Annotated in this window: 51 protein-coding genes and 1 tRNA gene (1 of these 52 running past the window's edge); 31 read left to right on the top strand and 21 right to left on the bottom strand. The window is 66.0% G+C overall.

Going from position 1 to position 56,428, the window contains the following annotated elements; translation table 11 throughout:
- Nucleotides 1–3 precede the first annotated feature (3 nt).
- Nucleotides 4–1,962: a DUF3857 domain-containing transglutaminase family protein gene (locus tag AB4Y36_RS08055; RefSeq protein ID WP_368618023.1), complete on the top strand. Its 1,959-nt coding sequence runs from the start codon at nt 4–6 to the stop codon at nt 1,960–1,962.
- Between the two features lie 15 nt (nt 1,963–1,977).
- Here AB4Y36_RS08055 and AB4Y36_RS08050 read toward each other — a convergent pair whose 3' ends face one another.
- On the bottom strand, nt 1,978–3,021 hold the full coding sequence (locus tag AB4Y36_RS08050) for a serine/threonine protein kinase (RefSeq protein WP_368682687.1): 1,044 nt from the start codon (nt 3,019–3,021) through the stop codon (nt 1,978–1,980).
- Between the two features lie 137 nt (nt 3,022–3,158).
- Nucleotides 3,159–3,371: a hypothetical protein gene (locus AB4Y36_RS08045; RefSeq protein WP_069265225.1), complete on the bottom strand. Its 213-nt coding sequence runs from the start codon at nt 3,369–3,371 to the stop codon at nt 3,159–3,161.
- Between the two features lie 547 nt (nt 3,372–3,918).
- On the opposite strand from AB4Y36_RS08045, the gene AB4Y36_RS08040 reads away from it, so the two are divergent.
- The 5 genes from AB4Y36_RS08040 to AB4Y36_RS08020 all read left to right on the top strand — a co-directional run bounded on the left by AB4Y36_RS08040 (nt 3,919) and on the right by AB4Y36_RS08020 (nt 11,827).
- The gene (locus tag AB4Y36_RS08040) at nt 3,919–7,101 is read left to right on the top strand and encodes an efflux RND transporter permease subunit (RefSeq protein WP_368682686.1); all 3,183 of its coding nucleotides are present in this window, start codon (nt 3,919–3,921) and stop codon (nt 7,099–7,101) included.
- A 10-nt stretch (nt 7,102–7,111) separates the two neighbouring features.
- Nucleotides 7,112–8,374 carry an efflux RND transporter periplasmic adaptor subunit gene (locus AB4Y36_RS08035; RefSeq protein ID WP_368682685.1) on the top strand — a complete coding sequence of 421 codons (1,263 nt, stop codon included), beginning with the start codon at nt 7,112–7,114 and terminating at the stop codon, nt 8,372–8,374.
- Nucleotides 8,371–9,927 carry an efflux transporter outer membrane subunit gene (locus AB4Y36_RS08030; RefSeq protein WP_368682684.1) on the top strand — a complete coding sequence of 519 codons (1,557 nt, stop codon included), beginning with the start codon at nt 8,371–8,373 and terminating at the stop codon, nt 9,925–9,927. The genes AB4Y36_RS08035 and AB4Y36_RS08030 overlap by 4 nt, the downstream gene beginning before the upstream one ends.
- 104 nt (nt 9,928–10,031) lie before the next feature.
- Complete coding sequence (locus AB4Y36_RS08025; RefSeq protein ID WP_368682683.1) at nt 10,032–11,273, top strand: MFS transporter; 1,242 nt, start codon at nt 10,032–10,034, stop codon at nt 11,271–11,273.
- 368 nt (nt 11,274–11,641) lie between these two features.
- Nucleotides 11,642–11,827 carry a hypothetical protein gene (locus AB4Y36_RS08020; RefSeq protein WP_028203177.1) on the top strand — a complete coding sequence of 62 codons (186 nt, stop codon included), beginning with the start codon at nt 11,642–11,644 and terminating at the stop codon, nt 11,825–11,827.
- A 138-nt stretch (nt 11,828–11,965) separates the two neighbouring features.
- Here the strand turns inward: AB4Y36_RS08020 and AB4Y36_RS08015 are convergent, their stop codons facing one another.
- Nucleotides 11,966–12,994 carry a fatty acid desaturase gene (locus tag AB4Y36_RS08015; RefSeq protein WP_368682682.1) on the bottom strand — a complete coding sequence of 343 codons (1,029 nt, stop codon included), beginning with the start codon at nt 12,992–12,994 and terminating at the stop codon, nt 11,966–11,968.
- Between the two features lie 169 nt (nt 12,995–13,163).
- Entirely contained in the window at nt 13,164–14,207 is a 1,044-nt protein-coding gene (mgrA, locus tag AB4Y36_RS08010) for an L-glyceraldehyde 3-phosphate reductase (RefSeq protein WP_342949109.1), read from the bottom strand.
- A gap of 234 nt (nt 14,208–14,441) precedes the next feature.
- Here mgrA and AB4Y36_RS08005 point away from each other — a divergent pair, with 234 nt between their 5' ends.
- On the top strand, nt 14,442–14,648 hold the full coding sequence (locus AB4Y36_RS08005) for a DUF3185 family protein (RefSeq protein WP_069264683.1): 207 nt from the start codon (nt 14,442–14,444) through the stop codon (nt 14,646–14,648).
- Between the two features lie 22 nt (nt 14,649–14,670).
- Here the strand turns inward: AB4Y36_RS08005 and AB4Y36_RS08000 are convergent, their stop codons facing one another.
- Complete coding sequence (locus AB4Y36_RS08000; RefSeq protein ID WP_368682681.1) at nt 14,671–15,432, bottom strand: phytanoyl-CoA dioxygenase family protein; 762 nt, start codon at nt 15,430–15,432, stop codon at nt 14,671–14,673.
- 525 nt (nt 15,433–15,957) lie between these two features.
- On the opposite strand from AB4Y36_RS08000, the gene AB4Y36_RS07995 reads away from it, so the two are divergent.
- A complete protein-coding gene (locus AB4Y36_RS07995) occupies nt 15,958–16,326 on the top strand; it encodes a hypothetical protein (RefSeq protein ID WP_069264679.1) in 369 nt (122 codons plus the stop codon).
- Nucleotides 16,327–16,451: 125 nt separating this feature from the next.
- Here the strand turns inward: AB4Y36_RS07995 and metK are convergent, their stop codons facing one another.
- Nucleotides 16,452–17,642: a methionine adenosyltransferase gene (gene metK / locus AB4Y36_RS07990; protein WP_028203182.1), complete on the bottom strand. Its 1,191-nt coding sequence runs from the start codon at nt 17,640–17,642 to the stop codon at nt 16,452–16,454.
- 272 nt (nt 17,643–17,914) lie between these two features.
- Here metK and AB4Y36_RS07985 point away from each other — a divergent pair, with 272 nt between their 5' ends.
- The 9 genes from AB4Y36_RS07985 to hslU all read left to right on the top strand — a co-directional run bounded on the left by AB4Y36_RS07985 (nt 17,915) and on the right by hslU (nt 27,366).
- Entirely contained in the window at nt 17,915–18,802 is an 888-nt protein-coding gene (locus tag AB4Y36_RS07985; protein ID WP_069264677.1) for a lipid A biosynthesis lauroyl acyltransferase, read from the top strand.
- Nucleotides 18,803–18,860: 58 nt separating this feature from the next.
- The gene (dapF, locus tag AB4Y36_RS07980) at nt 18,861–19,727 is read left to right on the top strand and encodes a diaminopimelate epimerase (RefSeq protein ID WP_069264675.1); all 867 of its coding nucleotides are present in this window, start codon (nt 18,861–18,863) and stop codon (nt 19,725–19,727) included.
- A gap of 130 nt (nt 19,728–19,857) precedes the next feature.
- Nucleotides 19,858–20,541, top strand: coding sequence for a DUF484 family protein (locus AB4Y36_RS07975; protein ID WP_069264673.1), 684 nt, complete (start codon nt 19,858–19,860; stop codon nt 20,539–20,541).
- A 57-nt stretch (nt 20,542–20,598) separates the two neighbouring features.
- Nucleotides 20,599–21,501: a tyrosine recombinase XerC gene (xerC, locus tag AB4Y36_RS07970; RefSeq protein ID WP_368603814.1), complete on the top strand. Its 903-nt coding sequence runs from the start codon at nt 20,599–20,601 to the stop codon at nt 21,499–21,501.
- 63 nt (nt 21,502–21,564) lie between these two features.
- Nucleotides 21,565–22,779 carry a class I SAM-dependent rRNA methyltransferase gene (locus AB4Y36_RS07965; protein WP_069264671.1) on the top strand — a complete coding sequence of 405 codons (1,215 nt, stop codon included), beginning with the start codon at nt 21,565–21,567 and terminating at the stop codon, nt 22,777–22,779.
- A 221-nt stretch (nt 22,780–23,000) separates the two neighbouring features.
- Entirely contained in the window at nt 23,001–24,092 is a 1,092-nt protein-coding gene (locus AB4Y36_RS07960) for a GTP-binding protein (protein ID WP_368682830.1), read from the top strand.
- Between the two features lie 592 nt (nt 24,093–24,684).
- A complete protein-coding gene (dksA, locus tag AB4Y36_RS07955) occupies nt 24,685–25,104 on the top strand; it encodes an RNA polymerase-binding protein DksA (protein ID WP_028203189.1) in 420 nt (139 codons plus the stop codon).
- Between the two features lie 339 nt (nt 25,105–25,443).
- Entirely contained in the window at nt 25,444–25,980 is a 537-nt protein-coding gene (gene hslV / locus AB4Y36_RS07950; RefSeq protein ID WP_238465739.1) for an ATP-dependent protease subunit HslV, read from the top strand.
- 36 nt (nt 25,981–26,016) lie between these two features.
- Complete coding sequence (gene hslU / locus AB4Y36_RS07945) at nt 26,017–27,366, top strand: ATP-dependent protease ATPase subunit HslU (protein WP_069264664.1); 1,350 nt, start codon at nt 26,017–26,019, stop codon at nt 27,364–27,366.
- Between the two features lie 68 nt (nt 27,367–27,434).
- Here the strand turns inward: hslU and AB4Y36_RS07940 are convergent, their stop codons facing one another.
- Entirely contained in the window at nt 27,435–27,977 is a 543-nt protein-coding gene (locus AB4Y36_RS07940) for a response regulator transcription factor (RefSeq protein WP_069264661.1), read from the bottom strand.
- Nucleotides 27,978–27,995: 18 nt separating this feature from the next.
- A complete protein-coding gene (locus AB4Y36_RS07935; protein ID WP_368682680.1) occupies nt 27,996–29,429 on the bottom strand; it encodes an ATP-binding protein in 1,434 nt (477 codons plus the stop codon).
- Between the two features lie 117 nt (nt 29,430–29,546).
- On the opposite strand from AB4Y36_RS07935, the gene AB4Y36_RS07930 reads away from it, so the two are divergent.
- Complete coding sequence (locus AB4Y36_RS07930) at nt 29,547–31,208, top strand: hypothetical protein (RefSeq protein WP_368682679.1); 1,662 nt, start codon at nt 29,547–29,549, stop codon at nt 31,206–31,208.
- Here the strand turns inward: AB4Y36_RS07930 and AB4Y36_RS07925 are convergent.
- A complete protein-coding gene (locus AB4Y36_RS07925) occupies nt 31,198–31,434 on the bottom strand; it encodes a cysteine-rich CWC family protein (RefSeq protein WP_069264653.1) in 237 nt (78 codons plus the stop codon). The genes AB4Y36_RS07930 and AB4Y36_RS07925 overlap by 11 nt on opposite strands.
- Before the next feature lie 321 nt (nt 31,435–31,755).
- Between AB4Y36_RS07925 and argB the strand changes: the two genes are divergently transcribed.
- The 8 genes from argB to AB4Y36_RS07885 all read left to right on the top strand — a co-directional run bounded on the left by argB (nt 31,756) and on the right by AB4Y36_RS07885 (nt 39,484).
- A complete protein-coding gene (gene argB / locus AB4Y36_RS07920; protein WP_069264651.1) occupies nt 31,756–32,655 on the top strand; it encodes an acetylglutamate kinase in 900 nt (299 codons plus the stop codon).
- Between the two features lie 52 nt (nt 32,656–32,707).
- Nucleotides 32,708–33,451: a pyrimidine 5'-nucleotidase gene (locus AB4Y36_RS07915; RefSeq protein WP_069264776.1), complete on the top strand. Its 744-nt coding sequence runs from the start codon at nt 32,708–32,710 to the stop codon at nt 33,449–33,451.
- Nucleotides 33,452–33,496: 45 nt separating this feature from the next.
- Nucleotides 33,497–34,183 carry a nucleoid occlusion factor SlmA gene (gene slmA / locus AB4Y36_RS07910; protein WP_342949116.1) on the top strand — a complete coding sequence of 229 codons (687 nt, stop codon included), beginning with the start codon at nt 33,497–33,499 and terminating at the stop codon, nt 34,181–34,183.
- Between the two features lie 65 nt (nt 34,184–34,248).
- Entirely contained in the window at nt 34,249–34,839 is a 591-nt protein-coding gene (locus tag AB4Y36_RS07905; RefSeq protein ID WP_069264647.1) for an HdeD family acid-resistance protein, read from the top strand.
- 312 nt (nt 34,840–35,151) lie between these two features.
- On the top strand, nt 35,152–36,297 hold the full coding sequence (locus tag AB4Y36_RS07900; RefSeq protein ID WP_069264645.1) for a homoserine O-acetyltransferase: 1,146 nt from the start codon (nt 35,152–35,154) through the stop codon (nt 36,295–36,297).
- A complete protein-coding gene (gene metW / locus AB4Y36_RS07895; RefSeq protein ID WP_069264642.1) occupies nt 36,294–36,902 on the top strand; it encodes a methionine biosynthesis protein MetW in 609 nt (202 codons plus the stop codon). The genes AB4Y36_RS07900 and metW overlap by 4 nt, the downstream gene beginning before the upstream one ends.
- An 81-nt stretch (nt 36,903–36,983) precedes the next feature.
- Complete coding sequence (locus AB4Y36_RS07890) at nt 36,984–38,378, top strand: AmpG family muropeptide MFS transporter (RefSeq protein ID WP_342949117.1); 1,395 nt, start codon at nt 36,984–36,986, stop codon at nt 38,376–38,378.
- Nucleotides 38,375–39,484 carry a M48 family metallopeptidase gene (locus AB4Y36_RS07885; protein WP_256094708.1) on the top strand — a complete coding sequence of 370 codons (1,110 nt, stop codon included), beginning with the start codon at nt 38,375–38,377 and terminating at the stop codon, nt 39,482–39,484. Before AB4Y36_RS07890 ends, AB4Y36_RS07885 begins: the two co-directional genes overlap by 4 nt.
- A 30-nt stretch (nt 39,485–39,514) precedes the next feature.
- On the opposite strand, the gene AB4Y36_RS07880 is transcribed toward AB4Y36_RS07885, so the two are convergent.
- From AB4Y36_RS07880 to gatC, 5 genes are all read right to left on the bottom strand, one after another.
- Nucleotides 39,515–40,294 (bottom strand): exodeoxyribonuclease III, encoded by a 780-nt coding sequence (locus AB4Y36_RS07880; RefSeq protein ID WP_069264632.1) that lies wholly within the window; start codon nt 40,292–40,294, stop codon nt 39,515–39,517.
- An 86-nt stretch (nt 40,295–40,380) separates the two neighbouring features.
- On the bottom strand, nt 40,381–41,217 hold the full coding sequence (locus AB4Y36_RS07875) for a PPK2 family polyphosphate kinase (RefSeq protein ID WP_069264629.1): 837 nt from the start codon (nt 41,215–41,217) through the stop codon (nt 40,381–40,383).
- 146 nt (nt 41,218–41,363) lie between these two features.
- Complete coding sequence (gene gatB / locus AB4Y36_RS07870) at nt 41,364–42,839, bottom strand: Asp-tRNA(Asn)/Glu-tRNA(Gln) amidotransferase subunit GatB (protein ID WP_368682678.1); 1,476 nt, start codon at nt 42,837–42,839, stop codon at nt 41,364–41,366.
- 2 nt (nt 42,840–42,841) lie between these two features.
- Nucleotides 42,842–44,332 carry an Asp-tRNA(Asn)/Glu-tRNA(Gln) amidotransferase subunit GatA gene (gatA, locus tag AB4Y36_RS07865; protein WP_069264628.1) on the bottom strand — a complete coding sequence of 497 codons (1,491 nt, stop codon included), beginning with the start codon at nt 44,330–44,332 and terminating at the stop codon, nt 42,842–42,844.
- A gap of 191 nt (nt 44,333–44,523) precedes the next feature.
- The gene (gatC, locus tag AB4Y36_RS07860; protein ID WP_028211911.1) at nt 44,524–44,823 is read right to left on the bottom strand and encodes an Asp-tRNA(Asn)/Glu-tRNA(Gln) amidotransferase subunit GatC; all 300 of its coding nucleotides are present in this window, start codon (nt 44,821–44,823) and stop codon (nt 44,524–44,526) included.
- A 429-nt stretch (nt 44,824–45,252) separates the two neighbouring features.
- Between gatC and AB4Y36_RS07855 the strand changes: the two genes are divergently transcribed.
- The 5 genes from AB4Y36_RS07855 to rodA all read left to right on the top strand — a co-directional run bounded on the left by AB4Y36_RS07855 (nt 45,253) and on the right by rodA (nt 51,873).
- On the top strand, nt 45,253–46,296 hold the full coding sequence (locus AB4Y36_RS07855) for a rod shape-determining protein (protein WP_004189550.1): 1,044 nt from the start codon (nt 45,253–45,255) through the stop codon (nt 46,294–46,296).
- A 191-nt stretch (nt 46,297–46,487) separates the two neighbouring features.
- Nucleotides 46,488–47,600, top strand: a complete 1,113-nt coding sequence (gene mreC, locus AB4Y36_RS07850) for a rod shape-determining protein MreC (protein WP_368682677.1) — start codon at nt 46,488–46,490, stop codon at nt 47,598–47,600.
- Nucleotides 47,600–48,112 carry a rod shape-determining protein MreD gene (gene mreD / locus AB4Y36_RS07845; protein WP_069264625.1) on the top strand — a complete coding sequence of 171 codons (513 nt, stop codon included), beginning with the start codon at nt 47,600–47,602 and terminating at the stop codon, nt 48,110–48,112. Before mreC ends, mreD begins: the two co-directional genes overlap by 1 nt.
- Before the next feature lie 101 nt (nt 48,113–48,213).
- Nucleotides 48,214–50,697, top strand: a complete 2,484-nt coding sequence (mrdA, locus tag AB4Y36_RS07840; RefSeq protein ID WP_368682676.1) for a penicillin-binding protein 2 — start codon at nt 48,214–48,216, stop codon at nt 50,695–50,697.
- 9 nt (nt 50,698–50,706) lie between these two features.
- Nucleotides 50,707–51,873, top strand: coding sequence for a rod shape-determining protein RodA (gene rodA, locus AB4Y36_RS07835; protein WP_133183262.1), 1,167 nt, complete (start codon nt 50,707–50,709; stop codon nt 51,871–51,873).
- Between the two features lie 106 nt (nt 51,874–51,979).
- Here rodA and AB4Y36_RS07830 read toward each other — a convergent pair whose 3' ends face one another.
- The 7 genes from AB4Y36_RS07830 to esaR form a co-directional block, all read right to left on the bottom strand.
- A complete protein-coding gene (locus AB4Y36_RS07830; protein ID WP_083245245.1) occupies nt 51,980–52,705 on the bottom strand; it encodes a tetratricopeptide repeat protein in 726 nt (241 codons plus the stop codon).
- Nucleotides 52,702–53,484, bottom strand: coding sequence for an HpcH/HpaI aldolase/citrate lyase family protein (locus tag AB4Y36_RS07825; protein WP_133183264.1), 783 nt, complete (start codon nt 53,482–53,484; stop codon nt 52,702–52,704). The genes AB4Y36_RS07830 and AB4Y36_RS07825 overlap by 4 nt, the downstream gene beginning before the upstream one ends.
- 228 nt (nt 53,485–53,712) lie before the next feature.
- Nucleotides 53,713–54,156, bottom strand: coding sequence for a 6-carboxytetrahydropterin synthase QueD (queD, locus tag AB4Y36_RS07820; RefSeq protein WP_028203213.1), 444 nt, complete (start codon nt 54,154–54,156; stop codon nt 53,713–53,715).
- A gap of 31 nt (nt 54,157–54,187) precedes the next feature.
- Nucleotides 54,188–54,820: a 7-carboxy-7-deazaguanine synthase gene (gene queE / locus AB4Y36_RS07815; RefSeq protein ID WP_368618003.1), complete on the bottom strand. Its 633-nt coding sequence runs from the start codon at nt 54,818–54,820 to the stop codon at nt 54,188–54,190.
- A 155-nt stretch (nt 54,821–54,975) separates the two neighbouring features.
- Nucleotides 54,976–55,707 (bottom strand): 7-cyano-7-deazaguanine synthase QueC, encoded by a 732-nt coding sequence (gene queC, locus AB4Y36_RS07810; protein ID WP_368682675.1) that lies wholly within the window; start codon nt 55,705–55,707, stop codon nt 54,976–54,978.
- A 266-nt stretch (nt 55,708–55,973) separates the two neighbouring features.
- Nucleotides 55,974–56,049: transfer RNA gene (locus AB4Y36_RS07805), tRNA-Phe, on the bottom strand.
- Nucleotides 56,050–56,143: 94 nt separating this feature from the next.
- Nucleotides 56,144–56,428: the 3' end of a response regulator transcription factor EsaR gene (gene esaR, locus AB4Y36_RS07800; protein WP_069264609.1), read on the bottom strand. The gene runs 414 nt beyond the window's last position; only the last 285 of its 699 coding nucleotides appear in the window; its start codon lies beyond the right edge, outside the window; the stop codon is at nt 56,144–56,146.

Genomic DNA, 56,428 nt, shown 5'->3' with positions numbered 1-56,428 from the left:
CCCATGCGCCTCGCTCTCGCTCTTTGCCTAGCCGTGCTCGGCCCCGTCACGGGAACCTTCGCCGCCGACCTGCGCCCGGGCGTGGCGCAGCTCACGCCGGTGCCGCTCGAAGCGGGCACGCTGAATCCGGCAGGCAGCGCCGCGCAGGCGCCCTACACCAACGAAGCGGAAACGCAGACCTTCACCGTCAACGCGGACGGCTCGTACACCAAGCTCGACTCGCTCACGCTGCGTGTGAACACGGAGGCCGGCATTGCGCGCGCGGGCCAGTATTACGTGTGGTTCAACCGCGAAATGGCCCACGTGGAGGTGCTCGAAGCGTGGACCGAGGACGCCCAGGGCGGGCGACACGACGTGCGCCCCGAGCAGATCCGCGACGTGCAGGAGGTGCGCTCGTTCGACGCCCCGATGTTCCAGGACGTGCAGGACAAGGTGATCGTGTTCCCCGCCGTGGAGCCGGGCGCGCGCGTGCATCTCACGTGGCGCAAGATCCAGCGCGTGCCGCTCGTGCCCGGCTGGTTCAGCGACTTCACGCCGCCCGACCTCGCGCCCACGCACCGCTTTCGCGTGATCTACGACCTGCCCGCGAAAGTGCCGCTCTACGCCGACGCGCGCGGCTTCACGGTGCTGCCGCCCGCCACCGTGAACGGCCGCACGCGCTACGAGTACCGCTACGACAAGTCGAACTTCGAGCGCCTCGAATATGGCTCGGTCGCCTACGTGAGCTACGGCGACCGGCTGATGGTGTCCACCTTTCCCGATTACGCGGCCTTCGCGACGGTCTATCGCGAGGCGGCGGCGGATCCGACCGTGCGCGACCCGGCCATCGTGCGCCTTGCGCAGACGCTCACGGCGCACGACGATACGCCGCGCGCCAAAGCGCAAACGCTCTATGACTGGGTGCGCCGCAACATCCGCTACGTGGCGATGAATATCGGGCGCGGCGAGATCGTGCCGCACCACGTAACCGACGTGCTCGCGAACCGCTACGGCGATTGCAAGGACCACGTCGCACTCTACGGCGCGCTGCTCGGGGCCGTCGGCATCCGCAGCACGCCGGCGCTCGTGAACAGCGGTACTGTCTACACGCTGCCGAGCGTGCCGGGCTTCGGCGTGATCAATCACGTCATCACCTGGCTGCCCGATCTGCAGATGTTCGCGGACTCCACGGCGAGCAACATCGAGTTCGGCTATTTGCCGTCGACGGACATGGACCGCGAGGCCGTGCTCGCCGGCGACGGCACGCAGGTCCGCACGCCCGCCACGGCTACGACCACGCGCGAGAGCGATCTCGACATCACGGTCGCGCCCGACGGCTCGGCGCGCTTCATCTATCGCTTGCAGTCGGAGGGCTGGTCTGCCGAACAGACGCGCAGCGTGCTGCGCCTGCAAACGCCCGCGCAGCGCGAGGAGTCGCTGCAATGGGAGCTGCGCAACGCCAACCTGCGCGGCAACGCCACGCTCGCGTCCAGCCCGCTCGACGCCACGGCGGGCCCGCTCGTTCTCACGCTCACGGGCACCTTCGACGGTTTCGTCGACCCGGAAATGACCACGCCCGTGCCCACGCTCACGAGCTTCGTGGGCGGGCTCGACGCGAATCTGCGCTACTGGCTCGGCGAATCGCGGCGCACGCAGCCCTTCATGTGCCGCAACGTGGTGGTGACCGAGCGCACGCGCATCGTGCTGCCGCCGGGCATGCGCGTACTCGACGTCCCCATGCCGCAGCACGCCGACAACCGTTTCATCGATTTCAGTTCGCACTACGCGCTCGACCCGCAGGCGAATGTGCTGCGCGTCACGCGTACGGGTCAAACGCATTTCGCGAGCGACGTATGCAGCGCCGACGATTTCGCGCAGATGCGCCCCGCGTTCGAGACGATGGCGCGCGACCTGCGCGCGCAGTTGATCGTCAAGCCGTCGGCCCAGGGCGGCGCGCCGGATAGTCCGGCGAGCGCGCAGTGAGCCGGCGCACGACGTTCACACGGGCCAGAGCGGTCCTTCCTGCATCGCGCCGATCTGCTCGCGCAGTTCGAGAATGCGCTCTTCCCAGTAGCGCTGCGTGTTGAACCACGGGAAGGCGGCCGGAAACGCGGGATCGTGCCAGCGGCGCGCGAGCCAGGCCGAGTAGTGGATGAGCCGCAGCGTGCGCAGCGCTTCGACGAGATGCAGCTCGCGCGGCTCGAATTCGCAGAAGTCCTCGTAACCCGCGAGCAAATCGGCCATTGCACGCGAAGCGCCCGCGCGGTCGCCGGGCAAAAGCAGCCACAAATCCTGGATAGCGGGACCCATGCGGCTGTCGTCGAAGTCCACGAAATGCGGGCCGGCGTCGGTCCAGAGCACATTGCTCGGATGGCAGTCGCCGTGCAGGCGCAACGACCGCACGTCGCCCGCGCGCTCGAAGGCCGCCTCCACGCCTTCGAGCGCGAGCGTCACCGCGGCCTGCCATGCTTCGCGCACGTCCTCGGGGACGAAGCCGTGTTCGAGCAGATACGTGCGCGGCTCGTAGCCGTAGGACTGAATGTCGAGCGTGGGGCGTGCCTCGTACGGCCTCGTTGCGCCCACGGCATGAATGCGCCCGATGAAACGGCCGAGCCATTCGAGCGTGTCGCTGCGGTCGAGATCCGGCGCGCGGCCGCCGCGCCGCTCGAACAGCGAGAAGCGATACCCGTCGAACTCGTGCAGCGTGCGCCCATCGAAGGCGAGCGCAGGCACGGCCGGAATCTCGCGCGCGGCGAGTTCGGCGACGAATGCGTGCTCCTCGAGTATCGCCTCGTCGCTCCAGCGCTCAGGGCGATAAAACTTGGCGATGAGCGGCGGGCCGTCTTCCACGCCCACCTGGTACACGCGATTCTCGTAGCTGTTGAGCGCGAGCATGCGGCCATCCGTGCGGCGCTCGGCCGGGATCAGCACGCCATCGACGGCGTCGAGCACGCATTCGGGCGTGAGGCGCGCATAGGGCGCGGCTTGCTGGTCGCCGGGACCGGAAGGGCCGCCCGGGACAGGAGAAGGATCGTAATTCATACCCGCAATTGTGCCTCTTGCGGGCAGTGCCGGCGAGCAATCGGTGCGCACGGCCAGACACGATGAACACAAACGCGGCGCACACAACCCTGCGACGAGACGCAGGGCGCCTCGTCAACGTGTCACACGGCCCAGACTCAGTGGATCTGCGCGCCGGCGGGCATGACGTGCTCGCCCGTATCGATCAGATCTTCGAGAAAAAAGGGCTCGGTATTGAGCTGCGCCGACGTGCCGGGCTCCCCGGCATACCACGTCACCATCGCCATGTCGCCGAGAATGCGCATCACGATGCCGCGCGCACCCTGTGGCACCGCGATATGAACGGAACGGACAATAGAACCGATTTGCATGATGTTTCCCCGTTACCTCGCTACCTTCGCCGGCTCCCTCGAAGGAAGTCCGGTCGGCATGCTGACAAAAAAACCGATGCGCACGATCAGTTGCGCGCGCATCCAAACCCGCCTCGGGCGACCCGCTCTCGCCGCGCGCTTAAGCACGGCCGGACCCTTGGCAACCTCATTGTTGCCTGTTTGAGCGCGCGAGCAAAGCGAAAAAATAGGGGGGTGTATCAACGGCGGCATGCATTTGGCGCCTCGTGCCGCCACAGCCCCGCCCCGCTTCGCTCACGCATCTTACGAAAACCTGACTGTAACAGATGGTAAACCCCATTCTTCGCGACCTTGCTAGGGCAGTCCCTGAAAAAGTACGCTGATGCAAGGTGAGTGGCGCTATAGTCCTGTCCCAACCGTGCACCACAAAGGCCCGGCGCAGCACAGGCAAAGACCGCACGCGCGCCACAACAGCCCGCCACGATACCGATAACCTGAACGCTCGCCACCGCGGCCAGACCAGCCGCGCGAGCCAGACTCCGCCACCAGCGAAGGAACCCGCCGTTCCATGTGGATCGTTCGACTCGCGCTCAAGCGCCCGTACACGTTCGTCGTGCTCGCGTTGCTGCTTTTGATCGTCGGGCCGCTGACGATCCTGCGCACGCCCACGGACATCTTCCCGAACATCGACATTCCGGTGCTCTCGGTGATCTGGACCTACACGGGTCTGCCCGCCGACGAGATGGAAAAGCGCATCGTGCTCAACTACGAGCGCGGCCTTTCCGTGGCGGTGAACGATATCGAGCACACCGAATCGACGTCGCTGAACGGCATCGCGGTCGTGAAGATCTTCTTCCAGCCGCATGCCAATATCCAGGAAGCGCTCGCCGAAGTCACGGCGCTGTCACAGGCGCAGTTGCGCTCGCTGCCGCCCGGCATCCAGCCGCCGTTCATCCTGCGCTACAACGCCTCGACGGTGCCGATCCTGCGCCTGTCGCTGTCTTCGCCGCAGCTGACCGAGCAGGAACTGTTCGACTACGGTAACAACTTCCTGAAGACGCAGCTGGCGACCGTGCCGGGCGCCTCCGCGCCGCTGCCCTATGGCGGCAAGCAGCGGCAGATCATGGTCGACATCAACCAGCGCGCGCTGCAGCAGCACAATCTCTCGCCCATGGACGTGGTGAACGCGATCAGCGCGCAAAACCTCATCCTGCCTTCGGGCACAGCCAAAATCGGTGCAACCGAATATTCGGTGACGATGAATGCAAGCCCCGAGAGCTTAGCGGGCCTGAACGACATTCCCGTGAAAACCACGGATAGCGGCACGATCTACATCCGCGACGTGGCGCACGTGCGCGACGGCTATGTGCCGCAAACCAATATCGTGCGCGTGGACGGACAGCGCGCCTCACTTCTCACCATCAACAAGAGCGGCAACACGTCGACGCTGGAGATCGTCGATCGCATCAAGGAAATGATGCCGACGCTGCGCAATCTCGTGCCACCGTCGCTCAATATCGATCCGGTCGCCGACCAGTCGTTGTTCGTGCGCGCCTCCGTGCAGGGCGTGCTGCGCGAAGCGCTCATCGCCGCCGCGCTCACGGCGCTCATGATCCTGCTGTTTCTCGGCAACTGGCGCGCCACGCTCATCATTGCGATCTCGATTCCGCTGTCGATGATCACCTCGGTCATCGTGCTCGCGGCGCTCGGCGAGACCATCAACATCATGACGCTGGGCGGGCTCGCACTCGCGGTCGGCATTCTGGTTGACGACGCAACGGTCGCGATCGAGAACATCAGCCAGCAACTGGAGCAAGGCAAGACGCTGGAACAGGCGATTCTCGACGGCGCGCATCAGATCGCGATTCCCACGCTCGTCTCCACGCTCTCCATCTGCATCGTGTTCGTGCCGATGTTCCTGCTCACGGGCGTGGCGCATTACCTCTTCATTCCGCTCGCGGAAGCCGTGGTGTTTGCGATGCTGGCCTCGTACTTCTTCTCGCGTACGCTCGTGCCCACGCTCGCGAAGTACCTGATGCGCCACCATCGCAAGGCCGCCGACCTGCATCACACGCATGGCGCGACGCGCAATCCGTTCATGCGCGTGCACCTCGCGTTCGAGCGCGGCTTCGAGGGGCTGCGCGAGCGCTATCGCGGGTTTCTCACGGCGCGCGTGAAGCATCCCGTGTGGTTCGTGGTGGCGTTTCTCGCCTGCTGTGGCGCGTCGTTGCTGCTCATGCCGTTCCTCGGGCGCGACTTCTTTCCGCAGGTCGATGCGGGCACCATCGCGCTGCACGTGCGCGCGAAAACCGGCATGCGTGTGGAAGAAACCGCCGTGCTCGTCGACCGTATCGACAAGCGCGTGCGCACGCTGATTCCGCCGGGTGAGCTGCATTCGATCATCGACAACATCGGCCTGCCGGTCTCGGGCATCAACCTCTCGTACAGCAACACGGGCACCATCGGCACGTCCGACGCGGACGTGCTGATCTCGCTGAACGAGGACCATCACTCCACCGCCGGTTACGTGCGCCTCCTGCGGCACACGCTCAACAACGAGTTTCCGGGCGTGCAGTTCGCCTTCCTGCCCGCCGATATCGTGAGTCAGACGCTGAACTTCGGCATGCCCTCGCCCATCGATGTGCAGATCGTCGGGCGCGACGTGGCCGGCAACCGCGCGTTCGCGGCGAAGCTGCTCGCTCGGCTGCGCGGCGTGCCCGGTTTCGTCGACGCGCGCATCCAGCAGCCCGCGGACCTGCCGCGCATCTTCATCGACGTGGACCGCACGCGCGCGCAGCAGGCGGGCTTCACGCAGAAGGACGTGGCGAGTGACCTGCTCATCACACTCTCGGGCAGCCAGCAGACCACCCCCACGTTCTGGCTCAACCCGATCAACGGCGTGAGCTACAACGTCGTCACCGAAGCCCCGCAATACACGATCGATTCGCTGCAATCGCTCGCCAACATTCCACTCACCGCGAACGGGCGCAGCAACATACTCGGCTCGCTCGCGAGCATGCAGCGCATCTCGGGCGACGCGGTGGTCACGCACTACAACGCGCAGACCACCATCGACATTTACGGCACCGCCGACGGGCGCGACCTGGGCGCCGTTTCCGACGACATCGCGAAGATCGTCGACCAGACGCGCGGCGAGCTGCCGAAGACGTCGAGCATCAAGCTGCGCGGCCAGGTGCAGACGATGAACGATTCGTTCTCCGGACTGTTCGGCGGCCTCGTCTTCGCGATCGTGCTCGTGTATCTGCTGATCGTCGTGAACTTCCAGTCGTGGCTCGATCCGTTCATCATCATCACGGCGCTGCCGGGCGCGCTCGCGGGCATCGTCTGGATGCTGTTCCTCACGCACACCACGCTGTCCATTCCCGCGCTCACGGGCGCGATCATGTGTATCGGCATCGCCACGGCGAACTCCATTCTCGTCATCAGCTTCGCGCGCGAGCAGTTGCGCCTGCACGGCGATGCGGCGCGCGCCGCGATCGAAGCGGGCTACACGCGCTTTCGCCCCGTGCTCATGACCGCGCTCGCCATGGTGATCGGCATGGTGCCGATGGCCATCGGCCTGGGCGAAGGCGGCGAGCAGAACGCACCGCTCGGGCGCGCCGTGATCGGCGGCCTCGCGGTGGGCACGCTCGCCACGCTGATCTTCGTCCCTGTGGTGTTCTCGCTCATCTACCGCAAGCTCGGCGAGCGCCGCCAGCGCGCCAGTGAAAACGTGGTGCCCAAATCATGAATACCCTGTCATGACGAATCATTCGCAAACGCCTTCGCCGCAAGAGCCGTCGCGTCATCGATCGCGGCGCTGGCCCCTTGTGCTCGCCGCGCTCATCGTGCTCGGCCTCGCGGCGCAGGGTATCTGGTCGCGCCATAGCGCGCATGCGGCGCTCGAACGCGAGGCAAAGAGCGCGAGTACGCTGACCGTGCAGGTCGTCACGCCGCAGCGCTCGACGCGCGCGCTCGACCTCGTGCTGCCCGGCAACGTGCAGGCGTTTCTCGACACGCCGATCTACGCGCGCACGAGCGGCTATCTGCGCAAGTGGTACTTCGACATCGGCGCGCACGTGAAGGCGGGCCAGTTGCTCGCCGAAATCGACGCGCCCGAAGTGGACGACCAGTTGCGCGCCGCGCGCGCCGATCTCGCCAACGCCGAAGCGAACTACGCGCTCGCGAAAACCACGGCCGACCGCTGGACGCAGATGCTGCAAACGCGCTCGGTGGCAAAACAGGACACCGATGAAAAAGTCGGCGACATGCTCGCGAAAAAGGCCACGCTCGACTCCGCGCGCTTCAACGTCTCACGGCTCTCGCAGCTGCAGTCGTACGAACGCGTGACGGCGCCCTTCGACGGCATCGTCACGGCGCGCAACGTGGACGTGGGCGCACTCATCGACGCGGGCAACGGCGGCACCTCGCAAAAGGAGCTGTTCCATCTTGCGCAGGCCGACCGTCTGCGCGTGTACGCGAACGTGCCGCAGGCTTACGCGCAGCAGATCCGCGTGCAGCAGCATGCGTATCTCACGCTCAACGAAGAGCAGGGCAAGCACTTTCCCGGCATCGTCGCGCGCACGGCGGGTGCCGTCGATGCGCAGCAGCGCACGATGCTGGTCGAAGTCGATGTGGACAACCACAGCGGCGAACTGTTGCCCGGCGCCTACGCGCAGGTCCACTTCGCGCTCGACGGTTCGGCCACGCCGATCACGCTGCCCGGCAACGCGTTCCTGTTCCGCCCCGACGGCGTGAAGGTGGCGACTGTCGATGCGCAAGATCGCGTGAAGCTCGTGAATGTGACGCTCGGCACCGACTTCGGCACGCGGGTGGCGGTAGCGGCGGGGCTCTCCGGCGACGAGCGCGTGATCGTCAATCCGCAGGACGCGATCGTCGACGGCACGCCGGTGCGCATCGTGCAGCCGCACGGCGAGCACGAGGCCGATGCGGCGCATGGCGCGAGCGGTGCGAGTGGCGCGGGCAGGAACATGGGCAACAGCGCGCAGGCGCAGGGCGAATGATGAAGCACGCGCGGATTCGACTGTGCGCGTTGGCCATGCTTGCGGCGCTCGGCGGCTGCAAGGTGGGCCCCGACTACGTGCGCCCCACCATGCCCGTGGCCGCGACGTTCAAGGAACTCGAAGGCACGGGCTGGACGATTGCGCAGCCCGCCGATAGCGCCTCGCGCGGCGCGTGGTGGACAATCTACGAGGACGCCACGCTCGACGCGCTCGAAGCCCAGGTCGAAGGCGCGAACCAGAACGTGCAGGCCGCGCAGGCGCACTTTCGCGCGGCGCGCGCGAACGTCGCGCAGCAGCGCTCCAGCTTTTTCCCGCTCGTGACGGCGAGCGGCGACTTCTCGCGCTACCGCACCTCGCAGAATCTCCTGTACACGTCGAAGGCCGGTCAAACGATCAACGACTACTCCGTGGGCATCGACGCCACATGGGAGCCCGATATCTGGGGCCGCGTCGCGCGCAACGTCGAGGCCGCCAAGGCGAACGCACAGGCGAGCGCCGCCGACATGCAGGCCGTGCTGCTCTCCATGCAGGCCGAACTCGCGACCGACTACTTCGAGCTGCGCGGCATCGACCGCGAACGGCAATTGCTCGACGACACGATCAAGGCCTACCGCGAATCGCTCGAACTCACGCAGAACCGCTACGCGGGCGGCATCGCCACCGACGCCGACGTGGGCCAGGCGCAAACGCAGCTGCAGACCACCGAGGCACAGGCGATCGATCTCGGCGTGCAGCGCGCTCAGCTCGAGCACGCCATCGCCATCCTGACCGGACAGTCGCCTTCCACGTTCACGCTCGCTGCCGCGCCGAAGGAAGCCTACGCGGTGCGCGCGATCGCGAGCCCGCCGGGCGTGCCGTCGACGCTGCTCGAACGGCGCCCCGACATCGCGGCCGCCGAGCGCCGTGTGGCCGCCGCGAACGCGCAGGTGGGCGTGGCGACGGCGGCGTTCTTCCCGAACCTCATGCTCGCGGTCACGGGCGGCCTTGAGGCGACCAACTTCAGCCAGTGGCTCGTCGCGCCCGCGCGCTTCTGGTCGCTCGGGCCGACGCTCGCGGGCACGCTGATCGACTTCGGCGGGCGCGAGGCGGTGCGCAACGAAGCGCGCGCGCAGTACGACGAGAACGTCGCGCAATATCGCCAGACCGTGCTCGACGCCTTCGGCGAGGTCGAGGACAACCTCGCGGCGCTGCGCGTGCTGGAGCAGGAGGCGAACGCCCAGGACCGCGCGGTGGATGCCGCGCAGCGCACGCTCGTCACCATCAACAATCGCTATCTGGGCGGTGCGATCACCTATCTCGACGTGGTGGTCGCGCAAACCACGGCGCTCACCAACGAACGCCAGGCCGTGGCGATCTCGCGCCGGCGCATGGCGGCGAGCGTCGCGCTCGTGAAGGGGCTCGGCGGCGGCTGGAACGCGGCGGACTTGCCGAGCGACGCGGCGCTGGTCCACCCGGACGACGCGCACAAAGCGCAGGCCGCCAGCGGGCCGCAAGGCGCTGCGCCGGCCGCCGCTCGCAGCGCGCAGCCAGGCGCCTCGCGCGCTCCGGGCTAAACGGCCGCGCGGTCATGCCAGGCACCCGGCCTGCGGCGCTCGACAACGCCATTTGCCCAACAGGCGTATCGTTGCGCCTTTGCCATATTGCTGGAGATCCTGTCGTGACTGCATCACCGGGCGCCCCGCGCACTTCCGCGCCCTCCGCCGTTCCGTACATCGAACGCGGCACCCCCGCATTCTGGCGCGCAAGCCTCGCGCTGCTGTTCGCCGGCTACGCCACCTTTTCGCTTCTCTACTGCGTGCAGCCGCTCCTGCCCGCGTTCTCCCAGACCTTCGGCGTGAGCCCCGCGCAGAGCAGCCTCTCGCTCTCGTTCACCACGGCCGCGCTTGCCGTTGCGATCTTCGTCGCGGGCTTCGTCTCCGAAGGCTGGAGCCGGCGCGGCATGATGACCGCATCGCTGTGCGCCTCGTCGCTGCTCACGCTCGCCACCGCCTTCGTGCCGCACTGGCATGAGCTGCTCGTGCTGCGCACGCTGCTGGGCATCGCGCTCGGCGGCGTGCCCGCGGTGGCCATGGCCTGGCTCGCCGAGGAAATGCACCCGGACGGCCTCGGTCTCTCGATGGGCCTCTACGTCGGCGGCACGGCTATCGGCGGCATGGCGGGGCGCGTGATCACGGGCATCGTCACCGATCTGTTCGGCTGGCGTGCGGCCGTGGCCGTGATCGGCGTGCTCGGGCTCGCCTCCATGTTCGCGTTCCGCTCGCTGCTGCCGCCTTCGCGCCACTTCGCGCCGAAGAGCGGCCTCGGTTTCGCGCATCACCGCGCGGCGCTGCTGCGCCATTTCGCGCGGCCGGGGCTGCCGATGCTGTTCGCCATGGGCTTCGTGCTGATGGGCAGCTTCGTCACGCTCTACAACTACATCGGCTACCGGTTGATCGCGGCGCCTTATCACATGAGCCAGGCGGCCATCGGCGCGATCTTCCTCGTCTACCTGACGGGCGTGGTCGCCTCGCCGTGGTCGGGCCGTATGGCCGACACGTTCGGGCGCGGCCGCGTGCTGATCGCCAGTCTCGCGCTGATGCTCACGGGCGTCGTGCTCAGGCTGTTCGCGCCGCTCACGGCGATTGCCGCGGGCATCGCCTGCCTGACCATCGGCTTCTTCGCGGGGCACGCAGTAGCAAGCGGCTGGGTTGGGCGCCTCGCGCGCGAAGCGAAGGGCCAGGCGGCTGCGCTTTACCTGCTCGCCTACTACCTCGGGTCGAGCGTGATGGGTTCGATCGGCGGACACTTCTGGGCCGGGGCAGGCTGGGGCGGCGTGGCCGGCCTCGTGATCGTGCTGCTGGCCGTGGGCCTCGCACTCGCGCTCACCTTGCGCGCGCGCGAGCGCGCCGGAGCGGCCTGAGCCCGCGCGGCATGCAACGTTCGCACCCGCGCCTCTGTGTGCCGTGCGCAATCGAAAGGCGTCCGTAATATTCAGACGACTGGCGATTTGCACGCCGCGCGCATCGCACCGCAGCGGAACTCCGCCTCTGGCGGGCTTTTGCGGCGCGACAGGAGATTCACGGAAAGCCTCGCGGCGCTCACGCGCGCCGCCGCGCTCGCCGGCCTCACCTATACTCGATTTCAGGCCCGGGGCCGCAGCGCCATGCCATTGGCATGGCGACGAGAACGACAACCACTGCGAGCCTTCGTCGCCCATACGATACGCAACCCCTGCATGGGACCGGAGTCAGTGCTGAAGCACTCACTCCGGATCGACAGGAGACAAGCATGGAAGGTTATTTCACGATCGGCGATTTCGTGATGATCATCCCGATGGCCCTCGCTGGCGCGCTCTTTCTTGGCGCAGTGCCGTGCGCAACGGAATTCAGACACAACACGCTGCGCGTGATCGGCGCGCTGATCGGCGTACTCGCGGCCGTTGCACTCGTCGAGACACTGCCGGCGCTGATGTAGCGGACGTCTGCCGTACGCTTCTTACGCACGGCGGCTCGCGATGCGCAGACGCGCGAACCGACGAAGCGACGAAGCGGAATCCTCGCGGCTCGAAGCGCCGCGGCTTGCGCGTACGCGCGGCATTCGCTTGCCCCTTCCTCAGCCGGGATCGACGCCCGGCTGCAAGCCCTTGAACTGACGCAACGCAGCGGCCAGATAGCCCGTTCGCGCAGACGCGCCTGCGGCCTCTTCGGCGTGTGCTAGCGCGGGCAGCGCTGTCCACGGCAGCGTCGGACGCAGATGATGCTGGCGATGCAGATGGTGATTCATCAGCAGCACGCCCAGCGCACGCGGCACGCGAAAATCCCGCGCGCGACCCGGTTCGTCGAGCGCGACGCCGTAGTGCGGCAGGTTGTCGGCGAGCGAGAGCCACAGTCCGCGCAGATACATCGCCGCGAGCAGCACGGGCCAGGCCTTGCCGTAGAGCGCGAACGAAGCCGCATAGAGGGCGAGCGACGCAAGCCAGTCGCGCCGCGCACGGCGGCGCCTCACGGGATCGGTGGCGTGGTTCGCGAAGAGCCGCTGCACCTGCACGCCTTCGCGGCCATGCGCGCCCACCCCGCGCTCGATGATCGTGCGCGCGAGCCGCCCCGGCATGAACGCCAGAAGCGGCAGCAGCAATTCGGCGAGGTAGAGACCACCCATCAGCCGCCCGTAGTACGCGACGCGACGACGCCAGCGCGGGCCGCTCGCGCCGTGCGTGTCGTGCACATCGGGCCGGTCGAACGGCTCGCGCGTGAAGCGGTGATGCATCAGGTGTCCGAAACGCACGGCGTCGAACGGCATCGCCAGACCGATCGCGAGCGCGCGGGCGAGCCATTCGTTCACGCGCCGGTCGCGCGCCAGCTGTCCGTGGATACCTTCGTGAATGAGGCCCCAGTGGATCGGCGTGGCGAGCACGACGGGGGCGAGCGTCGCCAGCAAGCCGAGCGTCGGGCCGCCCGTTGCGTCCAGCAAGAGCGGCAATCCGACGAGTTCGTAGCAGAGCGCGGTGAACGCGAATGCGATCAGCGCGGCGTTGGTGCGAGCCGCCGTCGCGGGCTGGGGCGAGTGGGTTGGCCGCCTGACGGGTTCAGCGCGGGTGGCGGACGGGGAAAGCGCTTCAGTTTCGGCGCTCGAGAACTCCATGGTGATTCCTCGCGGCAAAGGCTGCCGCGACGTTAGCAGGGCCACATGACAAAGCGAAGAACGGCGCGCCGCGCGGCCACGGCCGATGTAAGGCCTATCGTTCGCGCATAAGAAACCGCCTCGCGAGGAGGCGGTTCCTTGCGCCGGCAAGCAGGCAGAAGCGTGCCGCTCAGATGGGCTGATCGGTCGACGGCTTCTCCCACAGGTTCACGCCGCCTTCGGTCGCATAGCGGTCGATCTCCGCGAGTTCTTCCTTCGAGAACTCGAGGTTCTTCAACGCCGCGACGTTCTCGCGCACCTGCTCCGCGCGGCTCGCGCCGATCAGCGCCGAGGTCACGCGGCCGCCGCGCAGCGTCCAGGCGATCGCCATCTGCGCGAGGCTCTGGCCGCGGCGCAGCGCGAGGTCGTTGAGCTTGCGCACGTGCTCGATGTTCTGCTCGCTCAGGTGCTCGCTCTTGAGCGAGCCGCCGCCCGGACGGTTCACGCGCGCGTCTTCGGGCACACCGTTCAGATACTTGTTCGTGAGCACGCCCTGCGCGAGCGGCGTGAACGCGATGCTGCCCGTGCCCAGGTCCTCGAGCGTGTCGAGCAGTTCTTCCTCGACCCAGCGGTTGAGCATGTTGTACGACGGCTGGTGAATGAGCAGCGGCACCTTGTATTCGGCGAGCAGTCGCGCCATTTCGCGCGTCTTCGCGGGCGAATACGACGAGATGCCGACATAGAGCGCCTTGCCCTGCTGCACGGCCGTGGCCAGCGCGCCCGCCGTCTCTTCGAGCGGCGTTTCCACGTCGAAGCGGTGCGAATAGAAGATGTCGACGTAGTCGAGGCCCATGCGCTGCAGACTCTGATCGAGGCTCGCGAGCACGTACTTGCGCGAGCCGCCGCCCTGGCCGTACGGGCCCGGCCACATGTCCCAACCCGCCTTCGACGAGATCAGCAGTTCGTCGCGGTAAGGACGGAAATCGTCCTTGAAAATGCGGCCGAAGTTGGTTTCGGCACTGCCGTACGGCGGCCCGTAGTTATTCGCGAGGTCGAAGTGCGTGATGCCGAGATCGAACGCGGTGCGCAGGATGTCGCGCTGGGTCGAGATCGGCGTGGTGTCGCCGAAGTTGTGCCACAGACCGAGCGACAGCGCGGGCAGCTTGAGCCCCGACTTGCCGCAAAAGCGGTACTGCATGTCCGAATAGCGTTCTGAGGCTGCTTCGTAAGCCATGATCTGAATCCTCGGCGAAAACGGGAAGTAAGCGAAGGGATGGGCGCGACGTGCCGTGGGGCGCGACGCTCGCGTGAGGCAGCTATGTTAGCCAATCCGCCCAAGCCGTGCAGATGCCCACTATGCGGGAAAGGCGATGGAGAGCGCATGTCAGGCCGGTGAAAAAACCGCACCCTGGACGCGCCGCGGCCGCTCGCCTACACTGCGGCGTCCATCCTTTGCGAGAGGTTGTTCATGGCCAAAGCGATTTCGATCGCGCTCATCGCCTGTGGCGTCGTCCTGTTGTACTTCGGCGGCCAGTCGCTCCATTCGTTCGCGAACGACATGTCGCGCCTCTTTACCGGCGCGCCCACCAATCGCACGATCCTCCTGATTGGGGGCGGCATCGCCGCGACGCTCGCAGGCATCACCGGGCTCGCGATGTCGGGGCGTCGGCGCTAACGAAGAGCACGGCTGCGTCGCCTCAGAACCTCACCTCAGGCTTCGACGCCGAGCGCGTGCCCGGCAGCGGCACGTTGCTCGCGCCGTGATAGGTGTACACGAGCGAAAACTTCACCTGATCGCTCTGGTTCTGGCCCGCCGAATGCAGCGTGTTGCAGTGGAAGAAGACCACATCGCCGGCGGCGAGCGTCGGGGCGATGGCGCGATCGATCCACGCCTTGTTCTCGGGCAGGTCGGCGCGGAAGAATTTCGCGGCGTCGAAGTTGTCCGAGGTGAACGGCGCGTCGTGCGAGCCCGGCACGAACCACAGGCCGCCGTTTTCCATCTTCTCCGGCCCGAGCGCGAGCCAGACCGACACGAGGTCGTCGCGCTCGAACGACCAGTAGCGCACGTCGCGGTGCCAGCCCGTCAGGCTGCCGTAGTGCGGGTGCTTCGTCATCATGCAGTTGTGATGCGCACGCGAGAGGACCGGCTCCTCGCCGAAATACAGCTCCATCCACCCCGCGATTTCCGGCGACGTGGCCCATTCGCGATACAGCGCGTGGCGCGAGTAGGCGTCGAGCAGGCGCCGCACCGTGTGGCCGCCGGGAGCGGCCTTCGATTCGGGCGCGCCGGGGTAGCGCAAATCGGCTTCGAATTCGAGCGGCGCCGCAGCCGCCTGCAACTGCTCCTGCGCAACCCGCTTGATCGCCTCGCAGTGCTCGGGCGAAACGAGCCCTGGCACGACCACGAAGCCGCGCTCGCGCAGCGCCTGCACCTGTTCTTTCTTTGAATGGACTGACATGGGACTTCCGTTATGCGATCTCGATGCGAGCAAGGGCCTCAGCCCGCGTTCGTCGCTTCGTCAAACGATAAGGCTGAGGCGTCGGCGCGCGCCGACTCATCGATTGTAAAGCGTGCCGGCACGGCGGGAAGGACCACGCGCTCACACGAAGTGGCTCCATGCGCGCCTCGGATCGAGCCGCACGCGAATGGCGCACGCGCACCGCGATGAAGACAAAGGGCGGGATCGTGTGCATCAAAGACGCGCAGGGCCGGGTATTAACCGACTTTTTGCGGTCACGATTCGCGTGTAGCCTGTCGCGATGTTGTTCGACTTCGCCGAATTCTCATCGCACGGACGGATCGCCGTGAACGCCTTGCCACACAAGGTGCTCCAACAGAAGAATCCGTCGCGTCGCGTCCTACGCCGCGCCATGCGGCCCGTCTCCCGTCCACCGACATCGTGACGCCCTGAAAGACAGGCACGTTTGCTGCTCGATGCAAAGCGTCGCGCAAGGCGCACCTCGAACCCGATTGCTCAACCGCCATGCATACCCTCTTCGATACTCAACGCATGACCCACGCCGCCCACACTGCCCTGAAAGCGGCACGCCCAGCCCGCCGTCACCTCGTGCGCGCACTGCGACACCACGCCGCCCGCACCCGCGCGCTCACGCAACAAGTGCGCGAAGCGAAGCCCGTCGACGGCATGCGCAGCTGGTTCCACTCGTTCTTCGCCGTGCTGCGCATGCGCTCGGGCTCGCGTCACTTCTCGCTGCGCACGCTGCTGTATCGTCCGAATGCACCGCTGCGCACGCTCGCCGCGCCTTCCACGGTTCATGTGGCGCGCAGCACGCGCAAGCCGCGCCGGATGGCCGCGAGCAGTGCGGGCTGGTTCGGCTTCGCGATGCGCTGAGACCCGCGCGCGACCCACGCCGCGCGATCCGCAGAAAACAAAAAACCCCGCACGGGCTTGCGCCCTGCGGGGTTTTTCTTCGCTTGCTTCACTTGAGCCGGCGCGAGGCCGGCTTATGCGAACGCTTACGCGACGGCTGCGCTCACCGGCTCCGTGCCGGCGGCTTCGGCCAGAGTCAGCGCCTTGTCGGTCGCTTCCCACGAGAATTCCGGCTCTTCACGGCCGAAGTGGCCATAAGCGGCGGTCTTTTCGTAGATCGGGCGCAGCAGGTCGAGCATCTGGATGATGCCCTTCGGACGCAGGTCGAAGTGTTCGCGCACGAGCTTCGTGATCGTCGCGTCCGAAACCTTGCCGGTGCCGAACGTGTTGACCATGACCGAGGTCGGCTCGGCCACGCCGATGGCGTACGACACCTGAATCAGGCAGCGCGACGCGAGGCCGGCGGCCACGATGTTCTTCGCGACATAACGGCCGGCGTAGGCTGCCGAGCGGTCCACCTTCGACGGATCCTTGCCCGAGAACGCACCGCCGCCGTGCGGGGCTGCGCCGCCGTACGTATCGACGATGATCTTGCGGCCCGTGAGACCGCAATCGCCCTGCGGGCCGCCGATCACGAAGCGACCGGTCGGGTTCACGAGGAACTTGATGTCGCCCTTGATCAGCTCGGCCGGCAGCACCGGCTTGATGACTTCCTCGATCACGGCTTCGCGCAGCGTGCCGAGGTCGATGTCCGGCGAGTGCTGGGTGGAGAGCACGACGGTGTCGATGGCGTGCGGCCGGCCGTCGACGTAGCGGATCGTGACCTGCGACTTCGCGTCCGGACGCAGCCACGGCAGACGGCCGTCGCGGCGCAGGTTCGACTGGCGCTCGACCAGACGGTGCGACAGGTGGATCGGCAGCGGCATCAGCTCGGGCGTTTCGTCGCACGCATAGCCGAACATCAGGCCCTGGTCGCCGGCGCCCTGGTCGAGGTTGTTGTCGTGCGCGCGGTCCACGCCCTGGGCGATGTCCGGCGACTGCTTGTCGTAAGCGACGAGCACCGCGCAGCCGCGGTAGTCGATGCCGTAGTCGGTGTTGTCGTAGCCGATGCGCTTGATGGTGTCGCGCGCGACCTGGATGTAGTCGACGTTGGCCGTCGTGGTGATTTCACCGGCCAGCACGACGAGACCCGTGTTGCACAGCGTTTCCGCTGCAACGCGCGAGTACTTGTCCTGCGTGAGGATGGCGTCGAGGATCGCGTCCGAGATCTGGTCGGCGACCTTGTCCGGATGGCCTTCGGAGACGGATTCGGAGGTGAAGAAATAGTCGTTTGCCACGTGTCTAGCTCCTTGTAGCTGGTGACGGTTGAGTTCACGTAGCCAGCTTCGGGAGCTTTGAAGCGGCGACGCTTTAGCGGAATTGCTGCCCGGTTGCCATGATTCGCGTTCGATTACGCGCAGTTCACAGCCCACCGGCTTCGCCCCGCAAGTTGTCTATTAACTCGGCGAAGCCCTTATTATAGCGACTTCCTTAAATTGTCGCAGAGTCTCTCCCGCGTGCCGCTCATCGTCCCCTTCACAGTTCGCAAGCCCTGCAGCGGAGTTGCCGCATGATAGGCAAACTCGGCTCCCGTTTCGCCATCGGCCTGCTCAAGCTGTTCGCGATCCTGCCCTATGGCTTCGTCGCGCGTCTGGGCGACGGCCTCGGCTGGCTGCTCTACAAGATCCCGAGCCGGCGCAAGCGCGTCGTTCATACGAATCTGCGCCTGTGCTTCCCCGAATGGAGCGACGAAAAGCGCGAGGAAGTGGCGGGGCTGCACTTTCGCCACGCCATTCGCAGCTACATGGAGCGCAGCGTGCAATGGTTCGCCTCGGCGAAGAAGCTCGAAAAGATCGTCGAACTCGACAGCGAGATCGATCTCACCGATCCGAACCTGCCGCCGACGCTCTTTCTCGGCCTGCATTTCGTGGGCATCGAGGCGGGCTCCATGTTTCTGAACTACTCGCTGCACCGGCCGTGCGGCTCGCTCTACCAGCCGTTCTCGAACCCGGAATTCGAAGCCGCGGCCAAGGCGGGACGCAGCCGTTTCGGCGCGGAAATGGTGAGCCGCGCGGACAGCGCGCGCGCCGTGCTGCGCTGGCTGCGCGACAAGAAGCCCGTGATGCTCGGCGCCGACATGGACTACGGCATGCGCAATTCCACGTTCGTGCCCTTCTTCGGCGTGCCGGCGTGCACGCTCACTGCGGTGGGACGTCTGGCGAAGGTGGGTCATGCGCAGGTGGTACCGTTCATCGGCGAGGTGTTGCCCAATTACAAGGGTTATCGGCTGAAAGTGTTCAAACCTTGGGAAAATTATCCGACCGGCGACGACGATCTCGACGCGCGCCGCATGAACGCTTTCCTCGAAGAACAGATTCCGCACATTCCCGAGCAGTACTACTGGGTCCACAAGCGCTTCAAGACGCGGCCGCCAGGCGAGCCGAGCGTCTATCACTGAGCGTTGCGCACACGACCCGGGCCCGGGTTTTCGCCCGGGCCTCGCTTACAATGACGGCATGAAACTCAAATTCACCAAGATGCACGGCGCGGGCAACGACTTCGTCGTGCTCGACGGCTACAGCCAGGACCTCGCGCTCACGCCCGAGCGTGTGCGCGCGCTCGCCGATCGCCACTTCGGCATCGGCGCGGACCAGTTGCTGCTGGTCGAGAAGCCGACCGTGGAAGGCGTCGACTTCCGCTATCGCATCTTCAATTGCGACGGCGGCGAGGTGGAGCACTGCGGCAACGGCGCGCGCTGCTTCGTGAAATTCGTGCGCGACCGCAAGCTCACCGATTCGAATCGCGTGCGCGTGCAGGTGCAGAAGGGCACGATCACGCTCGTCGTGCAGGAAAACGGTGAAGTCGTCGTCGACATGGACCGCCCGGAGTTCGAGCCGGCGCACGTGCCGTTCAACGCGAACGGCCTGGAAGGCCGCCGCGAAGGCAACGACACGCTCTGGCCGCTCGACGTGAACGGCGCCCGGCGCTGGGTGTCGGTCGTCTCGATGGGCAATCCGCACGCGGTGCAGGTCGTCGACGACGTCGAGGCGTACCCGGTGAAAGCCGAAGGCGCGGTCATCGAAACGCATGCGCGCTTCCCGAACAAGGTGAATGCCGGTTTCATGCAGATCGTTTCGCGCCACGAAGTGAAGCTGCGCGTATTCGAGCGCGGCGCGGGCGAAACGCTCGCGTGCGGCACGGGCGCATGCGCGGCCGTGGCGGCGGGCATTCGCCGCGGGCTGCTCGACACGCCCGTGAAGGTGCATACCCACGGCGGCCTGCTGACGATCGCCTGGGACGGCGCGCGCGACGAATCCGCCGCGCTCACCATGGCGGGCCCGGCCGCCACGGTGTTCGAAGGCGAGATCGAGCTGGCCGACTGACACGCAACATCGGCCTCGTACGGCGCGCGCAACGAGAGAACGTCGCGCCGCACGACTACTCGAAAACAATCAACCGCATGACAGACTGCGCGCCGCCGTGCGCGCCTCACAACTACAACGCGTCCACAACATGAACGATCGCGAAGTTGCCGACTATCTGCTCGCCCACCCCGATTTTTTCGTTGAGCACGCCGAACTGCTCGCGACGATCAAGCTAGGCAATCCGCACGGCAAGGCTGCCGTCTCGCTGCAGGAGCGCCAGATGGAAATGCTGCGCGAGAAGAACAAGCATCTCGAGCGGCGTCTTTCTGAGCTGCTGCGCTACGGCCACGAGAACGATTCGATCGCCGCGAAGTTCAACCGTTGGACCACGCGCATGATCGCCGAGCGCGACCCGTACGCGCTGCCGCGCTCGATCACGCAGAACCTGCGCGACGTGTTCGACATGCCGCAAGCCGCGCTGCGCGTCTGGGACGTTGCCGAGTCCTACAGCCAGGCCGATTTCGCGCGCCATACCGGCGAGGAAGTGCGTATCTTCGCGAACAGTCTCGACACGCCGTATTGCGGCGCGAACACCGGCTTCGAGGCCGCGCAATGGCTCGACTCGAGTGAAGGCGCCGCCGAATCGGTCGCGATCATCGCGCTGCGCGCCCCCGCTGTGGCCTCGAACGACGCGCCAGGGGGCGAAGCTTTCGGCCTGCTGGTGATGGGCTCGCCCGACCCGCGCCGCTTCCACGAAGGCATGGCCACCGACTTTCTCACGCAGATCGGTGCATTGGCGAGCGCGGCGCTCTCGCGCCTGCTGCCGCACTGACGCACACCGAAGCCGCCCAACGTGAACCCAACCGATCCGATCGCCGACTATCTCGCGATGCTCGAACACGAGCGGCGGCTCTCGGAGCACACGCTGCGCGGCTACGCGCATGAACTCGACGAGCTGAAGAAGCTCGCGAGCGACAAGCCGCTCGAAACGGTCACCGCCGCGCAAGTGCGCGGCGCGGTGGCGCGCGCGCACGCGGGCGGCCTCTCGGCGCGCTCGATCGCGCACCGGCTGTCGGCCTGGCGCGCCTTCTATCGCTGGCTCGCGGGGCGCATCGAAATGGACGCGAATCCCGTGGCCGCCGTGCGTGCGCCCAAGCGCGCCAAAACGCTGCCGAAGGCGCTTTCCGTCGACGACGCCGCGCATCTCATGGAAGCGCCTGCCGTCGCCGGCACAGAGGAAGGCGGCCCCGAGGCGTTGCGCGACCGCGCGATGCTCGAGCTGTTCTACTCGTCGGGGCTGCGGCTCGCCGAACTCGTGGGACTCGACGTGCGTTACGTCAAGCGTGACGGCTACGAATCGGCGGGCTGGCTCAAGCGCGACGCCGCCGAAGTCGAGGTCTTGGGCAAGGGCAACCGTCACCGCATGGTGCCGGTCGGGCGCAAGGCGCTCGACGCGCTCGACGCCTGGCTCGCCGCCCGCAGCGCCTTCGTGAAGCACGACGACGCCCCGCTTTTTCTCTCCGTGCGCGGCAACCGCATGGCGCCCGGCGTGGTGCGCGAGCGCGTGAAGCGCGCCGCCATCGCGGCGGGCATTCCCGCGAACGTGCACCCGCACGTGCTGCGGCACTCGTTCGCCACCCACCTGCTGCAGTCGAGCGGCGACCTGCGCGCCGTGCAGGAACTGCTCGGCCACGCGAGCATCTCGGCAACCCAGGTCTACACGTCGCTCGACTTTCAGCATCTCGCGAAGGTCTACGACACCGCGCATCCACGCGCCAAGAAGCGCGATTGATACGCCACGGCGCTCGTGCAACGCTGCGCGACACGAGTGCCGTTACCCAGCATCGAAGCCATCATGAATATCGTCACCCTCAAGCCGTCCAAAGAAAAATCCCTGCTGCGCCGCCATCCGTGGGTCTATGCGAACGCGATCGACCGCGTGGAAGGCAAGCCCGCGCCAGGCGCGACCGTGATCGTGCGCTCGGCCGACGGCCGCTTCCTCGGGCGCGCCGCCTACAGCCCGCATTCGCAGATTCGCGCACGCGTGTGGAGCTTCGACGAAAACGAGCCCATCGACCACGCGTTCTTCAAGCGACGCGTGCAGCGCGCCGTGGCCGACCGCCGCGCGATGGTGAGCGGCACGGGCGCGGTGCGCCTGATCTTCGGCGAGGCCGACGGCCTGCCTGGCCTGATCGTCGATTACTACATCGAAGACGGCGGTGATGTTGCACAAAGCGGCCGCGGCCAGCTCGTGTGCCAGTTCATGGCGGCGGGCGTCGAGGCGTGGAAGGAGGCGATCGTCGCCGCGCTCACGTCGGCCACGGGCTGCCCGAACGTCTACGAGCGCTCGGACGTGTCGATCCGCGAGAAGGAAGGGCTCGAACAGATCACCGGCCTGCTCGCAGGCGACGAACCGCCGGCCACGATCATCACGAGCGAGAACGGCGTGCGCTATCACGTGGACGTGCGCAACGGGCACAAGACCGGCTTCTACGTGGATCAGCGCGACAACCGCGCGCTCGTGCAGACGTACGCGCGCGAGCGCGAGGTGCTCAACTGTTTCTGCTACACCGGCGGCTTCTCGCTCGCGGCCATGAAGGGCGGTGCGAAACGGGTGGTGTCGATCGATTCCTCGGGCGAAGCACTCGCCACCGCGCAGAAAAACGTCGAGGCGAACGGCTTCGACGCCGCGCTCGCCGCCTGGCTCGACGCCGACGCCTTCAAGACGCTGCGCCGGCTCTACGACGATGGCGAGCGCTTCGATCTCGTGGTGCTCGATCCGCCCAAGTTCGCGGCCTCGCGCGAGCACGTGGACCGCGCCGCGCGCGCCTACAAGGACATCAACCTCACGGGTTTCAAGCTGCTGCGTCCGGGCGGTCTGCTGTTCACGTACTCGTGCTCGGGTGCGATCGATTCGGCGCTGTTCCAGAAGATCGTGGCCGGCGCCGCCGCCGACGCCAGGGTGGACGCGCGTATCCTCAAGCGCCTTGGCGCCGGTGTGGATCATCCGCTGCTCACGGCATTCCCGGAAGGCGAATATCTGAAAGGCCTGCTGTTGCAAATCGCCTGAGACGGCCTTACTTGAGGCTTTTCGGCGCCGCGCCGGAACGCCTTTCGGGCCGCCTGTTCGCGCCCCGATTGGGCCTCACGCCCGGCCGCCGCATGCGGGCGCGGCGCAGATATGTTTCAATAGGAAGTTATGTTGTAACACTCGAAGGCAGCGACAGCACGAAGCGGCGCGCCTGAACGTACCCCTCGAACACCTACCAGGCAGACAGCATGGCAACCAGCATGATTCCCGTCACCATCCTGACCGGCTTTCTCGGCAGCGGTAAAACCACGCTGCTCAAGCGCATCCTGAACGAGAAGCACGGCATGAAGATCGCCGTGATCGAGAACGAGTTCGGCGAAGAGAACATCGACAACGAAATCCTCGTGCAGGACAGCACCGAGCAGATCATCCAGATGAGCAACGGCTGCATCTGCTGCACGATTCGCGGCGACCTCGCGCGCGTGCTCGGCGATCTCGCGCAGCAAAAGCGCGACGGCAAGCTGGACTTCGACCGCGTGGTGATCGAAACCACCGGCCTCGCCAATCCGGGCCCGGTCGCGCAGACGTTCTTCATGGATAACGAGATCGCCGACGAATTCCTGCTCGACGCGATCATCACGCTCGTGGACGCCAAGCACGGCAACCATCAGCTCGACGAGCACGAAGTGGTGCAGCGCCAGGTCGGTTTCGCCGACCGCCTCTTCATCACGAAGGCCGACCTCGTCGACGAGAATGAACTCGCCGATCTGCGTCATCGCGTGCTGCACATGAATCCGAAGGCGCAGATCCGCCAGGTCAATTTCGGCGAGGCCGACATCAAGGAAGTGTTCGACCTGCGCGGCTTCAACCTGAACGCGAAGCTCGAAATCGACCCCGACTTCCTCGCCGAAGACGATCATGCTCATGCTCATGCGCATCACGATCATGACCATGACCACGCGCATGACCATGACCACGCTGATTGCGACCACGATCACGGCCAGTGCGACCACGAAGGCCACGATCACGCCCACCACCATCACGCACACCACGACGACAAGATCAAGTCGTTCGTCTACCGCAGCGACCGTCCGTTCGATCCGAACCGCCTCGAAGACTTCCTCGGCGGCATCCTGCAGATCTACGGCGAGCGCCTGTTGCGCTACAAGGGCGTGCTCTACATGAAAGGCGTGGACCGCAAGGTGGTGTTCCAGGGCGTGCACCAGATGATGGGCAGCGATCTGGCCGCCAAGTGGCTGCCGATCGAGAAGAAGGGCAGCAAGATGGTGTTCATCGGCATCGAACTGCCGCAGGACCTCATCACCGACGGGCTCGACGCCTGCCTCGCCTGAGCGGCTCCCCCGCTTTTCCCGATACGCCCGGCCCGCTGCCGGGCGTTTTCGTCTGGAGTTTGCACTGCGACGCAGCGCCGGCGCCACGTTTGCGGCCGGCGCAAAGCATTCCTTCCGGTTCTGTGCGTCAAATAACGTACCCGACCATCGCTTTTTCACGATTGGCGCGTTATATTTTCTGGATATCGACCGGTGCGCAAACGGCCTGGCGACAGGCGGGTGACAGCAGGGATTTCCCGCTTGCGGCGCGAGTTTGCGGTTCGGTTACAATACGGCCCCACTGGAAGAGAGGTGCCCCGGAATTCCCGAGGGACGCCCCGCCGGCAGCGCATCGCGTCGCAGCGCGCAGTCGGTACGATATATGCCTCACAAGCATCTGATGACCGGTTTCCAGAGGAGTTCGGCCCCGCAGCGGCGCTTCGGGCGTCACGACAGTTCATCGTCCGTGCCCGCCAGCGCGCATATAACGGCGCGGTAACTGCGCCTGGCAAAGTGGTAAAGGTTGGTAACGGCCACCGCGGCCACTGCGGGCAACACAAAAGTGCAGGCAAGATGTGCCAGTTTTGCCTCACTCATTGAAGAAGCAAGCCAGATGACGACGAAACGACTCTTGACCGAAGCCGAAATCCTGAAGATGAGCGACAAGGATTACATGAACGAGGATCAGCTCGCCTTCTTCAAGAACCGGCTCGAACAGCTGCAGGCGGAAATCCTCCGCAATGCGGGCCAGACCACCGAGAATCTGCGCGAAACCGTGATCGTTCCCGATCCGGCCGACCGCGCGACGATCGAAGAAGAGCATGCGCTCGAGCTGCGTACGCGCGACCGCGAACGCAAGCTGCTCAAGAAGGTGCAGCAATCGCTCGCGCGCATCGATTCCGGCGACTACGGCTGGTGTGAAGAAACGGGCGAGCCGATCGGCATCCCGCGTCTGCTCGCGCGCCCGACCGCCACGCTCTCGCTCGAAGCGCAAGAGCGACGCGAACTGCGCCAGAAGCTGTTCGGCGATTGAGCTTTATTCTGGCCGCGAAGCCCTGCTTGCGCGGCTAGCGACTTGCCTTCCCTGTCGAAGCGCACGGAGCCCCGTGCGCTTTTTTCTTTTGCGCGTGGCCGCGGCGCCACCGAGCCGCCGTGCCGTTTTCTGCGCCCGCGGCCCTTGATATGCCCATCGCCGCCCTAAACTCCAGGTGATATGCGCTCGCGGCGCGCGAGAAGCGCGCGCGACGCGCCCGGATTCAGGGCGGCCGCGCCCGCAGCGTGCACGGCGCGCGAGCACCGCGGCGCCCACCCGAAAGCGGCAGGCATACCACCTTCGCATCCAACCCGGCATCAACGGTAAAAAGGAACGCACATGGAGCAATTTCACGGCACGACGATCGTATCCGTGCGGCGCGGCGACAAGGTCGCGCTCGGCGGCGACGGCCAGGTCACCCTCGGCAACATCGTCATGAAGGGTGGCGCGAAGAAGGTCCGGCGCATTTACGGCGGCAAGGTCATGGTCGGCTTCGCCGGCGGCACCGCCGACGCGTTCTCGCTGCTCGACCGCTTCGAAGCCAAGCTCGAAAAGCATCAGGGCAACCTCACGCGCGCCGCCGTCGAACTCGCCAAGGACTGGCGCACCGACCGCATGCTGCGCCGCCTCGAGGCCATGCTGATCGCCGCCGACGCGACCACCACGCTCGTGATCACCGGCAACGGCGACGTGCTCGATCCCGAAGAAGGCATCTGCGCGATCGGTTCGGGCGGCGCGTATGCGCAGGCCGCGGCTCGCGCGCTCGTGGAGAACACCGAACTCTCGCCGCGCGAGATCGTCGAAAAATCGCTCGAGATCGCGGGCGACATGTGTATCTACACGAATCACAACCGCGTGATCGAAACCATCGAATAACTCGCCAACCGACCGTACCGACGAGAAGGAATCAGGATGAGCACCATGACCCCCGCCGAGATCGTCTCGGAACTCGACAAGCACATCATCGGCCAGGCGAACGCGAAGAAGGCCGTGGCCGTCGCGCTGCGCAACCGCTGGCGCCGCCAGCAGGTCGCCGAGCCGCTGCGCCAGGAAATCACGCCGAAGAACATCCTTATGATCGGGCCGACGGGTGTCGGCAAGACCGAAATCGCGCGTCGTCTCGCGAAGCTCGCTGACGCGCCGTTCATCAAGATCGAAGCGACCAAGTTCACCGAAGTGGGCTACGTGGGCCGCGACGTGGATAGCATCGTGCGCGACCTCATCGAAATCTCGGTGAAGCAGACGCGCGAAACGGAAATGCGCAAGGTGCGCAGCAAGGCCACGGATCAGGCCGAAGACCGCATTCTCGACATCCTGCTGCCGACAGCGCGCCCGGTAGGCTTCGGTTCGTCCGATGCGGCGAGCCACGCCGAAAGCGGCGACAACACCACGCGCCAGACCTTCCGCAAGCGCCTGCGCGAAGGCCAGCTCGACGACAAGGAAATCGAGCTGGACGTCGAGCAGCCGCAAGTGGGCATGGACATCATGGGGCCGCCGGGCATGGAAGACATGACCGAGCAGATCCGCTCGATGTTCGCCAATCTCGGCGGCGGCAAGAAAACGCGCCGCAAAGTGAAGGTCAAGGAAGCGCTCAAGCTGCTGACCGACGAGGAAGCCGGCAAGATGCTCAACGACGAAGAGGTCAAGCAAAAGGCCGTGCAGAACGTCGAGCAGAACGGCATCGTGTTCCTCGACGAAATCGACAAGATCGCCTCGCGCAACAACGAAGGCAGCGGTGGCGAAGTTTCGCGTCAGGGCGTGCAGCGCGATCTGCTGCCGCTCGTGGAAGGCACGACCATCAACACGAAATACGGGATGGTGAAGACCGATCACATTCTGTTCATCGCGAGCGGCGCGTTCCATCTTTCGAAGCCGAGCGATCTGATTCCCGAACTGCAGGGCCGTTTCCCGATTCGTGTGGAACTCGACTCGCTCTCCGTGAAGGACTTCGAAGCGATTCTGGTCGCGACCGACGCGAGCCTCGTGAAGCAGTATCAGGCGCTGCTCGCCACCGAGGACGTGCAGCTCGATTTCGCCGAAGACGGGATTCGCCGCCTCGCGGAAATCGCCTTCTCCGTGAACGAGAAGACCGAGAACATCGGCGCGCGCCGTCTGTACACGGTGATCGAGAAGCTGCTGGAAGATGTCTCGTTCGCGGCCGGCAATCACGCGGGCAAGAGCGTGACGATCGACGCTGCCTATGTCGACCGCGCGCTCGGCGAAGTGGCGCAGGACGAAGACCTGTCGCGTTACGTGCTCTAAACGTTACGCATGACGCATGAAAAAGGGACCCCGCGGGGTCCCTTTTCTTTTACCGCTCCGGACTGTGCTTACTGGCGCACCGGGCGCTTCGCGAGCTTGCGCTGCAGCGTGCGGCGGTGCATGTTGAGCGCGCGCGCCGTGGCCGAAATGTTGCCGTTGTGCTCGGCCAGCACGCGCTGGATGTGCTCCCATTCGAGGCGCGCGACCGAGAGCGGCGCCGGGTGCTCGATGGCCTCTTCGGCCTGCACGGCGCTCGCATCGCTTTGGAGTGCCGAGAGAATCATCTCGACGTTGGCGGGCTTGGCCAGATAGTTGTCCGCGCCGTCCTTCACGGCCTGCACCGCTGTGGCGATGCTTGCGTAGCCGGTGAGCACGAGCATGCGTGCGTCCGGCTGCAGTTCGCGCAGCGGCGCGATGAGCGACAGGCCCGAGTCGTTGCCGAGATGCAGGTCCACGGTGATCTGCGAAAACTTCTGCTGATTGGCGAAGCGAATCGCCTCTTCCGCATTGTGTGCCTGCTTCACCTCGAAGCCGCGCCGCGTGAGGCCGCGCGTGAGGATGTCGGAGAACACTTCGTCGTCGTCGATGACCAGAAAACTCATATCGCTCATGCCTGATTCTCCGTGTTGTTACGCGGCGTCGGACCGGGTCGGCCCCTCGCCTGATCCAATCTCCGAACCCGCGGGCGCTGCGCCTTCGCGCGCCGCCGCGGGGTTCGCCTGACCCGCCTTGACCTGCTTCGCCGGCAAGCGCAGCACCGCACGGGTGCCGCGTGGACGGCGCGTGCGCGTGCCGCCGCCGGTTACGGCGCCGGTCGACGTCTCGTCATCCGCGCCGCTCACTTCGCCCGACGCGCTTCCGGGCGGCGTGACGTCGTTGAGTTCGATCGAGCCGCCAAGCCGCGCCGCCGACGAAAACGCCAGATACAGCCCGACGCCGTGACCGCCCTGGGTGCTGTCCACGGGCGCGGCGCCCAGCGAGGCGCGCAGCGAGGACGGAATGCCGGGCCCGGCATCGCAAACTTCGAAATCGACGTAGCCGGCCCGCGCGGCCGCATAGGCGCGCAGCGTCACGAAATCGCGGCTGGCGCGCGCGGCGTTGTCGAGCAGGATGGTGAGGATCTGGCCAACGGCGACGGTGTCGTCGAGGGCGAAGTCGTTCAGTCCATTGTCGAGGAGTTCGAACTTCACGTGCGGATGGCGCAGGCGCCATTGCTCGACGAACGGCCCGAGCCATTCGCTCACGAGCTGGCGCGCGCCGGTGGATGAGGCGCGGCTTCTGAGTCGTGCGAGCGCCGAGGTGCAAAGCGAGATCTGCTTGTCGAGCAGTTCGAGGTCGGGGGCATACGGTTCGAGGCCCTTGTCAGTGCGCGCGACGTCGCGCAGCTCCTCGGTGAGCATGGCGATGGTCGAGAGCGGCGTGCCGATCTCGTGCGCCACGGTAGCGGCCTGCACGCCCAGCGCCACGGCACGCTCGTCGCGCAACAGGCGCTGCTGCGCGTCGCCGAGCGCGGTGTCGCGCTGGCGCAGCGCACGCGACATGCGCGCGACGAACCACACGATCAGGCACACGCTCACCATGAAGTTCACCCACATGCCCGCGCGATAGTAGTCGAACAGGTTGGCGGGATTGTCGAGATTGAGCGGCACGTTATCGAAGCCGAGCAGCACGTAGCAGGCCACTGCGAAGGCCGCGAGCCAGGCGGTGAGATACCACGGCAACACGGCGGCCGCGATGGCGAGCGAGGGCAGGTACAGCGAGACGAACGGATTGGTCGTACCGCCGGAGAGAAAGAGCAGCGCGGAAAGCGCGCCGAGATCGACCCAGAGCTGGCCGAACAGTTCGAGATTCGATTCGGGACGATCCTGCGTGACGCGCAGCCAGGTCACGCCGTTGAACGCCACTTCCATGGCGATCACGAACAGCATGGCGGGCAACGGCAACTGCACGCCGATGAAGAGTTGCACGAACGCGATCGTGCACAGCTGGCCGATGATGGCGAGACTGCGCAGCCAGAACAGATGGCTGAGATTGACGCGAGCACTGACGGTTATGCGATGCATGCTGTCAGTTTACCGGTTAAGACTTATCTGATTCATCATCTTGAAAGGGTTTGCTTCAATCCATGTCATCCGCCGACCACTTTTGCTTCGGCGCTTTCTGACAAGCAAGACGGAACAATGCAAGCCTCGCCCCCTGACGTACTCCACGCTGTGCGCAATCTCTTTCTCGATTTCATCGACGCTGCCACCGCCAGTGGGACCGACGAGGCGACCGATGCGTCCGCACACGAATTGCTGGCCGCCACGCGCGCCGAGCTGCGCGGCCTGGACGACGACACGCTCGTCCTCATCGCCGCTCGCGCACAGGATAGCGCGCTGGCGCAAGAAGCCGTACGCCTGAGCGCCGCGCTTGCCCGGCTCGCACCGGAGCGGGCCGCCGCGTGGTTCGCAGCGGGCCTCGCGCTGCAGTTTGCAAACCGTCACGCCGAAGCGGTAGAACCTTACCGCCACGCGCTGGGAATCGCGCGTACGTTTCCAAATCTGCGCAACAATCTTGCAACAGCTTTGATGCAGATCAATTTTGGAGACCGCGAGATTCTGCAGCTGCTCGAAGAAACGGTCGCCGAAGAGCCCGACAACGTCAACGCCTGGATCAACCTGGCGCGCGTGTTCCCAACCGATACCGACGCGGCGCGATCACTTCACGCCAGCCGCCGCGCGCTCGAACTCGCGCCGCAAAGCCCACTCGCTCTGAACAACCATGCGATGGCCTGCAAGGATACGCAGCAGTGGGACGAGGTCGAACGCGCCGCGCGCGCCGCTTGCCAGTATGCGCCCAACGACGCATCGCTACGTTCGAACCTGTCGATGATCCAGCTTCTGCGCGGCAACTATGCCGAAGGCTGGCCCGGACACGAGCTGCGCTGGCAGGGCTCCAGTGAACTGGCCATGGGCCGCCCGGTGTTCCCGAAGCCCGAGTGGCGAGGCGAGCCGCTCGCGGGCCGCACATTGCTGGTGTGGGGCGAACAGGGCATGGGCGACCTGCTGCAATTCTGCCGCTACGTGCCCATGCTCGCCGAACGCGTGCATCGCGAAGGCGGCCGGCTCGTCTGGAATACGTTTCCGCAGATGGGCGCGCTGCTCGCGCGCAGCCTGGGCCGCCATTGCGACCTGTACTGCGCGGGCGGCCCCGTCGAAAACCTGCCGCCCTACGATTGCGAAGTCTCGCTGTTGAGCCTGCCGCTGATATTCGGTACTGAAGAAGCGACTGTCCCGGGCCCCACCGGTTATCTCAAGGCCGATCCCGAGGCGGCGGCGCGCTGGCGCGAGCGCCTGGCGGTCGAACAGCGTCTGAAGGTCGGGCTCGCGTGGACGGGCAGCCTCACGCACAAGCGCAATCCGTTTCGTCGCATCGGACTCGAGCGGTATGCCCGGCATTTCGGCGGCATCGAGGGCGTGGCGTTCTATTCGCTGCAGCCCGGCGCACAGCAGGACATCGCCGCGGCGCACGAAGCGGGCTTCGAGGTGACCGACTTCAGCGCCCAGTGGAAGACCTTCGACGACACCGCCGCGTTCGTCGACGCGCTCGACCTGGTGATTTCCGTGTGCACGTCGAGCGCACACCTTGCGGGCGCGCTCGGCAAGCGCGCCTGGGTGCTGCTGGACGTGAATCCGCATTGGGTCTGGCTGCTGGATCGACGCGACAGTCCGTGGTATCCGAATACCCGGCTGTACCGTCAGCAGGCGTTCAGACAGTGGGAACCGGTGCTCGACGAAGTGAGCGCCGATCTCGCGGCGCTCGCGCACGCTGCGCAACGCAGCACGCCCTTCACGGCATAGCGCTCCTGCCCTTCGGCGCGTCGCTCGCTGCCGGCGCCGCCGCCGCCGCGAGACATTGGGGGCAGAGGCAGCGCCCGCGCGGGTCCAGCTCGCTCGCGGGCAAGGCTGGCAGCGACTTGCACCAGCAATCGAAGGGTTCGGTGTTCCTGCCGCAATCGAAGCTGTTGCCGCAGCGGGGGCAGCGGGCGCTTTTCATGCCGGTGGCGGGCACGGCGGAGGCGGTCATGGCGCGCACTCCTCTCGAAGCCATGGGTTGGCGACAGGAAGATGATGCCACAGCCCGCGCGCGCGTCTTGCACCTCGCTTTTCACGCCCGCGTTTCCCAGCCGATTTCGCCCCGTTTTGCGGCGCGCCGATGCGCTCGCGCCCGTGTTGCGCATGTGCCTCGCGAAGCGTCCGGTGCCCGTCGTTTTCCCCGCCGTTTTCCCTGCTGCACCGCGCCAGTCCTGTACAATCCGCCCTGTTTCGACCGTTTTGCGGCCGCGTTCTTCGTCCGCGGATCTTCGTCCGCGAGTTTCGTCTGTTTTTCGTCCAAGTCTCCGCCGCCATGTCCGAGCCCATCGACCTTTCGCAGATCGCCCCCACCCTGAAAGCCGAAATTCTGGCCGAAGCGCTGCCTTACATTCGCCAGTATCACGGCAAGACCGTCGTCATCAAGTACGGCGGCAACGCCATGACCGAAGAGCGGCTCAAGCAGGGCTTCGCGCGCGACGTCATCCTGCTCAAGCTCGTGGGCATCAATCCGGTCATCGTGCACGGCGGCGGCCCGCAAATCGATACGGCGCTCAAGAAGATCGGCAAGCAAGGCACGTTCATCCAGGGCATGCGCGTGACCGACGAAGAAACCATGGAAGTCGTCGAGTGGGTGCTCGGCGGCGAGGTGCAGCAGGACATCGTCACGCTGATCAACCACTTCGGCGGCCACGCGGTCGGCCTGACCGGCAAGGACGGCGGCCTGATCCACGCGCGCAAGCTGATGATGCCGGACCGCGACAAACCCGGTCAGTACATCGACATCGGCCAGGTGGGCGAAGTCGAGGCCATCAACCCGGCGGTCGTGAAGGCGCTCCAGGACGACGCGTTCATTCCGGTGATCTCGCCGATCGGCTTCGGCGAAGACGGCCTCTCGTACAACATCAACGCGGACCTCGTGGCGGGCAAGCTCGCCGTCGTGCTCAACGCCGAAAAGCTCGTGATGATGACGAACATCCCGGGCGTGATGGACAAGGCGGGCAATCTGCTCACCGACCTCTCGGCGCGCGAGATCGACGCGCTCTTCGAAGACGGCACGATCTCGGGCGGCATGCTGCCGAAGATCTCGTCGGCGCTCGACGCAGCCAAGAGCGGCGTGCGCTCGGTGCACATCATCGACGGCCGCATCGAGCACTCCGTGCTGCTGGAAATCCTGACCGAACAGCCGTTCGGCACGATGATCCGCTCGCACTAAGCGCCTTCCTCCCAGCGGCGGCGCCGTGCCGCCGCCGCGTCTCACGTCCGCGATGACCGACTCCAGCCTTCATGCCAGGCGTGCCCGGCGCCGGCCGCGCCGCGTCGCCCGCAAAGTGGGCACTCCCGTCTGGCTCTTCGACCTCGACAACACGCTGCACAATGCGTCGCGCGCAATCTTCCCGGCCATCAACGCCGGCATGACGCAGTACATCATCGACGCGCTCGGCGTGAGCCGCGACGAAGCCAATCACCTGCGCACGAGCTACACGCGCCGCTACGGCGCGACGCTGCTCGGCCTCACGCGCCATCATCCGATCGACCCGCACGACTTTCTCAAGGTCGTGCACACCTTCGACGACCTGCACGGCATGCTGCACGCCGAGCGCGGCCTCGCCCGCACGCTCGCCGCGCTGCCCGGGCGCAAGATCGTGCTCACCAACGGCCCCGAGGACTACGCGCACGCGGTGCTCGCGGCGCTCGGCATCGAGGGGCTGTTCGAGCGCGTGATCGCCATCGAAGGCATGCGCTCGCGCAGCTACTGGCGCGCCAAGCCCGATTGCGCGATGCTGCGCGGCACGCTGCGCCGGGCCGGCGTGGCGCTCGCCGATGCGATCCTGATCGAAGACACGCGCAGCCATCTCAAGCGTTACCGGCGCCTCGGCATCCGCACCGTCTGGATCACCGGGCATTTGCCGGCGCATCTGCCGGGCACCGGCAGACCGCACTATGTCGATCGTCGCATTCGTTCGCTAAAATCCCTGAAACCAGGCCTGCAGTCGGGACGCTCGAAGTAAAACGGGGGAGCGCCAACCCAGAGGCCAACGCCAGGGACGATATCCATGCAGCCGACACAAACGCGTGAAGCAGTCGAAGCAGCAGATTCGCCGGGCGCGGCCCGCCGCGCCCCCCGCCCGAAACCGGGCGAACGCCGTATCCATATTCTCCAGACGCTCGCCACCATGCTCGAGGCGCCGCGCGGCGAGAAGATCACCACCGCGGCGCTGGCCGCGCGCCTGGGCGTTTCCGAGGCCGCGCTGTATCGCCATTTCGCGAGCAAGGCCCAGATGTACGAGGGCCTCATCGATTTCATCGAGCAGACGCTCTTCGGCCTCATCAACCAGATCGTCGAAAAAGAGCCGAGCGGCGTCCTGCAGGCGCGTGCGATCGCCCTCATGCTCGTCAACTTTTCCACGCGCAACGCCGGCATGACCCGCGTACTGACCTGCGAAGCCCTCGTGGGCGAGCATGAGCGCCTCGCCGAGCGCGTGAACCAGATGCTCGATCGCGTCGAGGCGTCGCTGCGCCAGTGCCTGCGCGTCGACCTCGCGCAGGAGGCCGAGCGCAAGGCAATTTCGGGGTCTGACCATGTCAACGCGAAGCCGGCCGCCAAGGGATACGATCCAACGGTCCGGGCGAATCTGGTCGTGCGCTATGTGATTGGTTGCTGGCATCGCTACGCGCAAAGCGGCTTCACGCGTTCACCGAGCGAGCACGCCGACGAGCAGATCCGCATCATTCTTCAATAGCGCGGCCGCGGCGGCGTTGTTCCGTGGCGGCTGCTCGCGTCGCTAACAGGAAGGAGAACCGTCGCATGAACCGTCCCGTTCCTCCCCTCGGCCTGCCGCCCATCCTGATGGGCCTCTCCGCCCACTGGGGCTGGCTCATTGCGCGAGGCATTGCCGCCATCGTGTTCGGCGTGCTCGCCTTCTCGCTGCCCGGCCTCACCGTGCTCACGCTCGCCATCGTCTGGGGCGCCTACGCCCTCGTCGACGGCGCATTCGCGCTCATCTACGGCGCGCGCGGCGGCGGCACGCGGCGCTGGACCTACATCGTCATCGGCCTGATCGGCGTGATCGCGGGCCTCGTGGCGTTCTTCTGGCCCGGCGAGACCGCCATCGTCCTCGTCATGATCATCGGCGTCTGGGCGTTCTTCACGGGCATCTTCGAGATCGTCTACGCGATCCAGTACCGGCACGCCATCGCGCATCCGTGGGCGGTCGGGATTTCGGGGCTGCTCTCGGCCACGGTGGGCTTTTTCTTCGCGATGTTCCCAGGTGCTGGCGCGCTCTCGCTGATCTGGGTGATCGCCGCCTATGCGGTCCTCTACGGCCTCCTGATGATCATCGCGGCCTTGCAGCTGCGGCGCTGGCGCAACGCGAATCCGTCCGCACCCGGCAAGTGATAAGACTTCGCGGCCTCGCGCGGTGCGCGGGCACGTGAAGGGACGGTGCAAAAGCGCCGGGGCGGCAGCGCGCCGCCCGGGCCGCCTTTCCCGTGCGCCGCGTCGCTTTGCACTTTTTCCGATATACTCTGCGTTCCTTTTGCAATACCCACGCGCCGATTTGCTGACTCGATTGCGGGCGCGTGAACTCTCAAGGCTTGGGCCCGGGAGTTCGATATAAATGCGGCTAAAGAGGTCGTCAGCTGCGCCAACCCTTTCGCACTCCGCGCCCGCCGACACCGTTTAGCCGCCCGAAAAACCAAGGCGGAACGAATGGAATCGATCGGCATCGTCGCTCCTCAAACACTGCATTTCGACGAGCCTCTGCAACTGCAGAACGGCACGGCGCTGGCCGGGTACGACCTCGTGGTCGAAACCTACGGCACGCTCAACGCCGCGCGCAGCAACGCGGTGCTCGTCTGTCACGCGCTCAATGCGTCGCACCACGTGGCGGGCGTCTACGCGGACGACCCCAAGAACGTGGGGTGGTGGGACAACATGGTCGGCCCGGGCAAGCCGCTCGACACCAACCGCTTCTTCGTGATCGGCGTGAACAATCTCGGCTCGTGCTTCGGCTCGACCGGCCCCATGAGCCTCGACGCGGCCACCGGCCAGCCCTATGGCGCGAAGTTTCCGGTCGTGACCGTCGAGGACTGGGTGGACGCCCAGGCGCGCGTGGCCGATCGCTTCGGCATCGAGAAGTTCGCCGCGGTGATGGGCGGCAGCCTTGGCGGCATGCAAGCGCTTGCATGGAGCCTGCGCTATCCGGATCGTCTCGGCCACTGCATCGTGGTCGCCTCCACGCCCAAGCTCTCGGCGCAGAACATCGCGTTCAACGAAGTCGCGCGCTCGGCCATCCTCTCGGACCCCGACTTCCATGGCGGCGACTACTACGCCCACCACGTGAAGCCGCGCCGCGGCCTGCGCGTGGCGCGCATGATCGGCCACATCACCTATCTGTCCGACGACGACATGGCCGAGAAATTCGGCCGGGCGCTGCGCCGCGCGGAAGGCGCGGAGAACGCCTACAACTTCAACTTCGACGTGGAATTCGAAGTGGAGTCATACCTGCGCTATCAAGGCGACAAGTTCGCCGACTACTTCGACGCCAACACCTACCTGTTGATCACGCGTGCGCTCGATTACTTCGATCCCGCGAAGGCGTATGACGGCGACCTCACGCGCGCGCTCGCGCACACGAAGGCGAAATACCTCGTGGCGAGCTTCGCGACCGACTGGCGTTTCGCGCCCGCGCGTTCGCGCGAACTCGTGAAGGCGCTGCTCGATCACAAGCGCCAGGTGACCTACGCGGAAATCGACGCCCCGCACGGCCACGACGCCTTCCTGCTCGACGACGCGCGCTATCACAATGTGGTGCGCGCTTACTACGAACGTATTGCTGCTGAGGTGGGCGCATGAACCAGAGCGCTTTCGACAGTCTTTCCGCCCGTCCCGACTTTCGCACCATCGCGCGCTGGATCGAACCGCGCGCGAAGGTGCTCGACCTCGGCTGCGGCGACGGCTCGCTGCTCTCGCTGCTCACCGAGGAACTGGAGTGCACGGGCTACGGCATCGAGATCAACGACGCGGGCGTGCTCGCTTCGGTGAAGAACGGCATCAACGTGATCCAGCAGAATCTGGAAGACGGCCTGCGCCTGTTCGAGGACGCGAGCTTCGACTTCGCGATCCTCTCGCAAACGCTGCAGACCATTCACCAGACGGCCGCCATCCTGCGCGAGACGGCGCGCGTGGGCAAGGAGTGCATCGTCTCGTTCCCGAACTTCGGCTACTGGCCGCACCGGCTTTCGGTCATGCGCGGACGCATGCCGGTTTCGAAGTCGCTGCCCTACCAGTGGCATAACACGCCGAACGTGCGTGTTCTCACGGTGAAGGACTTCGAGGCGCTCGCGCCCGAGGTGGGCATCGAAATTCTCGACCGCGCCGTGCTCCATGGGGGTCAGACCGTTCGTTGGGGTGTGAACTGGCGTGGTAGTCTTGCGGTCTATCGCGTGAGAAAAAAATGACGCCGTGCGCGGCGTCGCGTGTTTTTCTGCCCGACCAGTTCACCTGGAACCGCACCCAACACCGCCGCCGCTAACGACGACATGCAGAATCCGCCCCACGAGGCACCCGCTCTTACCGCTCACGAATCCCACCCCGGCTGGCGTGCGTATCTGAATACGCATATGCTGATCTGCGTGTTCCTCGGCTTTACCTCCGGGCTGCCGCTGTTCACGCTCGTCTATCTGGTGCAGGCGTGGCTGCGCTCGGAGGGCGTCAATCTCAAGGAGATCGGCCTCTTCGCGCTGATCCAGTTCCCCTACACCTGGAAGTTCGTCTGGGCGCCGCTCATGGACCGCTACGTGCCGCGTCTGCCCGGCTGGCGCCCGGGACGGCGGCGCGGCTGGATGCTCGTCACGCAGATTCTCGTGGCGCTCGCCATCGGCACGCTCGGCTACGTTTCGCCGAAAGATTCGATCTGGACGGTTGCCGCGCTCACCGCGCTGGTGGCGTTCTTCGGCGCGAGCCAGGACATCTCCATCGACGCCTACCGGCGCGAACTGCTCACTGATACGCAGCAGGGCCTCGGCAACGCCGTGCACGTGAATGCCTACAAGATCGCGGCACTCGTGCCGGGCTCGCTCGCGCTGATCCTCTCCGATCATCTGCCGTGGAGCACCGTATTCGTCGTGACGGCGGCGTTCATGATTCCCGGCATGATCATGACGCTCGTCGTGAAAGAGCCCGAAGTGCACGGCGCGCCGCCGAAGAACCTGCGCGAAGCGATCGTGCAGCCGTTCGCCGAATTCGTGCGCCGCGACGGTCTCGCCGCGGCACTCTTTGTGCTCGCGTTTATCTTCCTCTACAAACTCGGCGATACGATGGCGACGACCCTGTCCACATCGTTCTTCCTCGACATCGGCTATTCGCGCACGGAGATCGGCGTGATCGCCAAGATGACGGCGTTCGGCGCGAGCCTCGCGGGCGGCATTATCGGCGGCGTGGCGCTCGTGAAGATCGGCATTGGGCGCGGGCTGTGGATCTTCGGCTTCCTGCAAATGATTTCTACTCTGGGTTTCGCGTGGCTCGCGCAGCTCGGCGCAGGCTCGCCCTCGCTCGCCGCCATCTACGATGCCGTGCTCGCCGTGAGCCACGCGGTTTCGTGGGCCGCAGGTCTCTTCGGCGCCACCGTGCAGTTCACGCTCGATCCGCGCGCCGTTGCGCTCGCGCTCGTGTACGGCTTCGAGACCTTCGCAACGGGACTCACGCTCGCTGCGTTCACTGCCTATATTGCAAGCACGACCGATCCGCGTTACACCGCCACGCAGTTCGCACTCTTCACGAGCCTCGCCTCCGTGCCGCGCACGCTGGCCTCCGCCGCGAGCGGCTACGTGGTGGCGAAGATCGGCTGGTTCGACTATTTCATCGTCTGCACGGTGCTCGCGGTACCGGGTATGCTCCTGCTCATTCGTATTGCCCCGTGGAGAGTCCGGTCGTGAGCACGCATGAGACCGTCGCGCAAAGCCCGCGTGCGCTGCAGCGCAGCGGCGCGCGCGCGCGTGCGCTCGTGCTGGCGCTCGCCACCGCCTGGCCGGCGCTTGGCGCATGGAATGCGTGGGCTGCCGAGAACCCCGCCGCGACGAACGCCCCCGCCGCCGTGCCAGGCAATCCTGCACTGCCGCCAGCCGGCAATGGCGCGACCAACCCGGCGAATAACACGAACGGCGCAGCAAACATCGGCGCAAACGCGAGCGCTACGCCGGGCAGCGTCGCCCCCGGCGCGCCGAACACGGGCCGCGTGGTGCGCTTTGGCAACGCCGCCGTGTACCGCAATCTGATTCCCTCGCCGATGCTCGAAGCGCAGGCCACTGCCGAGTTCAACGAGATCGTGCGCGGCGCGGCCCATTCGAACCGCCTCTATGCCGAAAGCGATCCGCACGTGCAGCGCGTGCGGGCGTTCGTCGACCGGCTCGCGCCTTACTCGCTGAAGTGGGGCGATCGCGTCAAGAACTGGAAGTGGGAAGTGGCGGTGATCCGCTCGAACGACATCCGCATGTACGCGCTGCCGGGCGGCAAGATCGTCGTGTATGGCGGCCTGCTCGATCGCGTGAAGCTCAACGACAACGAGTTCGGCATGCTGCTTGGCCACGAGATCGCGCATGCAGTGCGCGAGCACGTGCGCGAGCGCCTGGGCGAACAACAGGCCGCGCAGATCGAATCGGGCTCTGTGCCGCAGCTATTCGGGCTCGCGGACCTCGGCGTGTTTCCGCTCGGTATCGGCTCGCAACTCGTGGAAATGCACTACGGCCGCGCCGACGAAACCGAAGCCGACGTGATCGGCAGCGATATCGCCTCGCGCGCGGGATTCGATCCGCGCGCGGCGCTCACGCTGTGGGACAAGCTCGCGGTGGCGACGCGCGCCGACCGCGACCAGGGATTCATCTACGTGCATCCGTACACGCCGGCGCGACGCGCCGATATCGCCAAGCGCCTCGCCGACATGATGCCGCTCTACGCAAAGGCCATGGGCAAGCCGCTCGCCGAGTTGCCCGACTACGAGGGCATCCCGGCCGTGCAAAAGCGCAAGGTGGTCTCGGCGCCCTGAAAGCGGTTTCACAGCGCGCCGGTGTGAGGGTCAGCTCTTGACCTTGTGGTCGTAGTCGATGGTCAGCGGCGCGTGGTCGCTGAACTTGATGTCCTTGAAGATCGAGGTCTTTTTCGCCTTGTGCGCAATGCCGGGCGTCGCGATCTGATAGTCGATACGCCACCCCACGTTCTTCGCATACGCCTGGCCGCGGTTGCTCCACCACGTGTATTGCTCGGGGCGCGGGTCGAGCGTGCGGAACACGTCCACGTAGCCCACGTCGTCGAAGAGGCTCGTGAGCCATGCGCGCTCTTCGGGCAGGCAGCCGGAGTTCTTCTGGTTGCCCTTCCAGTTCTTGATGTCGATTTCCTTGTGGACGATGTTCACGTCGCCGCACAGGATCACTTCGCGCTCACGCTTGAGTTCCGCGAGATGCGGCATGAATTCGTCCATGAAGCGGTACTTCGCGGCCTGCCGTTCGTCGCCGCTCGAGCCCGAAGGCACGTACACGGAGATCACCGAAAGCTTGCCGAAGCGCGTTTCCACATAGCGCCCTTCCGGGTCGAACTCCTCGCTGCCAAAGCCGATGATCACCTCGTCGGGCTCGTGGCGCGAATAGACGCCCGCGCCGCTATAGCCCTTCTTGACCGCATGCTGGAAGTAGCCCGTGAAGTCGTGCGGCGCGAGGAATTCGGGCGTCATGTCGTCCTGCGAGCACTTGATTTCCTGCACGCAGAGCACGTCGGCCTTCTGTTCGCCGAACCATTCGAAAAAGCCTTTCTTCGCCGCCGAGCGGATGCCGTTCAGATTCGCGGTGATCACACGCAACATGTCTTCTTTCCTCTTGATTGTGCGTTGCCTCGCACGGCGCGCCGAAGCGGAACTGCGCCGCGCCGCGCGAGGGAATACGGTCGGTCTCAGTCGATCCTGAGACCCTTGAGTTCGGCCTTGGCCGGCGGAAATTCGAGTTTCAGACTGTCCATCAGGCGCAGCAGCAGTTCGGCCACCATGAGGTTGCGATGCGACTTCGAGTTCGCGGGAATCACGTACCACGGCGCGTATTCCGTGGAGGTAGCCGCTAGCGCGTCGTGGTACGCGGCCTGATAGGCGTCCCAATGCCTGCGCGCTTCGAGATCGGAGACGTCGAATTTCCAGTGCTTGGTGGGGTCGTCGATGCGCGCCTGGATGCGACTGCGCTGCTCGTCCTTCGAGATGTGCAGCATGCACTTGATGATCGACGTGCCGCTCTCGGCGAGCAGCGCCTCGAAATGGCGAATCTGCCGGTAGCGGCGCTCGCACTCGGCCGAATCGATCTGGCCAATCACGCGCGGCACGAGCACGTCTTCGTAGTGGCTGCGGTTGAAGATCGCCAGCTCGCCGGCCGCGGGCACTTGCAGGTGCACGCGCCAGAGAAAGTCGCGCGCGGCTTCGATGGGCGTCGGCGCGCGAAACGGCACGATGCGCAGGCCGAGCGGATCGACCTCGTGAAACACGCCACGGATCGTGCCGTCCTTGCCGCTCGTGTCCATGCCCTGCAACACGAGCAGCACGCGCTGATGGCGCTGCGAATGCAGACGCTCCTGCAATATGTCGAGCTGGTTGCCGATCTCGGCGAGCCGGTCGCGGTCACCGTCCTTGCTGCCGGTCGAGAACGGTTTCGCGGCGGGGTCGAGCGCGTTGAGCGAGAACGTCTCCGCCTTCTTGTCGCTGAAGTACGGCACGCGGTAACTGTCGAGACTCGGGATGTGGGACATGCGTTGTTCTCCTCTCTCTCGTGAATTTGACGGCGCCAGCGCCGCAGCCCGCCTGAAGCGGCAAGGCGGCGCCGCGCTGCTACGCACGACGCCGCCTCGCTAGCATGCCCGAATCAGGGCGGCACGCTACTCAAACCCGCCCGAACTCAGCCCAGCTTCTTCTTCAGCAGCTCGTTGACTTGCTGCGGGTTCGCCTTGCCCTTGGTGGCCTTCATCGCCTGGCCGATCAGCGCGTTGAACGCCTTTTCCTTGCCGGCGCGGAATTCTTCCACCGACTTCTGGTTCGCGGCGAGCACCTCGTCGATGATCGCTTCGAGCGCGCCGGTGTCCGAGATCTGCTTGAGGCCCTTCGCTTCGATGATGCGATCGGCAGCGGCTTCGTCGGCGGCCTTCTCGTCCCACATCGCCTGGAACACTTCCTTGGCGATCTTGTTCGAGATCGTGCCGTCGGCGATGCGCGCGAGCAGCACGGCGAACTGCGCGGCCGATACCGGCGAAGCGGCAATGTCGAGGCCTTCGCGGTTGAGCTGCGACGAGACTTCGCCCATCAACCAGTTGGCGGCGGTCTTGGCCTGCGCCGCGCCCGCCTTCGCCACCACGGCTTCGAAGTAAGCCGCCATTGCCTTGCTCGACGTGAGCACGTTCGCGTCATACGGCGTCACGCCATACTGCTCGACAAAGCGCGTTTGCATCGTCGCGGGCAGCTCGGGCAGCTCGCCCTTCACGCGCTCGACCCACGCGGCATCGATCACGAGCGGCATGAGGTCGGGGTCGGGGAAATAGCGGTAATCGTGCGCGTCTTCCTTGCTGCGCATCGAACGCGTCTCGCGCTTGTCGGGGTCGTAGAGGCGCGTTTCCTGCACCACCGTGCCGCCGTCTTCGATCAGCTCGATCTGGCGGCGCACTTCGTACTGGATCGCCTCTTCGAGGAAGCGGAACGAGTTCAGGTTCTTGATCTCGGCGCGCGTGCCGAACTCCTTCTGGCCGACCGGACGCACGGAGACGTTCGCGTCGCAGCGGAACGAGCCTTCCTGCATGTTGCCGTCGCAAATGCCGAGCCACACGACGAGCGTGTGCAGCGACTTCGCGTACGCAACCGCTTCGGCGGCGCTGCGCATTTCGGGTTCCGTGACGATTTCGAGCAGCGGCGTGCCGGCGCGGTTCAGGTCGATGCCCGTCATGCCCGCGAAGTCTTCGTGCAGCGACTTGCCCGCGTCTTCTTCGAGGTGCGCGCGCGTCAGGTTGACGGTCTTCTCGTAGGCTTCCTTGCCGGTCTTTTCGTTGGCCGCGACCTGGATCGTGATCTGCCCGCCCTGCACGACCGGAATCTCGTACTGGCTGATCTGATAGCCCTTGGGCAGGTCCGGATAGAAGTAGTTCTTGCGCGCGAAAATGCTGCGCGGCGCAATCGTCGCGTTGATCGCGAGGCCGAACTGGATCGCGCGCTCCACGGCGCCGCGGTTCATCACCGGCAGCACGCCCGGCAGCGCGAGATCGACGGGGCAGGCCTGCGAGTTGGGCGCGGCGCCGAACTGCGTCGATGCGCCCGAGAAGATCTTCGACGCCGTCGACAATTGCGCGTGCGTCTCCAGACCGATCACCACTTCCCACTGTGTTGCCATGTTCATACCCCTGCCGGCGCCTTGCGATGCCAGTCGGTCGCGCGCTGGAAGGCGTCGGCGACCTGCAGCATGCGGGCCTCGTTGAAATAGTTGCCGACGATCTGCAGACCGACGGGTCGCTGCGCGTTCGCACCCGCGCCGAAGCCGCACGGCACGCTCATGCCGGGCAGGCCCGCGAGGCTCGTGGAAAGCGTGTAGATGTCCGCGAGGTACATCTGCAGCGGATCGTCGCCCTTGGCGCCCAGGTCCCATGCCACGCTCGGCGCGACCGGTCCCATGATGACGTCGCACTGTTTGAACGCTTCCTGGAAGTCTTGCGCAATGATGCGGCGAATCTTCTGCGCCTGCAGGTAGTACGCATCGTAGTAGCCGTGCGAGAGCACGTAGGTGCCCACCAGAATGCGGCGCTTCACCTCGGGGCCGAAGCCCTCGGCACGCGACTTCTTGTACATGTCGAGCAGATCGCGGTATTCGGCGGCGCGGTGGCCGAAGCGCACGCCGTCGAAGCGCGAGAGGTTCGACGAGGCTTCCGCCGGGGCGATCACGTAGTACACGGGAATCGACAGCTCGGTTTTCGGCAGCGTGACTTCCACGAGCGTGGCGCCGAGCGATTCGTACGTCTTCAGCGCGGCGTCGATGGCGGCGCGCACGTCGTCGGCCAGGCCCGCGCCGAAGTATTCCTTCGGCAGGCCGATGCGCAGGCCCGCGAGCGGCTTGTCGGCGCTGGCCTCCTGGCTCCATGTCTGGCCGATGAAGCGCGTGTAGTCCTCGTGCTCGTGCGTGAGGCTCGTCGAGTCGCGCTCGTCGAAGCCGCCCATGGCGTTCAGGAGCAGCGCGCAATCGCCGGCGCTGTGCGCGAACGGGCCGCCCTGGTCGAGCGACGAGGCGAACGCGATCATGCCGTAGCGCGAGACGCGGCCGTAGGTGGGCTTGATGCCCGTCACGCCCGTGAACGATGCCGGCTGGCGAATCGAGCCGCCGGTGTCGGTGCCGGTCGCGGCGGGCGCGAGGCGCGCGGCGACGGCCGCGGCGGAACCGCCCGACGAGCCGCCCGGCACGGCCTTCGTGTCCCACGGGTTCTTCACGGCGCCGAAATGCGAGTTCTCGTTGGACGAGCCCATCGCGAATTCGTCCATGTTGGTCTTGCCGAGGCAGACCATGCCCGCGCGCTCGAGCCGCTCGACTACGGTCGCGTCGAACGGGCTCACGTAGTTTGCAAGCATCTTCGAGCCGGCGGTCGAGCGCCAGCCGCGCGTGACGAACACGTCCTTGTGCGCGAGCGGAATGCCCGCGAGCGGGCCCGCGTGGCCCGAGTGCAGGAGCGCGTCGGCGGCCTTCGCCTGGGCGAGCGTCAATTCGGGATTGACGTCGACGAAGGCGTTCAGGTCTTGATGCGCTTCAATCCGGCCCAGAAAGTGCTGGGCCAGCTCGACTGCGGAGCACTCCTTCGCAGCCAGCGCGGCGCGCAATTCGGTCAAGCTTTTGTCATGCATTGCGTGATTCCTGGAAGAACGTCACGGCGTGGTCGAAATCCGATCGTTGCGCCGTCCGGGAGCCGCTCGACCGACGTTGGCAAACGTGTGGGCCGCTACCCGGAAAACCCCGGAAAATTCGGGAGTCCGTGCCGTTTCGAACTGTTCCGACGACTCGAAAGATTTCGAAATGGCGAAAAAATGCTGCGCGCTTACTCAATCACGCGCGGTACGAGGTAAAGTCCGTCCTGCACCGCGGGCGCGGGACGCTGCAGCGCTTCGCGGTCCACGATTTCGGTCACGGCGTCCTCGCGCAGACGCAGCGCGACGTCCTCGATCTGCTCGATCGGGTGGGCGAGCGGGGCGATGCCGGTCGTGTCCACGGCCTGCATCTGCTCGACGAGGCCGAAGAAGCCGTTCAGGCGTTCGAGCGTATTGCCGGCTTCGGCGTCGGCCAGTTCGAGGCGCGCAAGATGCGCGATGCGCTTCACATCGTTCAGGGTCAGGGCCATGCGGTCACCGGAAAAAGGGGCTGCGGCAGTGCGGAAATCGGTGCTGCAACAGCGGTTTATCGCGCCGGATCCGGCTCGGGAGGAAAGCTTCGATGAGGTCAAAAACTGCCTTCCGGATCCTGCAAAACAGGCAAAATTATAAGGTATCATTACGCGTTCGACCCAAACCCGGACCGCCTTGCATCCGCCTTTCAGGTCTGTACGCAACTCAATGCGGCCAGACAAGATCAAACGGGCGGCGCAGCCAGGCTGCCTCCGGTAACTATCCCCGCAGTCTCAGGCCCCTCGTGGCGCCCCTTGCGACGCCCTCCGCCGTGATTTCGGAGTGCTCTCGTGGTGGAGCATATCGCCCTGAGGCTGTGAATTTTTCCGCTGCCGCCCTCGCCCACCAAGCTGGAAGGACGGCCACAAGCGAGACAGGATTTTTGAATGTTCGGTTTTCTGCGTAGCTACTTCTCCAACGACCTGGCGATCGACCTCGGCACCGCCAACACCCTGATCTACATGCGCGGCAAGGGCATCGTCCTCGACGAACCCTCGGTCGTCTCCATTCGCCAGGAAGGCGGCCCGAACGGCAAGAAAACGATTCAGGCAGTCGGCAAGGAAGCCAAGCAGATGCTCGGCAAGGTCCCGGGCAACATCGAAGCCATCCGCCCGATGAAGGACGGCGTGATCGCCGACTTCACCGTCACCGAGCAGATGATCAAGCAGTTCATCAAGACGGCGCACGAGTCGCGCATGTTCTCGCCGTCGCCGCGCATCATCATCTGCGTGCCGTGCGGTTCGACCCAGGTCGAGCGCCGCGCGATCAAGGAAGCCGCGCACGGCGCGGGCGCCTCGCAGGTGTACCTCATCGAAGAGCCGATGGCCGCCGCGATCGGCGCGGGCCTGCCGGTTTCGGAAGCCACGGGCTCGATGGTCGTCGACATCGGCGGCGGCACGACCGAAGTGGGCGTGATCTCGCTCGGCGGCATCGTCTACAAGGGCTCGGTGCGCGTGGGTGGCGACAAGTTCGACGAAGCGATCGTCAACTACATCCGCCGCAACTACGGCATGCTGATCGGCGAACAAACCGCCGAAGCCATCAAGAAGGAAATCGGTTCGGCCTTCCCGGGTTCCGAAGTCAAGGAAATGGAAGTGAAGGGCCGCAACCTGTCGGAAGGCATTCCGCGCAGCTTCACCATTTCGAGCAACGAAATTCTCGAAGCGCTCACCGACCCGCTGAACCAGATCGTCTCATCGGTGAAGATCGCGCTCGAACAAACGCCGCCGGAACTGGGCGCCGACATCGCCGAACGCGGCATGATGCTCACGGGCGGCGGCGCGCTGCTGCGCGACCTGGACCGCCTGCTCGCCGAAGAAACCGGTCTGCCGGTGCTCGTGGCCGAAGACCCGCTCACCTGCGTGGTGCGCGGCTCGGGCATGGCGCTCGAGCGCATGGACAAGCTTGGCAGCATCTTCTCGTACGAGTAAGCGCGCCGCGCACCGCTGCGCTCGCCCGCGGCGCGGTTTCGGCGTCGTCGCGCCACTGATGGCGTGGCGGCGCGCGCGCCGTTACGGCGCCCGCAACGGGACGTCCTGCGGGGCGCCGAAGATTCACACTTCGTTGTGCCCTCCGTTACACCCTCTGTTTCACCGAACCGCACACGCCCCCGGCGCCGACCATGGAATACAGTCCGCCGCCCCTCTTTAAACAGGGCCCATCGGCACTCGCACGGCTGATTTTCTTCGTCGTGCTGTCGCTCGCGCTCCTCGTCTCCGACGCGCGTTTCAAGACGCTCGAGATCGTGCGCGGCGTGCTCGGCGCGGGTCTCTACCCGCTGCAACGCGCGGCCCTCGTGCCGCGTGACTTCTTTATGGGCGCCGCCGATCTGGCCGTGACGAGTTCCACGCTGCGCACCGAAAACACCCAGCTGCACGTGCGCAATCTCCAGCTTTCGCAGCAGGCCAACGCGGCCGCTTCGCTCGCCGCCGAAAACGCGCACCTGCGCGCGCTTTTGCAGCTCTCGCAGCGCATCGGCGCGCAAACCACGCCTGCTGAGATCCAGTACGACACGCGCGACCCGTTCACGCAAAAGGTCGTGATCGGCGGCGGCTCGCAGCAGGGCGTGCAGAACGGCTCACCGGTATTGAGCGAAGACGGCGTGATCGGCCAGGTCACACGCGTGTTCCCCATGCAGTCCGAAGTCACGCTCGTCACCGACAAGGACCAGGCCGTGCCGGTCGAAGTCGTGCGCACGGGCCTGCGCAGTGTGATCTACGGCACGGCGAAGGGCGACCTGCTCGATCTGCGCTTCGTGCCGATCAGCGCCGATCTCCAAGTGGGCGACGAACTCGTGACGAGCGGGCTCGACGGCATCTATCCGCAAGGGCTGCCGGTCGCGAAGGTGCTGCGCGTGGACAAGCAGGCCGACACCGCGTTCGCACGCGTGGTCTGCCTGCCGCTCGCCGCCGTGCGCGGGGCGCGCCAGGTGCTCGTGCTGCACTATGTGCCGCAGGTGCCGCCCAACCCGATCGCCGCCGAGGAAGCCGCAGCGGCCGCCGAGGCGAAGGACGCGAAGAAGAAGGCCGCCAAGGCCGCGGACAAAAAGGCTGACAAGAAGGCCGATGACGCGAAGGCGAAGCCCGCCGCCGCCGCATCGGGCGCGGCCCCGGCGCAGCAGGCCAAGCCGGCAGCGAACGCCACAGCAGCAGACACGAAGCCGGCGGAGAAAAAGCGGCCCAGGGAGAGCCTGCGCGAAGAGGCAGCGAAGGCCGTCGAGAAAGGGGGCCATTGATGCCGCGTCCGCAATACATTCTGCAGCCGGTCAATCCGTACTTCATCGTTTTCAGCCTCGCGGCGGCGTTCCTGCTGAACCTGCTGCCCTGGGGCAAGCTGCCCGGCGTGCCCGACTTCGTCGCGCTCGTGCTGCTGTTCTGGAACATTCACCAGCCGCGCAAAGTCGGCATGGGCGTCGCGTTCTTCCTCGGGCTCCTCATGGACGTCCACAACGCGAACCTGCTCGGCGAGCACGCGCTCGCGTACACGCTGCTTTCCTATGGCGCGATCACCATTCACCGCCGCGTGCTGTGGATGTCGATCGGCCTGCAGATGTTCGCCGTCACGCCCATGCTGGTCGGCGCGCAGGTCGTGCCGTTCGTGATCCGCCTGCTGATGGGCGCATCGTTTCCTGGCTGGGGTTATCTCATCAGCGGCTTCGTCGAGGCGATCCTCTGGCCGATCGCGAGCGTGCTGCTGCTCCTGCCGCAGCGCCGCCCCGTCGATCCCGACGACACCCGGCCCATTTGAGCGGCCCGCCGCCCGCCGCTGGAAGACTCGCTTGACTACCTCTTACGCACCCCGGGCCGCCGTTCCTCGCGATTGGAACCGCGGCGCCTGGGTCTGACAGCATGACCGAATTCAAGGACACCCAGCAGCAGCTCACGAAGTTCCGCCTGCGCGTCGCGGCGGCGGGGCTGTTCGTGTTCGTCTGCTTCGGGCTGATCGCGTTCCGCTTCCTCTATCTGCAGGTCTGGAACCACAGCAAGTATTCGCTGCAGGCCGACGAAAACCGCATTTCCGTCGCGCCGATCGTGCCGAACCGCGGCATCATCACCGACCGCAACGGCGTCGTGCTCGCGAAGAACTACTCGGCGTACACGCTCGAAATCACGCCCTCGAAGCTCGCCGACACGCTCGACAACACGATCGACGAGCTCTCGACCGTGATTCCGATCGATGCGCGCGACCGCCGCCGCTTCAAGAAGCTGCTCGAAGACTCGAAGAACTTCGAGAGCCTGCCGATCCGCACGCGCCTCACCGACGACGAAGTCGCGCGCTTCACCGCCCAGCGCTTCCGCTTCCCCGGCGTGGAAGTGCGCGCGCGCCTGTTCCGCCAATATCCGCTCGGGCCCACGGCCGCGCACGTGATCGGCTATATCGGCCGGATTTCGCAGCGCGACCAGGAGCGCATCGACGACCTCTCCGACAAGAACGACAGCGATCCCGAGCACTACGATCCGCGTCTGGACGCGAACAACTACAACGGCACCGACTACATCGGCAAGATCGGCGTCGAGCAAAGCTACGAAACCGAGCTGCACGGCCTGACCGGCTTCGAGGAAGTGGAAGTGACGGCGGGCGGGCGCCCCGTGCGCACGCTCTCGCGCACCCAGGCCACGCCCGGCAACAACCTCGTGCTGTCGATCGACATCGGTCTGCAGCAGGTGGCCGAGCAGGCCTTCGCGGGCAAGCGCGGCGCGCTCGTGGCCATCGAGCCGTCCACGGGCGACATTCTCGCGTTCGTCTCGGCACCGAGCTTCGACCCGAACTCGTTCGTGGACGGCATCGACCAGCAGACCTGGGACGAGCTCAACAACTCGCCCGATCACCCGCTCCTGAACCGTCCGCTGCACGGCACCTACCCGCCGGGCTCGACCTACAAGCCGTTCATGGCGCTCGCCGCGCTCACGCTGCACAAGCGCACGCCGCAGTGGGGCTTTTCCGACCCCGGCTACTACATGTTCGGCGGCCACCGCTTCAACAACGACGTGCGCTCGGGCCAGGGCTGGATCGACATGAACCGCGCGATCATGGTGTCGAACGACACCTACTTCTTCATGCTCGCGCACGACCTGGGCGTGGACAACATCGCCAACTTCATGAAGCCGCTCGGCTTCGGCCAGCTCACCGGCATCGACATCGCGGGCGAGGCGCGCGGCATCCTGCCCTCCACCGAATGGAAGCGCAAGGCGTACCGCAAGCCCGAGCAGCAGCGCTGGTACGAGGGCGAGACGATCAGCCTCGGGATCGGCCAGGGCTACAACTCGTTCACGATCCTGCAACTCGCGCATGCCACGGCCACGCTCGCCGACAACGGCATTCTGATGAAGCCCCACCTCGTGAAGGAGATCGAGAATCCGATCACGAAGCAGGAGCGCCTCACGGTGCCGAGCGAAAGCGGGCGCCTGAACGTGAGCCAGGCCGATATCGACGTCGTCAAGCGCGGCATGGAAAACGTGACGATGAATCCCTCGGGCACGGCCTACCAGGTGTTCCGCAACGCGCCGTACACCTCGGCGGGCAAGACCGGCACGGCGCAGGTCTTCTCGCTGCAGGGCGGCAAGTACAAGGCGCATGCGCTCGCCGAAAATCTGCGCGACCACGCGCTCTTCATCACGTTCGCGCCAGCCGAGAAGCCGCAGATCGCCGTCGCGCTGATCGTCGAGAACGGCGGCTGGGGCGCACAGGCCGCAGGTCCGATCGCTCGTCGCGTGCTCGATTACTGGCTCGTCGACCGGCTCAAGCCCGGCGTCGAGCAGGCGGCCGTGAGCGCGGCGGCTTCGGCCACGGAGGACGCGTCCGCGCCCGTGATCGGCGCGCCGCCTGAGGCGGCATCGGCGGCTTCAGCAGCCGCGGGGGCCTCGGGCGTTGCCCCGGCCACACCGGCCACACCGGCCGCACAGCCGGTGCGGGTCGCAGCCGGCTTCACGCCGTTGCCGATTCCCGGCGCGGCATCTGCGGCTGCGGCTGCTTCGGCTGCTGCTGCGGCGGCTTCGCAAGCCTCGGGCGCGGCCGCTGCTGCGCCTGCCTCCGCTGCGGCTGCGGCCCCCGGCGCGGCGGCGCGGGCTACGCCCGCAAGCAGCGCCGCCGGCAAGACTCGCAAGCCACGCCAGAACGTTAGCCTCGATGCGCCCGCCACAACCGACGCCGTGAACGGCGGCACCGGCGGCACGAACGGCACGGCGGACACGGGTGCCGCCCGCCCCGCGCCCGCCTCCGTGCCCCGCCACTTCGGCCCTGGCCCCCATCGCCCGCACCGCCCCGCCAGCGCGAGCGACGCGGCTACGCTCGCACCGCCGCCCAAGCCCGCAACGGGCGGCATCGACGAGTAAGGAACCACCATGCCTTTCCTTCAGTTCGACAAGATCGACAAGCGCGCGGTGCTCGACACGCTGCGCAAGATGTTCCTCGGCTTCGACCGACCGCTCGCGCTCACCGTGTTCCTGCTGCTGTGCGTAGGCATCGTCACGCTGTACAGCGCGAGCCTCGACGTGCCGGGCCGCGTGGAAGACCAGCTGCGCAACATCATGCTCACCTTCGTGCTGATGTGGGCGCTCGCCAATGTGCCGCCCAACACGCTCATGCGCTTCGCGGTGCCAATCTATACCTTCGGCATCGCGCTGCTCATCGCCGTGGCGCTATTCGGCCTCACGCGCAAGGGCGCAAAGCGCTGGATCAACGTCGGCGTCGTGATTCAGCCCTCGGAAATCCTCAAGATCGCCACGCCGCTCATGCTCGCCTGGTACTACCAGCGCCGCGAAGGCGTGATGCGCTGGTACGACTTCGTCGTCGGCTTCGTGATTCTGCTCGTGCCGGTGGGGCTCATCGCCAAGCAGCCGGACCTGGGCACCGCGGTGCTCGTGTTCGCGTCGGGCCTCTTCGTCATCTATTTCGCGGGGCTCTCGTTCAAGCTGATCGTGCCGGTGCTGATCGCAGGCGTGATCGCGGTGGCCTCGATCGCGGCGTTCCAGGACAAGATCTGCCAGCCGCAGGTGAACTGGCCGCTCATGCACGACTACCAGAAGCACCGCATCTGCACGCTGCTCGACCCGACTTCCGATCCGCTCGGAAAGGGCTTCCACACCATCCAGGCCGTGATTGCGATCGGCTCGGGCGGCCCGCTCGGCAAGGGCTGGTTGAAGGGCACACAGTCGCACCTGGAGTTCATCCCCGAAAAGCACACCGACTTCATCTTCGCGGTGTTCTCCGAAGAGTTCGGCCTCGCGGGCGGCCTCGTGCTGCTCACGCTCTACATGTGTCTGATCGCGCGCGGGCTCTATATCGCCGCGAACGGCTCGACGCTCTTTGGGCGATTACTGGCCGGCTCGCTCACGATGGCGTTCTTTACCTATGCGTTCGTCAACATCGGCATGGTGAGCGGCATCCTGCCCGTGGTGGGCGTGCCGCTGCCGTTCATGAGTTATGGCGGCACGGCGCTCACCACGCTCGGCGTGGCGATCGGGCTCATCATGAGCGTGGGACGCCAGAAGCGGTTGATGCAGAGTTGAAGGCGCGGCGGGCAGCTATGCCCGCCCGATCGCAGAGATCGAAGCAACCAAAAAAAACGCGCCGGCATGCCCGGCGCGTTTTCGTTTCGCGGTCGCTTGCTGGCGCTTACTGGGTGGGCGCCGACTTCATCAGCTGCGCGCTCAACTGCTGGTACTTCAGACGCGCCACGGGATCGCCCTGCGCCGCCGCGGCGGCATAGTACGCACGCGCGACGTTGAGGTTCTTCGGCACGCCGTCGCCGCCGCGCTCGTAGAACGAGCCGGTCACGTATTGCGCGGTCATGTCGCCGCCCTCGGCGGCCTTCTTGTACCAGTAGAACGCCTGCTTGTTGTCGCGCGTGGTGCCGCGCCCGTCGAGGTACTGGTTCGCGAGCGCCAGCTCCGCCTGCACGTGACCCTGCTTCGCCGCCTTGAGAAACCACTGGTGCGCCTGCACGGGATCGCGCTCGACGAAGTCGCCGTCGTCGTACATCTTGCCGTACACGTACTGCGCGTGCGACATGTTCGCGTCCGCCGCCTTGCGCAGCCACTTGCGGCCCTCGCCCACGTCGGCGGCCCCGCCTTCGCCGTTCACGAGCATCATCGCGTAGTTGAACTCCGCCAGCCGGTTGCCGCGCTCGGCCGCCGCCAGGAACTCGGCGCGCGCCGCGCTGAGGTTGCCCGCGTTGTAGTCGGCAACGGCGTTGGCCGTTTGCGGATCGGACTCCGCGCCTGCGGTGGCGCTCGCGGCGTCGGCGGCTGCCGTCACTCCGCTCACACCGAGCGCAGCGGCCGCGAGACAGCCGATGGCGAGCGCGCGCGCACGCCCGAAAAGCGCTTTCGGACGCTTCATGATCTCGCCTCCTGCAGCGCCTGGCGTGTCGCGCGCACGAGCCATATCACGTCGGCGGCCAGGGCGATGAAGCTGAAACCCATCTCGCGATACTGCCTGGCGGCGGCCGCATCCATGGCGAAGATGCCTGCCGCGACGCCCGCCTCGCGCGCGGCCGCGACGATGCGCTGCACGGCGGCGACGACGTCCGGATGCTTCGAGTCGCCGAGATGGCCGAGGCTCGCCGCCAGATCGGCGGGACCCACGAACAGGCAGTCGACGCCCGGCACCTTCGCGATCTTCTCGACTTCGGCCAGTGCCGCCGCCGACTCGATCTGCACGATCGTCGCGATCTGCGCGTTCGCGCCCTGAAGGTAATCGCGCCGCATGCCGTAGGCCGCCGCGCGCACCACGCCCGCCACGCCGCGCTGGCCGCCGGGCGTGCGCGCGTCGGGGTACTGCGTGAGACTCACAGCGCGTGCGGCCTCTTCAGCCGAGGCCACGTTGGGGAACATCACCGTGCGCGCGCCCGCGTCGAGCACATGCTTCACGAGCCACGGCTCGCTGTCCGGCAGACGTACCACGGGCTCGGTGGGCAGATGCGCGGCCGCGATGGCGCGCAGTTGCGCGATGGTGTCGGCGCTGTCGTTGGGCGTGTGCTCCATGTCGATCAACAGCCAGTCGAAGCCGGCGTGCGCGAGCGCCTCGGCGGCGGTCTCGCTGCCCATCGAAAGCCATAAGCCGAATAGCGGGTCCGCCTCCTTGAGGCGTTCCTTGAGGGGATTGGTGAAGGTGCTCATCGCCGTGCTCCCGGCGAGGCCGCGGGGCGCACGCGCCAGGCGCGGGCGGTGTCGCCCGGCAGCGCGGCAGCCGGCAGGTCTCGCTCCGTTATGTGTTTGTCGGGCCGCGCGCGGGGATGCGCAGGCCTTGCGGCAATGATCATACCGCGACAAAAACCTGGCGGTCGGCACGGAAAACCCGCCTTGCGCGGGTCGTCGGAGCGAGGGTGAAGCGGGGTCCTGCTCGCGTCAGTCGCGCGTGACTTCGGCCCAGCAGTTCGGCGTCTCGTACAGGCGCAGCTTGTGCAGGCGCAGATTCACGCCATAGTGCGCGTCGTACACGTTCGCGAGAATGTCGAACGCGATGGCCGCAAGGTTTTCCACGGTCGGAATGCGGTCGATCACGACCGTCTTGTGGCCCGGCAGCGTTTCGAGGAAGCCGCGCACCTGCGTATCGCCCGCGAAGACGAGGAACGCGTGATCCCACAGATCGACGAGATGCTGGTTCGCGAGCGACTTCACATCGGCGAAGTCCATCACCATGCCGCGGTCGGGCGCGCCCTCGGTTTCGACGAGGTCGCCTTCCAGCGTGATTTCGAGCACGTAGCGATGGCCGTGCAGATTACGGCACTGGCTGCGGTGGTCGGGGATGCGGTGGCCCGCGTCGAATTCGAGTTTTCGGGTGATCGTCAGCACGGCGCTTCTTCAGGTAAATTCGCGTGAATCAGGGAATGTTCAGGTATTTGTGGGTCTGCATCGACAGGCGCCACTGCGGATGGCGCTTGCACCAGTCGATGGCGAGCTTCGTGTTCAGGTCGCGCGACGGGCCGTCCATGGGCTGCACGAGAAAATACTCGAAATCGAGCTTCGCGTACTCTGCCAGGCGCTGGTTTTCCTGCGGCACGACAACCTTCAACTCGTTGCCCTTCGTGACGACGAGCGGCGCGTCGGCCTTCGGGCTCACGCAGATCCAGTCGATCGTTTCCAGCACCGGCAGCGAGCCGTTCGTTTCGATCGCGATCTCGAAACCGGCGGCGTGCAGCGCGTCGACGAACGGCTGGTCGATCTGCAGCATCGGCTCGCCGCCCGTGCAGACCACGAAGCGGTTGCCCTCGCCTTCGGGCCAGAGCGAGGCGATCTGCGCGACGAGTTCTTCCGGCGTGCGGAATTTGCCGCCGTTCTCGCCATCGGTGCCGACAAAGTCGGTGTCGCAGAAGCGGCAAACGGCCTGCTCGCGATCTTCCTCACGGCCCGACCAGAGATTGCAGCCGGCGAACCGGCAGAACACGGCCGGACGCCCGGCGTTCGCGCCCTCGCCCTGCAACGTGTAGAAAATTTCCTTTACCGCGTAAGTCATCGTGCAGCCTGGTTCTGGCTCATGCGCGCAAGGCGCGTGCAAAGCCGGTTGGTCTCGGGCGCGAAATCATCGTGTCGGCGGAGCGCGCCGCCCGTGCGCGGCCCTGGCCGTATTCATTCACCGCGAAAGTGACGCGCGCGGCCCGAGGCTAACACTCAGGCCGGGGCTTCCGTCACGTTCTCGCCGGCGAGATACGCTTCATACCCGCGCTTGCGCAACTTGCACGCCGGGCACTCGCCGCAGCCGAACCCCCACGCGTGAAGCTCCGCGCGCTCGCCCAGGTAGCAGGTGTGCGTTTCCACGCGGACCATATCCACCAGCGCTTCGCCGCCCAGCTTTTCGGCGAGGCGCCATGTATCGGCCTTGTCGAGCCACATGAGCGGCGTTTCCAGCACGAAGCGCGTGTCCATGCCGAGATTGAGCACGACCTGCAGCGCCTTCATCGTGTCGTCGCGGCAGTCGGGATAGCCCGAGAAGTCGGTTTCGCACATCCCGCCCACGAGCACCTTGAGCCCGCGACGATAAGCGATCGCCGCGGCGATCTGCATGAACATCAGGTTGCGGCCCGGCACAAAGGTGTTCGGCAAGCCGCTCGCGGCCGTTTCGATCTCGATCTCGCGCGTCATGGCCGTGTCGCTGATCGAGCCGAGCACCGAGAGATCGATCATGTGATCGTCGCCGAGACGCTCGCCCCACTCGGGGAACGTGCTGGCAATCGCCGCGCGAAAGCCCTCGCGGCATTCCAGTTCGACGCGATGACGCTGGCCGTAATCGAAGCCGAGCGTTTCGACGCTCTCGTAGCGGTCGAGCGCCCATGCGAGGCACGTGGCCGAATCCTGGCCGCCGGAAAACAGGACGAGCGCGCCTTTGGCTTCTGTTCGAGTCACCGTGAAACTCCGTGAATGAGGTTTCCGCGCGAATGCTTTCGTTGCTGGCGCTTTGCTGGCTTCCTTGCCCGCTTTTGTCGCCTGGCGCCCGGCGGGCCGGCAGGGACAACCCCCGCGCCGGCTCATGCAGTATAGGCCGGGGCCCTTCTACGGGCATCGGCGCACCCTTATACCCCGGATACCGTCGATGTCTGGAGTTCAAGACGCTGGACAACGCGAACAACGAAAAAGCCCCAGGAATCGAACGATCTCCTGGGGCTGCATTCTGGTGGCCTGGGACGGAATCGAACCATCGACACGCGGATTTTCAATCCGCTGCTCTACCAACTGAGCTACCGGGCCAACGAAGAAAGAAGATTATAGCGGTGAAGTCAGCGCTTGCCAAGTGGCTTTCGCAAAATTGACGCGCCTGTCCGCGCCGCTCACCTGCACGCGTTCATTCGCCCTTGCTCTTGCCGAGGTCCACGCCGAGCTGCTTGAGCTTGCGATACAGGTGCGTACGCTCAAGCCCCGTTTTTTCGGCCACGCGCGTCATGCTGCCGTTCTCGCGCGCGAGGTGGTACTCGAAGTAGGCGCGCTCGAACGCGTCGCGCGCATCGCGCAGCGGAATGTCGAATGAGATCGATGCCGTTTGCGTGGCCGCCGCCTGCATGCCATGCACGCCGTCGGCGCCCAGTACCGGCAGCGCCGCCGCGGAGGCCACGACCGCAGGTCCGCCCGC

The sequence above is a fragment of the Paraburkholderia sp. BR10936 genome, from assembly GCF_040965735.1.
GTDB classification, from domain to species: domain Bacteria; phylum Pseudomonadota; class Gammaproteobacteria; order Burkholderiales; family Burkholderiaceae; genus Paraburkholderia; species Paraburkholderia nodosa_A.
Note: the sequence above shows the minus strand (reverse complement) of the source record. Positions and strands in the feature narration are given on the sequence as shown.

What these genes read in the sequence shown, in the direction of transcription:
- AB4Y36_RS08055 (WP_368618023.1), top strand. Translation starts at nt 4, where the DNA reads ATGCGCCTCGCTCTCGCTCTTTGCCTAGCCGTGCTCGGCCCCGTCACG.
- AB4Y36_RS08050 (WP_368682687.1), bottom strand. Translation starts at nt 3,021, where the DNA reads ATGAATTACGATCCTTCTCCTGTCCCGGGCGGCCCTTCCGGTCCCGGC.
- AB4Y36_RS08045 (WP_069265225.1), bottom strand. Translation starts at nt 3,371, where the DNA reads ATGCAAATCGGTTCTATTGTCCGTTCCGTTCATATCGCGGTGCCACAG.
- AB4Y36_RS08040 (WP_368682686.1), top strand. Translation starts at nt 3,919, where the DNA reads ATGTGGATCGTTCGACTCGCGCTCAAGCGCCCGTACACGTTCGTCGTG.
- AB4Y36_RS08035 (WP_368682685.1), top strand. Translation starts at nt 7,112, where the DNA reads ATGACGAATCATTCGCAAACGCCTTCGCCGCAAGAGCCGTCGCGTCAT.
- AB4Y36_RS08030 (WP_368682684.1), top strand. Translation starts at nt 8,371, where the DNA reads ATGATGAAGCACGCGCGGATTCGACTGTGCGCGTTGGCCATGCTTGCG.
- AB4Y36_RS08020 (WP_028203177.1), top strand. Translation starts at nt 11,642, where the DNA reads ATGGAAGGTTATTTCACGATCGGCGATTTCGTGATGATCATCCCGATG.
- AB4Y36_RS08015 (WP_368682682.1), bottom strand. Translation starts at nt 12,994, where the DNA reads ATGGAGTTCTCGAGCGCCGAAACTGAAGCGCTTTCCCCGTCCGCCACC.
- mgrA (WP_342949109.1), bottom strand. Translation starts at nt 14,207, where the DNA reads ATGGCTTACGAAGCAGCCTCAGAACGCTATTCGGACATGCAGTACCGC.
- AB4Y36_RS08005 (WP_069264683.1), top strand. Translation starts at nt 14,442, where the DNA reads ATGGCCAAAGCGATTTCGATCGCGCTCATCGCCTGTGGCGTCGTCCTG.
- AB4Y36_RS08000 (WP_368682681.1), bottom strand. Translation starts at nt 15,432, where the DNA reads ATGTCAGTCCATTCAAAGAAAGAACAGGTGCAGGCGCTGCGCGAGCGC.
- AB4Y36_RS07995 (WP_069264679.1), top strand. Translation starts at nt 15,958, where the DNA reads ATGCATACCCTCTTCGATACTCAACGCATGACCCACGCCGCCCACACT.
- AB4Y36_RS07985 (WP_069264677.1), top strand. Translation starts at nt 17,915, where the DNA reads ATGATAGGCAAACTCGGCTCCCGTTTCGCCATCGGCCTGCTCAAGCTG.
- dapF (WP_069264675.1), top strand. Translation starts at nt 18,861, where the DNA reads ATGAAACTCAAATTCACCAAGATGCACGGCGCGGGCAACGACTTCGTC.
- AB4Y36_RS07975 (WP_069264673.1), top strand. Translation starts at nt 19,858, where the DNA reads ATGAACGATCGCGAAGTTGCCGACTATCTGCTCGCCCACCCCGATTTT.
- xerC (WP_368603814.1), top strand. Translation starts at nt 20,599, where the DNA reads ATGCTCGAACACGAGCGGCGGCTCTCGGAGCACACGCTGCGCGGCTAC.
- AB4Y36_RS07965 (WP_069264671.1), top strand. Translation starts at nt 21,565, where the DNA reads ATGAATATCGTCACCCTCAAGCCGTCCAAAGAAAAATCCCTGCTGCGC.
- AB4Y36_RS07960 (WP_368682830.1), top strand. Translation starts at nt 23,001, where the DNA reads ATGATTCCCGTCACCATCCTGACCGGCTTTCTCGGCAGCGGTAAAACC.
- dksA (WP_028203189.1), top strand. Translation starts at nt 24,685, where the DNA reads ATGACGACGAAACGACTCTTGACCGAAGCCGAAATCCTGAAGATGAGC.
- hslV (WP_238465739.1), top strand. Translation starts at nt 25,444, where the DNA reads ATGGAGCAATTTCACGGCACGACGATCGTATCCGTGCGGCGCGGCGAC.
- hslU (WP_069264664.1), top strand. Translation starts at nt 26,017, where the DNA reads ATGAGCACCATGACCCCCGCCGAGATCGTCTCGGAACTCGACAAGCAC.
- AB4Y36_RS07940 (WP_069264661.1), bottom strand. Translation starts at nt 27,977, where the DNA reads ATGAGCGATATGAGTTTTCTGGTCATCGACGACGACGAAGTGTTCTCC.
- AB4Y36_RS07935 (WP_368682680.1), bottom strand. Translation starts at nt 29,429, where the DNA reads ATGCATCGCATAACCGTCAGTGCTCGCGTCAATCTCAGCCATCTGTTC.
- AB4Y36_RS07930 (WP_368682679.1), top strand. Translation starts at nt 29,547, where the DNA reads ATGCAAGCCTCGCCCCCTGACGTACTCCACGCTGTGCGCAATCTCTTT.
- AB4Y36_RS07925 (WP_069264653.1), bottom strand. Translation starts at nt 31,434, where the DNA reads ATGACCGCCTCCGCCGTGCCCGCCACCGGCATGAAAAGCGCCCGCTGC.
- argB (WP_069264651.1), top strand. Translation starts at nt 31,756, where the DNA reads ATGTCCGAGCCCATCGACCTTTCGCAGATCGCCCCCACCCTGAAAGCC.
- AB4Y36_RS07915 (WP_069264776.1), top strand. Translation starts at nt 32,708, where the DNA reads ATGACCGACTCCAGCCTTCATGCCAGGCGTGCCCGGCGCCGGCCGCGC.
- slmA (WP_342949116.1), top strand. Translation starts at nt 33,497, where the DNA reads ATGCAGCCGACACAAACGCGTGAAGCAGTCGAAGCAGCAGATTCGCCG.
- AB4Y36_RS07905 (WP_069264647.1), top strand. Translation starts at nt 34,249, where the DNA reads ATGAACCGTCCCGTTCCTCCCCTCGGCCTGCCGCCCATCCTGATGGGC.
- AB4Y36_RS07900 (WP_069264645.1), top strand. Translation starts at nt 35,152, where the DNA reads ATGGAATCGATCGGCATCGTCGCTCCTCAAACACTGCATTTCGACGAG.
- metW (WP_069264642.1), top strand. Translation starts at nt 36,294, where the DNA reads ATGAACCAGAGCGCTTTCGACAGTCTTTCCGCCCGTCCCGACTTTCGC.
- AB4Y36_RS07890 (WP_342949117.1), top strand. Translation starts at nt 36,984, where the DNA reads ATGCAGAATCCGCCCCACGAGGCACCCGCTCTTACCGCTCACGAATCC.
- AB4Y36_RS07880 (WP_069264632.1), bottom strand. Translation starts at nt 40,294, where the DNA reads ATGTTGCGTGTGATCACCGCGAATCTGAACGGCATCCGCTCGGCGGCG.
- AB4Y36_RS07875 (WP_069264629.1), bottom strand. Translation starts at nt 41,217, where the DNA reads ATGTCCCACATCCCGAGTCTCGACAGTTACCGCGTGCCGTACTTCAGC.
- gatB (WP_368682678.1), bottom strand. Translation starts at nt 42,839, where the DNA reads ATGGCAACACAGTGGGAAGTGGTGATCGGTCTGGAGACGCACGCGCAA.
- gatA (WP_069264628.1), bottom strand. Translation starts at nt 44,332, where the DNA reads ATGCATGACAAAAGCTTGACCGAATTGCGCGCCGCGCTGGCTGCGAAG.
- gatC (WP_028211911.1), bottom strand. Translation starts at nt 44,823, where the DNA reads ATGGCCCTGACCCTGAACGATGTGAAGCGCATCGCGCATCTTGCGCGC.
- AB4Y36_RS07855 (WP_004189550.1), top strand. Translation starts at nt 45,253, where the DNA reads ATGTTCGGTTTTCTGCGTAGCTACTTCTCCAACGACCTGGCGATCGAC.
- mreC (WP_368682677.1), top strand. Translation starts at nt 46,488, where the DNA reads ATGGAATACAGTCCGCCGCCCCTCTTTAAACAGGGCCCATCGGCACTC.
- mreD (WP_069264625.1), top strand. Translation starts at nt 47,600, where the DNA reads ATGCCGCGTCCGCAATACATTCTGCAGCCGGTCAATCCGTACTTCATC.
- mrdA (WP_368682676.1), top strand. Translation starts at nt 48,214, where the DNA reads ATGACCGAATTCAAGGACACCCAGCAGCAGCTCACGAAGTTCCGCCTG.
- rodA (WP_133183262.1), top strand. Translation starts at nt 50,707, where the DNA reads ATGCCTTTCCTTCAGTTCGACAAGATCGACAAGCGCGCGGTGCTCGAC.
- AB4Y36_RS07830 (WP_083245245.1), bottom strand. Translation starts at nt 52,705, where the DNA reads ATGAAGCGTCCGAAAGCGCTTTTCGGGCGTGCGCGCGCGCTCGCCATC.
- AB4Y36_RS07825 (WP_133183264.1), bottom strand. Translation starts at nt 53,484, where the DNA reads ATGAGCACCTTCACCAATCCCCTCAAGGAACGCCTCAAGGAGGCGGAC.
- queE (WP_368618003.1), bottom strand. Translation starts at nt 54,820, where the DNA reads ATGACTTACGCGGTAAAGGAAATTTTCTACACGTTGCAGGGCGAGGGC.